The organism is Streptomyces noursei, from assembly GCF_001646665.1.
In the GTDB taxonomy this organism is placed as follows: Bacteria; Actinomycetota; Actinomycetes; order Streptomycetales; family Streptomycetaceae; genus Streptomyces; species Streptomyces lavendulocolor.
On the sequence record NZ_LWBU01000110.1, the window covers coordinates 103368 to 161038 of the forward strand.

The following is a 57671-nucleotide window of genomic DNA, read 5'->3' on the forward strand; positions in this document are numbered from 1 at the left end:
CGGCACCTGATCGTCAGGTGCCGCCCCGCCGTCGTGAGCGTCCGGTTCAGTCCTCGGAGGGACCGGGGGTGTCCGGGGTGTCCGGCGCGTCCGGTGCGCCCCCGGCGTCCCGGGTCTCCGGTGCGCCCGGCGCCTCGCCGGCGCCCGGCAGGTCCCGCGCGTCCTGCGGGTCCGTGGAGGCGCCGTCACCGGCGCCGGTGCCCGCCTCCTCGGCCTTCGGCGGCTTCGGCGGACGGGTCCGCCCGCTGGAGGTGTCGCGCAGGTACGAGCTGTCGCCGGACTCGGTCGCGTGGCCGGGCCCGCCGTCCCGCCGCCGCAGGTACCGCTCGAACTCGCGCGCGATGGCCTCGCCCGACGCCTCGGGGAGTTCCGCGGTGTCCCGCGCCTCCTCCAGGGTCTGGACGTACTCCGCCACCTCGCTGTCCTCGGACGCCAGCTGGTCCACCCCGACCTGCCAGGCCCGCGCGTCCTCCGCCAGCTCACCCAGCGGGATGCGGAGGTCGATCAGGTCCTCCAGCCGGTTGAGGAGCGCCAGCGTCGCCTTGGGGTTGGGTGGCTGCGACACGTAGTGCGGCACCGCCGCCCACAGGCTGACCGCCGGCACGCCCGCGTGCGTGCACGCCTCCTGGAGGATGCCGACGATGCCCGTCGGGCCTTCGTACCGGGTCTCCTCCAGGTCCATGGTGCGCGCGAGGTCCGGGTCGGACGTGACGCCGCTGACCGGGACCGGCCGGGTGTGCGGGGTGTCGCCGAGCAGCGCGCCCAGGATCACCACCATCTCGACGCCCAGTTCATGGGCGAAGCCGAGCAGTTCGTTGCAGAACGAGCGCCAGCGCATCGACGGCTCGATGCCGCGCACCAGTACCAGGTCGCGCGGCTTGTCACCGCCGACCCGGACCACCGAGAGCCGGGTGGTCGGCCAGGTGATCTTCCGTACTCCGCCGTCCAGGTACACCGTGGGCCGGTTGACCTGGAAGTCGTAATAGTCCTCGGCGTCGAGCGCCGCGAACACCTCGCCCTTCCACTCCCGTTCCAGGTGCGCGACCGCGGTGGAGGCGGCGTCGCCGGCGTCGTTCCAGCCCTCGAACGCGGCCACCATGACCGGGTCGATCAGCTCGGGTACCCCCTCGAGCTCGATCACCCAGGCCTCCTTCCGAAGTTCCGTGCGTACGGACCAACCTTACGGCTTTCCGGAGGCCCGCCCGCAGCCCCCGTACGGGGATGAATGCTGTTCCGACCGGGAGCCACTACCCACGACGACCGGGGGAAACACGGGGGGAAGGCGGCCGGTTCGCGCGGGCACCGCCCGCCGGGCGGCGGGCCGGGGCCGCGCACCGCGGCGCCGGCGGTGGTCCGGCGGCGGCCCCGACGGTGGTCCGGTGGAACTCCCGGCCCCCGGCGGCCGGTTCACCCGCCCGGAGGTCCGCCCGCCCGCCCGACGGCCGTGCGGGCCGCCGTGCCGGGCTGCCCGGCGGGGCGGGGGAGCCGGATCGCTGACGGGTGGCCGGGCCGTGCGCCCGGCGACCGGACCGCTGACCGGCCCGGCGACCGGACCATGCGCCCGGTCCGCCGACCGTGGCCGGCGGCCGGGCCCGCGGTGCGGCGGACGCACGGCGAGGGCGGCCCCCCTGGGGGAGCCGCCCTCATGACCGCGGGGCCGTGGCCCGGTCCGTACGGTCAGGCCTTCTTGCCGAGCACGTCCTCGACCCGGGTGCGGATCTCGTCCGTCGCCAGGCCCCGGATGGTCAGGGTCGTGCGGCGGCGCAGCACGTCGTCCGCGGTCTCGGCCCACTCGTGGTCGCGGGCGTAGGCGACCTGGGCCCAGATCTCCGGCGCGTCCGGGTGGATGCGCTCGGCGAGCTGCGGGTCGTCGTTGGCCAGGCGCGCGATGTCGAAGGAGAGCGAGCCGTAGTGCGTGGCCAGGTGGCGGGCGGTGTCGGCGGCCATGCGCGGGCCGGGCGTGCCGCCGTCGACGAGCAGCCGGTGGGCCACCGCGTTCGGGTTGGCTATGCCGGGCAGCGGCAGCTTCTTCGGGAGCCGGGAGATCGGCTCCATGTCCTCGCCGAGCGGGTGGCCGGGCAGGGACGCCAGCTTGTTCATCACCGTACGGCCGATGTGGCGGAAGGTCGTCCACTTGCCGCCGGCCACCGACAGCATGCCGCCGCGGCCCTCGGTGACGACCGTCTCGCGCTTGGCCTTGGAGGTGTCGCCGGGCCCGCCGGGAAGGACCCGCAGACCGGCGAACGAGTAGGTGATCAGGTCCCGGGACAGCTGCTGGTCGCGGATGGAGAACGCGGCCTCGTCCAGGATCTGGGTGATGTCCTGCTCGTTGACCGCGACCTCGCCCGGGTCGCCCTCGTACTCCTCGTCGGTGGTACCGAGCAGCAGCATGTCCTCCCAGGGGAGGGCGAAGGTGATGCGGTACTTGTCGATCGGGGTGGCGAGCGCGGCCTTCCAGGGGGAGGTGCGCTTCAGGACGAGGTGCGCGCCCTTGGAGAGGCGGATGGAGGGGGCCGCGTTCGGGTCCTCCATCCGGCGCAGGTGGTCGACCCACGGGCCGGTGGCGTTGAGGACCAGGCGGGCGTCGACGCCGAACTCGTCGCCGCTGGTGCGGTCCCGCAGGTCGGCGCCGGTGACCCGGCCCTTGGTGAAGCGGAGTCCGGTGACCTCGGCGTGGTTGAGGACGGTGGCGCCCGCGTCGACGGCGGCGCGGACCGTCATCAGGGCCATGCGGGCGTCGTTCATCTGGTCGTCGCCGTACACGGCCACGGCCTTCAGGTTGTCGGTGCGCAGCTCCGGCACGTCCTGGGCGGCCTTGGCGGGGCTCAGGAGGTGGCCGACGCCGTCGCCGAAGGCGGAGAGCGCCGAGTAGGCGAAGACGCCCGCGCCGAGCTTGGCGGCGCCGTGCGGTCCGCCCTTGTAGACCGGCAGGTAGAAGGTGAGCGGGTTGGCCAGGTGCGGGGCGACCTGGCGGGAGACCGCACGGCGCTCGAAGTGGTTCTCCGCGACCAGCTTCACCGCGCCGGTCTGCAGGTAGCGCAGACCGCCGTGGAGGAGCTTGGAGGAGGCGGAGGAGGTGGCGCCGGCGAAGTCGCCGGCGTCCACCAGGGCCACCCGCAGCCCGGACTGCGCGGCGTGCCAGGCCGTGGAGATGCCCAGGATGCCGCCGCCGATCACCAGGAGGTCGTAGGTGGCCTTGGAGAGCTGCTCCCGCGTCTCGGCACGGCTCGGCAGGGAACCGGCAGCCGGGTGCGTCCCGAGGGAGGGGACGCTCTGCAGGGTGGTCATGTCGATTTACTCCTCGTCCTCGATCCAGCCCATGGTCCGCTCGACGGCCTTGAGCCAGTTCTTGTACTCGCTGTCACGCTTGTCAGCGTCCATGCGGGGGGTCCACTCGGCGGCCCTGCGCCAGTTGGCGCGCAGCGCGTCGGTGTCGGGCCAGAAGCCGACGGCCAGGCCGGCGGCGTAGGCGGCGCCGAGGCAGGTCGTCTCGGCGACCATGGGGCGCACCACGGGGGCGTCCACGAAGTCCGAGAGGGTCTGCATCAGCAGGTTGTTGGAGGTCATGCCGCCGTCGACCTTGAGCGCTGCCAGTTCGACGCCGGAGTCCTTCGTCATGGCGTCGGTGATCTCGCGGGTCTGCCAGGCGGTGGCCTCGAGCACGGCGCGCGCGATGTGCGCCTTGGTGACGTACCGGGTGAGGCCGGCGATCACACCGCGGGCGTCGGAGCGCCAGTACGGGGCGAACAGGCCGGAGAAGGCCGGTACGAAGTACGCGCCGCCGTTGTCCTCGACCGAGGACGCGAGCGTCTCGATCTCGGCGGCGGAGTTGATCAGGCCCATCTGGTCGCGCATCCACTGCACCAGGGAGCCGGTGACGGCGATGGAGCCTTCCAGGGCGTACACCGGGGCCTGGTCGCCGATCTTGTAACCGACGGTGGTGATCAGACCCGAGTAGGAGTTGATGATCTTTTCGCCGGTGTTCAGCAGCAGGAAGGTGCCGGTGCCGTACGTCGACTTGGCCTCGCCCTCGGAGAAGCAGGTCTGGCCGAAGAGGGCCGCCTGCTGGTCGCCGAGCGCGGAGGCGACCGGGACGCCGTCCAGGACGCCGCCCTTGACGTGGCCGTAGACCTCGGCGGAGGAGCGGATCTCCGGCAGGACCGTGAGCGGGACCTCCATGGACTGGGCGATCTTGTCGTCCCACTCCATGTTGTGGAGGTTCATGAGCATGGTCCGCGAGGCGTTGGTGACGTCGGTGACGTGGCGACCGCCGTCCACACCGCCCGTGAGGTTCCAGATGACCCAGGAGTCCATGGTGCCGAAGAGGATGTCGCCGCGCTCGGCGCGCTCGCGCAGGCCCTCGACGTTGTCCAGCATCCAGCGGATCTTCGGGCCGGCGAAGTACGACGCGAGCGGCAGGCCGGTCTCGCGGCGGAAGCGGTCCTGGCCGACGTTGCGGCCGAGCTCCCGGCAGAGGGCGTCGGTGCGGGTGTCCTGCCAGACGATGGCGTTGTGGACGGGCTCACCGGTGTTCTTGTCCCACAGCAGCGTGGTCTCGCGCTGGTTGGTGATGCCGATCGCCTTGACGTCGGCGGAGGTGATGCCGGCCTTCTCGATGGCGCCGGCGACGACCTCCTGGACGTTGGTCCAGATCTCGGCGGCGTCGTGCTCCACCCAGCCCGGCTTGGGGAAGATCTGCTCGTGCTCCTTCTGGTCGACGGAGACGATGCGTCCGTCGCGGTCGAAGACGATGCAGCGGCTGGAGGTGGTGCCCTGGTCGATGGCGGCGATGAACGGGCCGGCGGTGTGTGCGTCGGTCACGGTTGCTCCCGTAAGTGTGTGAGAAGGACGGCTCAGGCGAACGCGATGTTGTAGATACCCGCGGCGAGGGCTCCGCCGATCAGCGGGCCGACGACGGGGATCCAGGCGTAGCCCCAGTCGGAGCCGCCCTTGTTCGGCAGCGGGAGGAGGGCGTGCACGATGCGCGGACCGAGGTCACGGGCGGGGTTGATGGCGTAGCCGGTCGGGCCGCCGAGCGAGAGGCCGATGGAGACCACGACGAACGCGACCATCAGACCGCCGAGCACGCCCAGGCCCTTGCCGCTGTCGTTGAGGCCCTGCGTGAGGACCGCGAGGACCAGCACGACGGTGCCGAGTATCTCGGTGGCCAGGTTCTGCCAGACGTTGCGGATCTCGGGGCCGGTGGAGAAGACGCCGAGCACGGGGCCGGCGTTGCCGGCGGACTCGTTGTGCGGGCCCTCGATCGCCTTGTCGGCGGGGTCGCCCACGATCTCGCGGTCGGTGAGGTGCGCGTGGAACTGCCCGTAGTAGGCGATCCACACCAGCGCCGCGCCGATCATGGCGCCGAGCAGTTGGCCCGCGAAGTAGACCGGGACGTTCTTCCAGTCCCCGTCCTTGATCGCGATGCCGACCGTGACGGCGGGGTTGAGGTGGGCGCCGGACAGCGAGCCCGTCATGTAGACGGCGGTCAGGACCGCGAAGCCCCACCCGAAGGTGATGGCCAGCCAGCCGGCGTTCTGCGCCTTGGAGCGCTTGAGTACGACGGCGGCGACCACGCCACCGCCGAGCAGGATGAGTACGGCGGTACCAATGATCTCGCCGATGAAGATGTCGGAGCTGGACACCCGCGACTCCTTTGTCCTTCGTCCAGGGGAAGGCGAACCCCGGGTCCCTCCGGTGGTCCGCGCCCTCAGGTGAGGGCGTTAACCGGCCTCCTGGCGTTGCCACACTCTAGCGCGTATTGCCGGTAGGTGTTCGACAATGCCGACCGATGAACGGCAGTTTTGCCCCCTGGTAAACGTGGCGTCAAGAGTTCTGTTGGCCGAAACTCGTTCGTTACCGATGATGCGCCCGAGGCGTCAGAAGCGCCCGGCGCCCAGATCCCGGGAGACCGCGCGGGCGCAGTCCCGCACCGCCGCCACCAGCTCCTGGCGCAGCTCCCCGTCGTCGCAGACCCGCTCCACGGCGCCCGTGATGGCGACCGCCCCCACCGGCATGCGGCGCCGGTCGTGGATGGGGGCGGCCACCGAGGCCACGCCCTCCCACGTCTCCTCCACGTCCGCCGCCCAGCCGCGCGCCCGGGTCATGTCGAGCACCGCCTCGAAGTCCTCCAGGTCCGTGACCGTCCGCGGGGTGTACGCCTTGCGCTCGACCTCCAGGACCTCCGTGTGCGCCACCGGGTCGTACGCGGACAGGACCTTGCCCAGTGCCGTGGAGTGCAGCGGCTGCATGGCCCCGACCTCCAGGACCTGGCGGCTGTCGTCGGGCCGGAAGACGTGGTGCACGACGAGCACGCCGTGCTGGTGCAGCACGCCCAGGTGGACGCTCTCGCCGCTGGAGCGGGCCAGGTCGTCGGTCCACACCAGGGCGCGGGCGCGCAGCTCGTGCACGTCGAGGTAGCTGTTGCCCAGGCGCAGCAGCTCCGCGCCGAGCTGGTAGCGGCCGGAGGCGGGGTCCTGCTCCACGAAGCCCTCCGCCTGGAGGGTGCGCAGGATCCCGTGCGCCGTACCCTTGGCCAGGTCCAGCGACGACGCGATGTCCGACAGTCCGAGTCGGCGCTCGCCGCCGGCGAGCAGTCGCAGCATCGCTGCCGCTCGTTCCAGCGACTGGATGTTCTTCGGCATCGCCCGGCCTTTCTCCCTCAGTTCGACAATGCTGAACACTATCGGTCGTTGTCGACCTTGAGCCACATCGCCGACTCCCCCCGGCGGTGCGTGCGAACGGAGGACGCCGCCCCAGCATGCCGTCCCACCACCTGGAACAAGATGTCCGCCCCGGCGGGTACGCGGTTACTCTGGCCCGGTGCGCCCTCCCCCCGAGGGCGCAAAGCCGACAGCCGTCGCATCCCTGGGAGCTCATCCATGGCCTCGTCGCCGACCCCTTCCGCTGACAGCAGGACCCGCGCCGCCGCCCTCCGGGAGGCGCTCGCCTCCCGCGTGGTCGTGTCCGACGGAGCCATGGGCACGATGCTCCAGGCGCAGGACCCCACGCTCGAGGACTTCGAGGGCCTGGAGGGCTGCAACGAGATCCTCAACGTCTCCCGGCCCGACATCGTCCGCACGGTCCACGAGGAGTACTTCTCCGCCGGCGTCGACTGCGTGGGGACCAACACCTTCAACGCGAACTTCTCCGCCCTCGGCGAGTACGACATCTCCGACCGCATCCTGGAGCTGTCCGAGGCGGGTGCCCGGATCGCCCGCGAGACCGCTGACCGGTTCACCGCCGGTGACGGCCGTCAGCGCTGGGTGCTCGGCTCGATGGGCCCCGGCACCAAGCTGCCCACCCTGGGGCACGTCGCGTACGGCACCCTCCGCGCCGCCTACCAGCAGAACGCCGAGGGCCTGATCGCCGGCGGCGCCGACGCCCTCCTCGTCGAGACCACCCAGGACCTCCTCCAGACCAAGGCCGCGATCCTCGGCGCCCGCCGCGCCCTGGAGATCGCCGGCCTCGACCTGCCGCTGATCTGTTCGGTCACCGTCGAGACCACCGGCACCATGCTGCTCGGCTCCGAGATCGGCGCGGCGCTCACCGCGCTGGAGCCGCTCGGCATCGACATGATCGGTCTGAACTGCGCCACGGGCCCGGCGGAGATGAGCGAGCACCTGCGGTACCTGGCCCGCCACTCGCGCGTGCCGCTGTCCTGCATGCCCAACGCGGGCCTGCCGGTGCTGGGCAAGGACGGCGCGCACTACCCGCTGACGGCGCCGGAGCTGGCGGACGCCCAGGAGGCCTTCGTGCGCGAGTACGGGCTGTCGCTGGTGGGCGGCTGCTGCGGTACGACGCCGGAGCACCTGCGCCAGGTCGTCGAGCGGGTCCGCGGCCTCGCCCCGGCCGAGCGCCGGCCCCACCCGGAGCCGGGTGCCGCCTCGCTCTACCAGACCGTGCCCTTCCGCCAGGACACCGCGTACATGGCGATCGGCGAGCGGACCAACGCCAACGGTTCGAAGAAGTTCCGGGAGGCGATGCTGGAGGGTCGCTGGGACGACTGTGTGGAGATGGCCCGCGACCAGATCCGCGAGGGCGCCCACATGCTGGACCTGTGCGTGGACTACGTCGGCCGGGACGGCGTCGCCGACATGGAGGAGCTGGCCGGCCGCTTCGCCACCGCCTCGACCCTGCCGATCGTGCTGGACTCCACCGAGGTGGAGGTCATCCGGGCCGGGCTGGAGAAGCTCGGCGGCCGCGCGGTGATCAACTCGGTGAACTACGAGGACGGCGATGGGCCCGAGTCCCGCTTCGCCAGGGTCACGGCGCTCGCCAAGGAGCACGGCGCCGCCCTCATCGCGCTCACCATCGACGAGGAGGGGCAGGCCCGCACCGTCGAGACCAAGGTCGCGATCGCCGAACGGCTGATCGCCGACCTGACGGGCAACTGGGGCATCCACGAGTCCGACATCCTGATCGACACCCTGACCTTCACCATCTGCACCGGCCAGGAGGAGTCCCGCAAGGACGGCATCGCCACCATCGAGGCGATCCGGGAGCTGAAGCGGCGTCACCCGGACGTGCAGACCACGCTGGGTCTGTCGAACATCTCCTTCGGCCTGAACCCCGCCGCCCGGATCCTGCTGAACTCCGTCTTCCTCGACGAGTGCGTCAAGGCCGGGCTGGACTCGGCGATCGTGCACGCCAGCAAGATCCTGCCGATCGCCCGCTTCGACGAGGAGCAGGTCACCTGCGCCCTCGACCTCATCTACGACCGGCGCACCGAGGGCTATGACCCGCTCCAGAGGCTGATGGAGCTGTTCGAGGGCGTCAACACCAAGTCGATGAAGGCGGGCAAGGCCGAGGAGCTGGCCGCGCTGCCGCTGGAGGAGCGGCTCAAGCGCCGGATCATCGACGGGGAGAAGAACGGCCTGGAGGCCGACCTCGACGAGGCGCTCACCACCCGTCCGGCCCTGGACATCGTCAACGACACCCTGCTGGACGGGATGAAGGTCGTCGGTGAGCTGTTCGGCTCCGGCCAGATGCAGCTGCCGTTCGTGCTCCAGTCCGCCGAGGTGATGAAGACCGCGGTGGCCCATCTGGAGCCGCACATGGAGAAGACCGACGACGACGGCAAGGGCACCATCGTCCTGGCCACCGTGCGCGGCGACGTCCACGACATCGGCAAGAACCTCGTCGACATCATCCTGTCCAACAACGGCTACAACGTCGTCAACCTCGGCATCAAGCAGCCGGTTTCGGCCATCCTCGAAGCCGCGGACGAGCACAAGGCCGACGTCATCGGCATGTCCGGCCTCCTGGTCAAGTCGACCGTGATCATGAAGGAGAACCTGGAGGAGCTCAACGCCCGCAACCTGGCGGCGAAGTACCCGGTCATCCTCGGCGGCGCCGCCCTCACCCGCGCGTACGTCGAACAGGACCTGCACGAGATCTACCAGGGCGAAGTCCGCTACGCGCGGGACGCGTTCGAGGGCCTGCGGCTGATGGACGCCCTCATCGCCGTCAAGCGCGGTGTCCCCGGCGCCACCCTGCCGGAGCTCAAGCAGCGGCGCGTGCGGCCCACCGCGGGCGCCGTGGTGGACGAGCCGGCCCCCGAGGGCGGCGTCCGCTCCGACGTGGCAACCGACAACCCCGTGCCCGCCCCGCCGTTCTGGGGCACCCGGGTCGTCAAGGGCATCCAGCTCAAGGAGTACGCCTCCTGGCTGGACGAGGGCGCCCTCTTCAAGGGCCAGTGGGGCCTGAAGCAGGCCCGCGCGGGCGACGGCCCGACGTACGAGGAGCTCGTGGAGACGGAGGGCCGTCCGCGGCTGCGCGGCTGGCTGGACCAGCTCCACACCGGGAACATGCTGGAGGCGGCGGTCGTCTACGGCTACTTCCCGTGCGTGTCCAAGGGCGACGACCTCATCCTCCTGGACGAGAGCGGCAACGAGCGCACCCGCTTCACCTTCCCGCGCCAGCGCCGCGGCCGCCGGCTGTGCCTGGCGGACTTCTTCCGCCCCGAGGAGTCCGGCGAGACCGACGTCGTCGGCCTCCAGGTCGTCACCGTCGGCTCGCGCATCGGCGAGGCCACGGCCGAGCTGTTCGCCTCCGACTCGTACCGCGACTACCTCGAACTGCACGGCCTGTCCGTCCAGTTGGCCGAGGCCCTCGCCGAGTACTGGCACGCGCGCGTGCGCGCCGAACTCGGCTTCGCGGGGGAGGACCCGGCCGACGTGGAGGACATGTTCGCCCTGAAGTACCGCGGCGCGCGGTTCTCGCTCGGCTACGGCGCCTGCCCCGACCTGGAGGACCGGGCGAAGATCGCGGACCTGCTCCGGCCGGAGCGGATCGGCGTCCACCTCTCCGAGGAGTTCCAGCTCCACCCGGAGCAGTCCACCGACGCCATCGTCATCCACCACCCGGAGGCGAAGTACTTCAACGCGCGCTGACGAGCGCCGCGACGTACACTGGTCGGTCCAGTGCAGGCCGGTCGCTCTCCCCGCGCATCCCGGCGGATCCCCGGCGGGGTCCGCCGCGGACGTCCCCGCCGGGACGTCCCACCGGGGAGAGCGGTCGGCCTTCTCGTCCCCTCGTGGAGGTGTGCCGATGACCAGTACGGTCCCCGCGTCCTTGACCCGCACGGCCGGGGGTTCCGCCCTCCAGGCGGTTTTCCTCGACATGGACGGCACGCTCGTCGACACCGAAGGGTTCTGGTGGGACGCGGAGGTCGAGGTCTTCGGCGAACTGGGCCACACCCTCGACGAGTCCTGGCGGGACGTGGTCGTGGGCGGGCCGATGACCCGCAGCGCGGGCTACCTCATCGAGGCCACCGGCGCCGACATCACCCTCGCCGAGCTCACCGTGCTGCTCAACGACCGGTTCGAGCGGCGCATCGGGCGCGGTGTCCCGCTGATGCCGGGCGCCGAGCGGCTCCTCGCCGAACTGGCCGCGCACGACGTCCCCACCGCGCTGGTCTCCGCCTCGCACCGGCGGATCATCGACCGGGTGCTCCACTCGCTCGGCCGCGACCGGTTCACACTCACCGTCGCGGGCGACGAGGTGGCCCGTACCAAGCCGCACCCCGACCCGTACCTGCTCGCCGCCCGCGGGGTCGGCGCCGAGCCGGGCAGATGCGCCGTGATCGAGGACACCGCCACGGGCGTCGCCGCCGCCGAGGCGGCGGGCTGCCGCGTGGTCGCCGTACCGTCCGTCGCGCCCATCGCACCGGCCCCGGGCCGGGTCGTCGTGGGATCGCTGGAAGAAGTCGACCTGCGTTTTCTGCGGACATTGATCACGCGAATGAACTGACCATGCACCCAGGGTGTGCCGCGGAAATAGCGCGGTAAACCGAGGGCGCCGGAGCATGCCTTTTCCGTGACCGTCACCAGAGGCCGGAGGAGTGACCTTCGTCACTCAGCGTGGCCTGCGACGCATGGCCGGAAAGGTGCACATGCCCTAAAGGCGCTGCTACGGACCCGTCCATGTGTCCTGATTGATGGAGGGGTGTACGAATCCTTCCGACGCATAGTGATCGACCCGTGTGCATTACTGATCACTGTCCGATGTGACCTCAACTCGGCCCCGTTCCTGTGCCCCTGGTGGCGCCGACTAATCTCTTGCCGAGAACTTCGCCGCAGTTTCCGCGTGTCCCGTCCGGCCCACCGAGCCGCCGGGAACACAGGATCGATCGCTCTGTATCCCGGCCCGATCGCTCCGCCCCGACCGGGCGGACGCGGCGGAGTGTCCGTACGCCGCTGTACCCAGTGCCGGATGAGGAGAACGTCCAGAATGAACCGCAAGACCTTGGTGCTGCCGGCCGTGCTCGGCCTGCTCGCCCCCGTGCTCGCCGCCTGCGGCGCAACGGGTGGCAGCTCCGGCGGTGACGCCATCGTCGTCGGTACCACCGACCGGTTCGCCGCCACGAAGGACGCCTCCGCCCCCTTCGACCCGGCCTTCGCCTACGACACCGGCGTCTGGAACGTCCTGCGGCAGACCGTCCAGACCCTGCTGCACGTCCCGCGCGGCGGAGGCGCCCCGGTGCCCGAGGCGGCGTCCCAGTGCGGCTTCACCGACCGGGCCAGCGAGAGCTACCGCTGCACCCTGCGCGACGGCCTCACCTTCGCCGACGGCACGCCCCTCACCTCCAAGGACGTCAAGTTCTCCATCGAGCGGGCGCTCACCATCAACTCGGACAACGGCGCGGCCGGCCTGCTGTCGAACATCGACACCGTCGAGACCAAGGGCGACGACCAGGTCGTCTTCCACCTCAAGAGCCCCGACGCCACCTTCCCGTACAAGCTCTCCACGCCCGTCGCCGGCATCCTGAGCAGCGAGAAGTACGACGCCGACAAGCTCCGCGACGGCTTCCAGGTCGACGGCTCCGGCCCGTACACCATGGAGGCCGAGGTCAGCGGCGACCGCGTCACCAAGGTCGTCTTCTCCAGGAACACCCGCTACAAGGGCGACATCAAGCTCCGCAACGACCGGGTGGAGCTGCGGTCCTTCGACGACGCCGAGGCCATGGGCCGGGCCCTGGAGTCCGGCGACATATCCATGATGACCCGGACCATGTCGCCCGAGCAGGTCAAGGACCTCAACGACAACCCCAAGCCCGGCATCAGGATCACCGAGGTGCCCGGGCTGGAGATCCGCTACCTCGGCTTCAACACCGAAGCGCCGTCCGTCAAGGACAAGGCGGTCCGCCAGGCCATGGCCGCGGTCGTCGACCGCAACCAGCTCGCCGGCAAGGTGTACGGGTCGACCGCGACCCCGCTGTACTCGCTGATCCCCTCCAGCATCACCGCACACACCAACTCCTTCCTCGACAAGTACGGCGAGCCGAGCGGGAAGAAGGCCGCCGCCATCCTCCGCGAGGCCGGCATCACCACCCCGGTGAAGCTGACGCTGCACTACACCAGCGACCACTACGGCGCGGGCACCGCCGAGGAGTTCAAGGCACTGCGCGACCAGCTCAACGCCACCGAGCTCTTCGACGTCACCGTCGAAGGCGCCAAGTGGTCGGAGTTCCGCCCGGCCCAGAAGCGCGGCGAGTACGCCGTGTACGGCCTCGGCTGGTTCCCCGACTTCCCGGACCCGGACAACTACATCGCGCCGTTCCTCGACGCGGACAACTTCCTCAACACCCCCTACGTCAACAGCGCCACCCGCACCCGGCTCCTGCCCGAGTCGCGCCGCGCGGCCGACCGCAACGCCGCCTCGTCCGCCTTCGCGCAGATCCAGGACATCGTCGCCACCGACGTACCTGTGCTGCCGCTGTGGCAGGGCAAGCAGTACGTCGCCGCGCGCGACGACCTGACCGGTGTGGAGTGGGCGCTGAACACCTCCTCGGATCTGCAGCTCTGGGAGCTCGCCCGAGGTATCGCCTGACCCTGCTGTACCCGGCCGCGCACACGGGCTCGGCCGGCGATGAGATCCAGAGGCAAGGTTCCTGTGAAGGCACACAACAAGTGGCTGACGGCCCCGCTGGCGGCGGGACTCGCGGCCGCCCTGCTGAGCGGCTGCGGTGAGGAGAAGGGCGGCGACGCCGGTGGCTCCGGCGGCTCGGTGATCGTCGGCATGTCCGACGAAGTCCTGGCGACGGACCCCGCGGCCGGTTACGACCCGGGCTCCTGGCTGCTCTTCAACAACGTCTTCCAGTCCCTGCTCAGCTTCCCCAAGGGCGCCTCGGTGCCCCAGCCGGAGGCGGCCGACAAGTGCGGCTTCGACCAGGGCGGCAGCAAGGTCTACCGCTGCACGCTGCGCGACGGACTGAAGTTCAGCAACGGCAACCCGCTCACCTCCGAGGACGTCAAGTTCTCGTTCGAGCGGGCGCTGAAGATCAACGACCCGGCGGGCCCCGCGCCGCTGCTGGCGACCATCGACAAGATCGACACGCCGGACGACAAGACCGTCGTCTTCACGCTGAAGGTCCCCGACGCCACCTTCCCGAGCAAGATCGCCTCGGGTGCCGGCTCCATCGTCGACCACCGCGAGTACAAGGACGGCGAGCTGCGCGACGACAGCAAGGCCGTCGGCTCGGGCCCGTACAAGCTCGACTCCTTCCAGGAGGGCGAGGCCGTCTTCTCGCCCAACCCCGACTACCGGGGCACGGTCAAGGTGAAGAACGGCGGCGTGACGCTGAAGTTCTTCCACGGCGACCGCAAGGCTCTCGCCACGGCCCTGAAGAAGGGCGAGATCGACGTCGCCTACCGTGGCCTCGGCGCGGCCGACATCGCCGAGATCCAGGCCTCCGGCACCACCTCGGAGCGCGAGGTGGAGGTCATCGAGGGCTCCAGCGCCGAGGTCCAGCACCTGGTGTTCAACGTCGACGACCCGGTCGTCGGCAAGCTCGGCGTGCGCAAGGCCATCGCGTACCTCGTCAACCGCGACACGCTCGTCAACGACGTCTACCGGTCGACCGCCACCCCGCTGTACTCGATCATCCCGGCGGGCATCGCGGGCCACAACACCGCCTTCGTCAACGAGTACGGCGATCAGCCGCAGCGCGACAAGGCCGAGCAGGCCCTGCGCTCCGCGGACATCGACGGCAAGGTGAAGCTCACCCTCTGGTCCACGCCGAGCCGTTACGGCCCCTCCACGGACGAGACCCTCAAGGCGATCGCCAAGCAGCTGAACGCCAGCGGGCTGTTCGAGGCGGACGTCAAGTCCGTCGAGTTCGGGCAGTACGAGAAGGACATCAAGGCCGGCAAGTACGGCGTGTACGTGAAGGGCTGGGTCCCCGACTACCCGGACCCGGACAACTTCACGACGCCGTTCTTCGGCGAGGGCAACGTCCTCCAGAACAACTACGAGAACAGCAAGATCACCGGCACGCTGGTCCCGCGCACCGCCGCGACCGCCGACCGGACCGCCGCCGACGAGGACTTCGGCAAGCTCCAGGACCTGGTCGCCAAGGACCTGCCGATCCTGCCGCTGTGGCAGGGCAAGCAGTACGCGGTCGCCCGCGACGGCATCACGGGCCTGGAGTGGACGCTGGACGCCTCCACCGTCTTCCGCTTCTGGGAGATCAAGAAGGGCTGATCCCAGCCGCGCACGGCGAAGCGGGGTGTCCGACCCGGGTCGGACACCCCGCTTCCGCGTTCCGTGAACCGCGTGTTCCGTGCCCCGCGCTTCCCGCGAACCGCGGAGCGGCGGGTCACTGGGCGCCGGGGCGCACCAGACCGCTCTCGTACGCGTACACCGCCGCCTGGACCCGGTCGCGCAGCCCCAACTTGGTGAGCACGTGCCCCACATGGGTCTTCACCGTCGTCTCGCTGACGAACAGGTCCGCGGCGATCTCGGCGTTCGACAGCCCCCGCGCCACCAGCTTCAGCACCTCGACCTCACGGTCCGTCAGCGTGTTCAGCGCGTCCGGCACGGGCTCCTCGCCGGACGGCAGGTGGTCCGCGTACTTGTCGAGCAGCCGGCGCGTGATGCTCGGCGCGAGCATCGCCTCGCCCGCCGCCACCACCCGGATGGCCTGCACCAGCTCATTGGCCGGCGCGTCCTTCAGCAGGAAGCCGCTGGCCCCGGCGCGCAGCGCCTCCACCACGTACTCGTCGAGGTCGAACGTGGTCAGCACCAGCACCTTCGCCGGACCGTCCCGGCCGGGCCCGGTGATCTGCCGCGTCGCCTCCACACCGTCCATCCGGGGCATCCGGATGTCCATCAGCACCACGTCGGGCTGGAGCGCACGCACCTGGTCGAGGGCCTGGAGACCGTCGCCGGCCTCGCCGACGACCGCGATGTCCTGCTCCGCCTCCAGGATCATCCGGAAGCCGGTGCGCAGCAGCGGTTGGTCGTCGACCAGTAGGACGCGGATAGCCACAGGTACTCCTCCAAGGCTCAGCTGACCGGCCCCATTCTGCCCTGGCCGCCCCACCCCGGCTCCGCCGGTCCCGCCGCCGCGCACCGTGTCGACACGGAACCGCGCGCTCCGCCGACGGTGCCGCCCGCGGCCGGCCGGCTAGGGGGTGTCCGCCCGCGGGGCCGGCACGACCGGCAGCGGGTAGACCGGGGGAGTTCCGCCGAACTCGGGGCACACCGACTGGTGGTCGCACCACCCGCAGAGCTTGGTCGGCCGCGGCCGCCAGTCACCCGTCTCGGTGGCGTGCGCGATCGCCTCCCACAGTGCCTGCAGCTTGCGCTCCACCCGCAGCAGGTCCGCCTCCACCGGGTCGTACGTGAGCACGTCGCCACTGCCCAGGTACACCAGCTGGAGCCGGCGCGGCACCACGCCCTTCAGCCGCCAGACCACCAGCGCGTAGAACTTCATCTGGAACAGCGCGCCCTCGCTGTACTCCGGGCGCGGGGCCTTGCCCGTCTTGTAGTCGACGATCCGCACCTCGCCCGTCGGCGCCACGTCGACCCGGTCGATCACCCCCCGCAGCCGCAGCCCCGACTCCAGCTCGGTCTCCACGAACAGCTCCCGCTCCGCCGGCTCCAGCCGCGTCGGGTCCTCCAGCGTGAACCACCGCTCGACCAGCTGCTCCGCCTCGGCCAGCCAGCGCGCCAGCAGCTCGCCGTCCGCGTCCCCCTCGAACAGCTCGCCGAGCTCGGGGCGGGACTCCAGCAGCCGCGTCCACTGCCCCGGCACCATCGCCCTGGCCCGCGGAACCGTCCGCTCCACCGCGGGATCGTCGAAGAGCCGCTCCAGCACCGCGTGCACCAGCGTGCCCCGCGTCGCCGCCGCGCTCGGCTTCTCCGGCAGCTTGTCGATCACCCGGAACCGGTACAGCAGCGGGCACTGCATGAAGTCGCTCGCGCGCGACGGCGAGAGCGACGCGGGCGGCCGGGGACCGGGCGCGCCACCGGTGCCGGAGCCGGTGCCGGAGGCGGTGTCGGGGCCGGTCCCGGAGGCGGCGCCGGGGCCGGCGGCCGGGCTCGGGGAGGCGGACGGTCCGGGAGAGCTGGAGGGGCTCGTGGTCATGGTTGCAAACCCTACGGCCCGCCACTGACACCGAGCGGCATACCATCGACGCCAGACCCTCCCACACTGCATGATCGTCGTGTGACGCTTCACACCGAAGGGAACCTGTGAACAAGGACGACGAGAGCGGCGAGCACCCCCGCCCGCGGTCCGAGCCGGCCGGAGCCACCGCTCCCGACAGCGGAAAGCCGCAGCGGCCACAGGAAGGCGGCGGCATCCTGATGGGCCGCATCTTCGGCGTGCCCGTGTACGTCGCCCCCAGCTGGTTCCTGGTCGCGGCCCTCATCACCTGGGTCTTCGGCGGCCAGATCGAGCGGGTCCTGCCCGAGCTCGGCAACGCCCGCTACCTGGTCTCCCTCTTCTTCGCGGTCGCCTTCTACGCCTCGGTGCTGGTCCACGAGCTGGCCCACACCGTCGCCGCGCTCCGCTTCAAGCTCCCGGTGCGCCGCATCCAGCTCCAGTTCTTCGGCGGCGTCTCCGAGATCGAGAAGGAGTGCGAGACCCCCGGCCGCGAGTTCGTCCTCGCCGTCGTCGGCCCCCTGCTCTCCCTGGTCCTGGCCGGCGCCTTCTACGCCGCGATGTACGCCGCCGAGCCCGGCACCGTCCCCGGGGTCCTGCTCGCCGGCCTGATGATCTCCAACCTCATCGTCGCCGCCTTCAACCTGCTGCCCGGCCTCCCGCTCGACGGCGGCCGGATGCTCCGCGCGGTCGTCTGGAAGATCACCGGCAAGCCCATGAGCGGCACGGTCGCCGCCGCCTGGGTCGGCCGCGCCCTCGCCGTCACCGTGCTCATCGGCCTGCCGCTGCTCACCCACACCGGCGCCCTCGGCAACGACACCCGGGAGATCAGCGGCCTGGAGACCGTGATGGACGCGCTCCTCGCCGCCATCCTGGCCGCCATCATCTGGACCGGCGCCGGCAACAGCCTCCGCATGGCGCGGCTGCGCGAGCACCTCCCCGAGCTCCGCGCCCGCACCCTCACCCGGCGCGCCGTCCCCGTCGGGTCCGACACCCCGCTCTCCGAGGCGCTCCGCCGCGCCAACGAGGCCGGCGCCCGGGCCCTCGTCGTCGTGGACGGCCAGGGGGAGCCCACGGCCCTCGTCCGCGAGACGGCCATCGTGGGCGTCCCCCAGCACCGCCGCCCCTGGGTCGCCGTCGGCGGCCTCGCCCAGGACCTCACCGAGGGCATGAGGGTTCCCGCGGACCTCGCCGGCGAGGCGCTCCTGGACAAGCTGCGGACAACTCCGGCCACCGAGTACCTGGTGGTCGAGGAGTCCGGCGAGATCTACGGGGTGCTGTCCACCGCCGATGTCGAGCGGGCCTTCGTCCAGGCCATGGCACGGCCGGGTTCCTGAAGCCCATACACTGGTCACATGTCCGAACCGACCGGTGCCGCCCGCCGTCGCGGGCCCTTCGAGGTCGGGGACCAGGTCCAGCTCACCGACCCCAAGGGACGCCACTACACGTTCACGCTCGAGGCCGGGAAGAATTTCCACACCCACAAGGGTTCCTTCCCGCACGACGAGCTGATCGGTGCTCCCGAGGGCAGTGTTGTCCGTACCACGGGAAACGTCGCCTACCTCGCGCTGCGCCCCCTGCTCCCCGACTACGTCCTGTCCATGCCCCGCGGCGCCGCCGTGGTCTACCCCAAGGACGCGGGGCAGATCCTGGCCTTCGCCGACATCTTCCCCGGCGCGCGCGTCGTCGAGGCGGGGGTGGGCTCCGGCTCGCTCAGCAGCTTCCTGCTCCGCGCCATCGGCGACAGCGGCATGCTGCACTCCTACGAGCGCCGCGAGGACTTCGCCGAGATCGCCAGGGGCAACGTCGAGCGCTACTTCGGCGGCCCGCACCCCGCCTGGCAGCTCACCGTGGGCGACCTCCAGGACAACCTCTCCGACACCGACGTCGACCGGGTCATCCTGGACATGCTCGCCCCCTGGGAGTGCCTGGAGGCCGTCTCCAAGGCCCTCGTCCCGGGCGGCATCCTCTGTTGCTACGTGGCGACCACCACCCAGCTGGCCCGCACCGTGGAGTCCATCCGCGAGATCGGCTGCTACGCCGAGCCGCAGCCCTGGGAGTCGATGATCCGCAACTGGCACGTGGAGGGCCTGGCGGTCCGCCCCGACCACCGGATGATCGGCCACACCGGCTTCCTGGTCACCGCACGCCGCCTCGCGGACGGCGTGGAGCCCCCGATGCGCCGCCGACGCCCCGCCAAGGGCGCGTACGGCGAGGACTACGAGGGCCCCAACAAGGGCTGACAGAGGCAGACCACGGGGAACGACACCCCGGCAACGCGGCGGCGCCGCCGTCGAGTTCCCGCCACCTGCGGGGAACTCGACGGCGGCGCCCTCACGTTCGCGCACCGGGGCACGGCCGGCGGTGCGCGACCCCCCGGTTCCGCACCGGTGTGACATATGGCACGATGCTGGCCACGCCACCGCACAGCCCACAGGAGACACCCCGCGTGCAGACCTCCGCCGTCCCGGACCTCGCGCACACCCACGCCCGCCCCGTGCACTGGCTCGCCACCGCCGCGGCGACGGCCGCGGTCGTCGCCGCCGCCGGGATGCTCCAGCCCGGTTCCGCCACCGCCTCCCAGACGGGCGGAATCCGGACGGCGGCCGCGCCCGCCCCGGCCCCCGCACCCGACCCCGCGGCGGTGACCTACCCGCTCGAATGCGGCGGCGCGCCCGGCGTGGTGGCACGGCGGGCGACGGGGGACCTCGACGGGGACGGCCGCCCCGAGACGGTCGTGGCGGCGCACTGCCGAGCGGGTTCCGGGACGCCGCCGAGCGGTGTGTACGTGCTGGCCCGGGGCTCCGGCAACGGCGCCGCGGCGGCGCCGCGCGTGGTGGCCACGCTGGTGGACCCGGCCGAGCGGCGCAGCGTCGGCGGGCTCGCCGTCCGTGACGGGGCGGTCACGGCGACCCTGTTCGGGTACTCCTCACCGGACGTACCGAGCTGCTGTCCCGATCAGCGGGAGACGGTCAAGTGGCGGTGGGAGGGCGACAAGTTCGTCCGGTCCGCCGCGGCCGCCGCCACGGGTGCGTGACCGGTCACTCCGCGTCAGGGCCGTAGACCTCGACCCTGTCCGAAACGCGCCGTACGTGGATGCAGTCGCCGGGGCACTCCTTGGCGGAGTCCACGACGTCCTGGAGGAGCGGCAGCGGCACGGGCGTGGTGGCGCCCGGGTCCTGGAGGAGTTCGTCGTCGGCGCTCTTCACGTACGCGAGACCGTCGATGTCCAGCTCGAAGACCTCGGGGGCGTACTGCGCGCAGATCCCGTCCCCGGTGCAGAGGTCCTGGTCGATCCAGACCTCCAGGGCCTCGCCGGCGCCCGTGGTCGGAGCCTCGTGCTGCACGGTCATGTTCCTGCCTCTGGTGTGGTAAGTCGGGCCAACCCTGACGGGTGTTGACCACCCCGACGATACAACCGCCCGCTTTCGAATGTTGATGGGTGGGTATCCCCCTGATGCGAGGGAGAGCGCAAGGGTGAAGATCGGACACACCCCGAGAGTCTTTGTGATCTAGGGGTTTCAATCATCACCAGCCCAGGTAGGGTCAGAAAGCGTCCAGCTCCCCTTGGAGGAGGTGAGGACCGTGGCAGCCCACGACGACGACATCAACCGCGGCATCCGGCCGGGGCGGGGGTCTGAAGACCCTGCCGGCCAGGTTGCCTATCTCGAGCAGGAAATCGCCGTCCTGCGACGTAAGCTCGCCGACTCTCCGCGTCACACGAGGATTCTCGAGGAGCGGATCGTCGAGCTGCAGACCAACCTGGCCGGCGTGTCCGCACAGAACGAGCGACTCGCCAATACGCTCCGTGAGGCCCGCGACCAGATCGTGGCCCTCAAGGAGGAGGTCGACCGGCTCGCGCAGCCGCCGGCCGGCTTCGGTGTCTTCCTGCAGGCGAACGAGGACGGCACCTGCGACATCTTCACCGGGGGCCGCAAGCTCCGGGTGAACGTCAGCCCCAGCGTCGAGCTCGACGAGCTCCGGCGCGGCCAGGAACTGATGCTCAACGAAGCGCTGAACGTGGTCGAGGCCATGGAGTTCGAGCGCGCCGGGGACATCGTCACCCTCAAGGAGATCCTCGAGGACGGCGAGCGCGCCCTGGTGATCGGGCACACCGATGAGGAGAGGGTGGTGAGGCTCGCCGAGCCGCTGCTGGACATCACCATCCGCCCCGGCGACGCCCTGCTGCTGGAGCCCAGGTCCGGTTACGTCTACGAGGTGATCCCGAAGAGCGAGGTCGAGGAGCTCGTCCTCGAAGAGGTCCCGGACGTCGACTACACGAAGATCGGTGGTCTGGGGAACCAGATCGAGCTGATCCGCGACGCGGTCGAGCTTCCGTACCTCTACCCCGACCTCTTCCAGGAGCACGAGCTGCGGCCGCCGAAGGGCATCCTTCTGTACGGTCCGCCCGGCTGCGGCAAGACGCTGATCGCGAAGGCGGTCGCCAACTCCCTTGCCAAGAAGGTCGCCGAGGTGACCGGGCAGCCCGCGGGGAAGAGCTACTTCCTCAACATCAAGGGCCCCGAGCTCCTCAACAAGTACGTCGGCGAGACCGAGCGGCACATCCGCCTGGTCTTCCAGCGCGCTCGTGAGAAGGCGAGCGAGGGCACTCCGGTGATCGTCTTCTTCGACGAGATGGAGTCCCTCTTCCGCACCCGCGGCTCCGGTGTCAGCTCGGACGTGGAGAACACCATCGTCCCCCAGCTGCTCGCCGAGATCGACGGTGTGGAGGGCTTGGAGAACGTCATCGTCATCGGCGCCTCCAACCGCGAGGACATGATCGACCCCGCGATCCTCCGGCCCGGCCGGCTCGATGTGAAGATCAAGATCGAGCGTCCGGACGCGGAGGCCGCGAAGGACATCTTCGCCAAGTACCTGACACCGTCGCTGCCGCTGCACGCGGACGACCTGGCGGAGCACAATGGGTCCAAGGAAGCCGCGGCCCAGGCGATGATCCAGTCGGTCGTGGAGCAGATGTACGCGGAATCCGAGGAGAACCGGTTCCTCGAGGTCACCTACGCCAACGGTGACAAGGAAGTCCTGTACTTCAAGGACTTCAACTCCGGCGCGATGATCCAGAACATCGTCGACCGGGCGAAGAAGATGGCCATCAAGGCCTTCCTCGACCACAACCAGAAGGGTCTGAGGGTCTCCCACCTCCTCCAGGCGTGCGTGGACGAGTTCAAGGAGAACGAGGACCTGCCGAACACCACCAACCCGGACGACTGGGCCCGGATCTCCGGAAAGAAGGGCGAGCGGATCGTGTTCATCCGCACGCTCGTCACCGGAAAGCAGGGCGCCGACACCGGTCGCTCCATCGACACGGTGGCGAATACCGGTCAGTACCTGTAGATCGCATTCCGGCTGCGGGTGCCCGGGAATTCCCCGCCCACGGCGGGGGAGGGCATCCGCGGCCGGCTGCTTTCACCGGCCCCTGGCCATCGTTCCGACGACACCGCAGCAATGACGCAATTGATCTCCCCACCAGCGCAGAGGCGTTCTAGGCTCTTCCGTACCGCCCAGTCGCGCAGTGCGGGGACGGGCACCGCACACGCATCTCGGAAGCAGCGGTACTTGAGCGCCGTTCCCGGACGGGGACGCCGCCGGGCAAGGAGGGCCGCATGACCGTACGGCGAGTAATGGGCATCGAGACGGAGTACGGGATCTCCGTCCCCGGCCACCCGAACGCCAATGCCATGCTCACCTCGTCCCAGATCGTCAACGCCTACGCGGCGGCGATGCACCGGGCGCGGCGCGCCCGCTGGGACTTCGAGGAGGAGAACCCGCTGCGGGACGCCCGCGGCTTCGACCTCGCCCGCGAGGCCGCGGACTCCAGCCAGCTCACGGACGAGGACATCGGCCTGGCCAATGTGATCCTCACCAACGGCGCACGGCTCTACGTCGACCACGCGCACCCCGAGTACAGCTCGCCCGAGGTCACCAATCCCCGGGACGCCGTGCTGTGGGACAAGGCCGGCGAGCGGATCATGGCGGAGGCCGCGGAGCGGGCGGCCCAGCTGCCCGGCGCCCAGCCGATCCACCTCTACAAGAACAACACCGACAACAAGGGCGCCTCCTACGGCACGCACGAGAACTACCTGATGAAGCGGGAGACCCCGTTCTCGGACATCGTGCGCCACCTGACGCCCTTCTTCGTCTCCCGGCAGGTCGTCACGGGCGCGGGCCGCGTCGGCATCGGCCAGGACGGCCACGAGCACGGTTTCCAGATCAGCCAGCGCGCGGACTACTTCGAGGTCGAGGTGGGGCTGGAGACCACCCTCAAGCGGCCCATCATCAACACCCGCGACGAGCCGCACGCGGACGCGGAGAGGTACCGCCGCCTCCACGTGATCATCGGTGACGCCAACCTCTCCGAGATCTCGACGTACCTCAAGCTGGGCACCACGGCCCTGGTGCTGTCGATGATCGAGGACGGGTTCATCACGGTCGACCTCGCCGTCGACCAGCCGGTGCGCACCCTGCACCAGGTCTCGCACGACCCCTCCCTCCAGTACCTGATCACGCTCCGCAGCGGCCGGACACTCACCGCCGTACAACTCCAGATGGAGTACTTCGAGCTGGCCCGCAAGTACGTCGAGGAGCGGTTCGGCGCCGACGCCGACGAGCAGACCAAGGACGTGCTGGCCCGGTGGGAGGACACGCTGAGCCGGCTGGAGAGCGACCCGATGAGCCTGGCGGGCGAGCTGGACTGGGTGGCCAAGCGGGAGCTGATGGAGGGCTACCGGCGCCGTGACGACCTGGACTGGGACGCGGCGCGCCTCCACCTGGTGGACCTGCAGTACGCCGACGTGCGCCCCGAGAAGGGCCTGTACAACCGTCTGGCGGCCCGCGGGAGGATGAAGCGGCTGCTGGACGAGGACGCCGTCACACGGGCCCAAGCGAAGCCTCCTGAGGACACCAGGGCCTACTTCCGGGGCCGCTGCCTGGAGCAGTACGCCGACGACGTGGCCGCGGCCTCCTGGGACTCGGTGATCTTCGACCTGCCGGGCCGTGACTCGCTGCAGCGGGTGCCCACGCTGGAACCGTTGCGCGGTACACGTAACCACGTGAAGGAGCTGCTGGACCGCTGCCGCACGGCCGAGGACCTGGTCCGGGTGCTGTCCGGCCGCTGACCGCGGCCGAGTACACGTGCGAAAACGCGCTTGGCCCGGAGATCTCCCGGGAATCATGGGACTACTCCCTGGACGTTGGAGAAAGTGCAGGGCCGATGTCAGACCGTCCTTGTAGGGTCTGATCTTGAGAGACCGAACCAAGCGGGCAAACCGAGCGGGGTGAGGGATATGGCGACCAAGGACACCGGCGGCGGGCAGCAGAAGGCCACACGTTCCACCGAGGAGGTCGAGGAGCAGGCGCAGGACGCGCAGGCCTCCGAGGACCTCAAGGAGCGCCAGGAGAAGCTGTCCGACGACGTCGACTCCGTGCTCGACGAGATCGACGACGTCCTCGAGGAGAACGCCGAGGACTTCGTACGGTCCTTCGTGCAAAAGGGCGGACAGTAGAGCTCGTTGTCCCTTCCGGTGCCGCCGGCGAAAGCCGTCGGCACCGGGACGGATGACCGGCGACGGCACGGGTAAGGTCCGTGCACAGCACGCATGATCGGCCCGACCGCCGCAGCGGCGGGCCGCCGCCTCATTTCGGAAGGAAACGCGTGGAAGCCAACCCTCGTAGCATCGGGCGTCTGCCGGCAGCCTTCCTGACGCCCGGCTCCTCCTCGTTCATGGACTTCCTGGCCGACCACTCGCCCGAGCTGCTGCCCGGCAAGCGGACCTTGCCGCCGCTGCAGGGCGCCATCGAGGCGCCGCACGGCACGACCATCGTCGCCACCAGCTTCCCCGGCGGCGTGGTGCTCGCCGGTGACCGGCGCGCCACGATGGGCAACATGATCGCCCAGCGCGACATCGAGAAGGTGTTCCCGGCCGACGAGTACTCGGCCGTGGGCATCGCGGGCACCGCCGGCCTCGCCGTGGAGATGGTCAAGCTCTTCCAGCTGGAGCTGGAGCACTTCGAGAAGGTCGAGGGCGTGCAGCTCTCCCTGGAGGGCAAGGCGAACCGCCTGTCCACGATGATCCGCAGCAACCTGGGCATGGCGATGCAGGGCCTGGCCGTGGTGCCGCTCTTCGCCGGCTGGGACGTCGACCGCGAGAAGGGCCGGATCTTCAGCTACGACGTGACGGGCGGCCGGTCCGAGGAGCACGGCTTCGCGGCCACCGGTTCCGGTTCGATCTTCGCCCGGGGCGCGATGAAGAAGCTCTACCGTGACGACCTGACGGAGCAGCAGGCCATCACGCTGGTCGTGCAGGCGCTCTACGACGCCGCGGACGACGACTCGGCGACCGGCGGCCCGGACGTGGCCCGGCGGATCTACCCGATCGTCACGGTCATCACCGACGAGGGCTTCCGGCGGCTCACCGAGGCCGAGTCCTCCGAGACCGCCCGCGCGATCCTGGAGCGCCGCCTCGAACAGCCCGACGGCCCGCGCGCCGCGCTGCTCTGATGTTTGCCCACCTGAAGAAAGGGACGGATAGCCGGTGACGACGCCGTTCTATGTCTCGCCCGCACAGGCCATGCAGGACCGGGCGGAGTACGCCCGCAAGGGCATCGCCCGTGGACGCAGCCTGGTTGTGCTGCAGTACGCCGACGGCATCGTCTTCGTCGGTGAGAACCCGTCCCGTGCGCTGCACAAGTTCAGCGAGATCTACGACCGGATCGGTTTCGCCGCGGCCGGTAAGTACAACGAGTACGAGAACCTGCGGATCGGCGGGGTGCGCTACGCGGACCTGCGCGGCTACACCTACGACCGCGACGACGTGACGGCCCGTGGACTGGCCAACGTCTACGCCCAGACGCTGGGCACCATCTTCTCCAGCGCTGGCGAGAAGCCCTACGAGGTGGAGCTGGTCGTCGCCGAGGTGGGCACCTCCCCGGAGGGCGACCAGATCTACCGGCTGCCGCACGACGGATCGATCGTCGACGAGCACGGTTCGGTCGCGGTCGGCGGCAACGCCGAGCAGATCAGCAGCTTCCTCGACCAGCGGCACCGCGACGGGATGTCGCTCGCCGAGGCGCTGAAGCTGGCCGTGCAGGCGCTGTCCCGGGACACCAACGGCAGCGAGCGGGAGATCCCCGCGGAGCGGCTCGAAGTGGCGATCCTGGACCGCACCCGCCCGCAGCAGCGCAAGTTCAAGCGGATCGTCGGCCGGCAGCTCTCCCGGCTCCTGGAGGCGGACGCCTCGGCCTCCACCCCGACGGACGCGCCCTCGGACGAGGAGCCGGAGGAGTCGGAGGACTGACCCCCGGCTCGCGCACGAGTGCCCCGGACCGCCGGCGCGGTCCGGGGCACCGGCGTGTCAGGGGGCCGGAGGCGGCCCCGAGGAGCCGCGGGGCATCAGGGTGACCGGAAGGTCGCCGCGCTCCGGTGGACGGCCCTCCAGGACGTCCAGGAGGGCCGTCATGCCGCGCTCCCCGATCCGTTCGGCGGGCAGCCGCACCGTGGTCAGCTCCGGCTCCACCGCCGTGGCCAGCGCCAGGTCGTCGAACCCGGTGACCGACACGTCCTCCGGAACCCGTAGCCCCAGCCGCCGCACCGCCTTGCACGCGCCCGCCGCCACGATGTCGTCGTCGCACACCAGGGCGGTGGGGCGCGGCCCCGGCGCGGTCAGCGCGCGCTCGGCCGCCTCGCGGGCGCCGTTCACCTCCAGCGGCGCCGGGACGGTCCGTACGCCGACTCCGGGGACGCCGCCCAGGCACGCGGCCAGGGCCCGGCCGCGCACGTCGAAGGTCCAGGACGGCACGGCGGACGACAGGTGCACGAAGCGGCGGTGACCGAGCGCCAGCAGATGGTCCGTCACCTGCCGCATGCCGTCGGCGATGTCGAGGTTCACATGGGCGGCGGCGTCCGAGTCGGCGGGGTCGCTGTCGAGCATCACCAGCGGCAGGTCGGTGCCGCGGATCGCCCTCAGCGCGTCGGCGGCCATGGAGGAGGCGATCACCCCGTCCAGGGCCGCGCGGGCGGAGGCGAACGGGTCCCGTGCCGGGCCGACGCCCTCCGGGGAGGGGTACAGGACCACGCCGAAACCGTGCCGGGCGGCCACGGCCGCGGCGCCCGTGTAGACGCGGGCGAAGAACTCGTTGGTCAGTGCGGGCACCACCAGCAGCGCGGTCCTGGTCCGCCCCAGGCGCAGGTTGCGGGCCGCCAGGTTGGGCCGGTAGCCGAGTTCGCCGGCCGCGTCCCGCACCAGCCGGGCGGTGCGCTCCGAGACCCGCCCGCGCCACTTGTCGCCCAGCACCAGGGACACGGTCGCCTGCGAGACGCCCGCGACCCGCGCGACGTCCCGGCTGGTGGGGCGTGCGGCGCCGGCGCCCGCCACGGGGGCGCCCCCGGCCGCGGGGGCCCCGGTCCCCGGGGCGTCGCCCGGTCCGGTGCCGGGCCCGTCCGCCCGCCGGGGTGCCGGGCCGGGAACCGCTGGGTCCGGGTGGTGCACGCACGCCTCCGCTTCGACGATCACGACCGCGAGGTGGACCCGCGGGATGCCGTCATGGTACGTATGACGGAGGACGTTATACGTAAAACCCCGGTGATCGCCGGGGGAGAGGGGCAGCACATGGCCGCCGCACCGGGCGGGTACGCCGACATCCTGAAGGCGCCTCATGCCGCCAGGCTCCTCATAGGGACCCTCGTCGGACGCCTCCCCAACGGCACGGCACCCATCGCGATCATGATGTTCACCCGCGCCGAGGGCGGCAGCTACAGCCTGGCCGGCGGGCTCGCCGCCGTGTACGGGGTCGGCAACGCCATCGGGCAGCCCCTGCTCGGCCGTGCCGTGGACCTGCACGGGCAGCCCCGCGTGCAGTTCCCGGCGGCCCTGGTGTCCGCCCTCGGCATGGTGGTGCTGGTGCTGGCCGGTACGGAGCCGCTCCCGCTCGCCTACGCGGCCGTCGCGGTCGCCGGCCTCTTCACCCCGCCCCTGGAGGGCGGCCTGCGGGCCCTGTGGCCGAGCGTCCTGGGCCGCGAGGACCGGGTCCACCGCGCGTACGCCCTGGACGCGGTCGCGCAGGAGATCATGTTCACCGTCGGCCCCCTGCTGGTCACGCTGCTCGTGGCGCTCCGGTCGCCCGCCGCCGCGCTGCTGGTCATCAACGCGATCGGGGTGCTCGGCGCCCTCTCCGTCGTCCTGTCCGAGCCCTCCCGCGCCTGGCGCTCCGCGCCCCGCGAGGCCCACTGGCTCGGCGCGCTGCGGTCGCCCGGGCTGCTCGCCCTGCTCGGCGCGTTCTTCTTCGTCGGGCTCGCCATGGGTTCCATCGCCGTCGCCGGGATCGCGTACGCGGAGGGGCACGGCAACGAGTCCGTCTACGGCTGGCTGATGGCCGCCCTGGGCCTCGGCGCGCTCATCGGTGGTGTGGCGTACGGGGCGCGGCAGTGGGCGGGCGCGCCGGAGAGCCGGCTGCGGGTCCTCGTCGGACTGCTGGCGCTGGGCTACCTGCCGCTGACCCTCACCCCGGGCGTCGTGGCGATGACGGCCCTGGCCGCCCTCGCGGGCGTGTTCCTGGCGCCCGCCATCGCGTGCGCGTTCATCGTCGTCGACCGCCACGCCCCGCGCGGCACGGTCACCGAGGCCTTCTCCTGGCTGGTCACCACCTTCGGCGTGGGCGCCGCCGCCGGAACGGCCGTCGCCGGACCGGTGGTCCAGCTGTCCGGCACCACCGCGAGTTTCGCCGTGGCGGTGGCCGGCGGATTCGCCGCTCTGCTGGTCCTCGTGGCCACCCGGCGCGTACTGGCGGTTCCCCTCCACCGGCCGCGACACACCGGAGATGTCGTGGCGGCATCGGAAAATGATCGAAACGGTGCCGTCGAACCCGGTTTCAGCACAGGGCATCAGGCGTAATGTTCAGTCATGGACCGCCGCATTTTCGGGCTGGAGAACGAGTACGGCGTCACGTGCACGTTCAGGGGACAGCGCCGACTGTCTCCTGACGAAGTGGCGCGCTACCTCTTCCGCCGTGTCGTGTCATGGGGCCGCAGCAGCAACGTCTTCCTGCGGAACGGCGCCCGCCTCTACCTCGACGTGGGTTCGCATCCGGAATACGCAACTCCAGAATGCGACAACGTGACCGAACTGGTCACTCACGACAAGGCCGGCGAGCGCATTCTCGAGGGTCTGCTCGTCGACGCCGAACGCCGCCTGCACGAGGAGGGAATCGCGGGCGACGTCTATCTCTTCAAGAACAACACCGACTCGGCGGGAAACTCCTACGGCTGCCACGAGAACTATCTCGTCGCCCGCCACGGGGAGTTCTCGCGGCTCGCGGACATCCTCATTCCCTTCCTCGTCACCAGGCAGCTGCTCTGCGGCGCCGGGAAGGTGCTGCAGACCCCGCGCGGCGCCGTCTACTGCGTCAGCCAGCGGGCGGAGCACATCTGGGAGGGCGTCAGCTCCGCGACGACCCGCTCCCGGCCCATCATCAACACCCGCGACGAGCCGCACGCGGACGCCGAGCGGTACCGCCGGCTCCACGTCATCGTGGGCGACTCGAACATGTCCGAGACGACCATGCTGCTGAAGGTCGGCGCCACCGACCTCGTCCTGCGCATGATCGAGGCCGGCACGGTGATGCGCGACCTCACCCTGGAGAACCCGATCCGGGCGATCCGCGAGGTCAGCCACGACATCACCGGGCAGCGCAAGGTCCGGCTCGCCAGCGGGCGGGAGGCCTCCGCGCTGGAGGTGCAGCGCGAGTACTACGAGAAGGCCGCCGACTTCGTCGACCGGCGCGGCATCCGCACGGGCACCGTCGCGCAGGTCCTGGAGCTGTGGGGCCGGACGCTGGACGCCATCGAGCAGGAGGACCTCGACCGGATCGGCACCGAGATCGACTGGGTCATGAAGTACAAGCTGCTGGAGCGCTACCGCGCCAAGCACAACATGACCATGTCGCACCCGCGGGTCGCGCAGATAGACCTCGCGTACCACGACATCCACCGTCGGCGCGGGCTCTACTACCTGCTGGAGAAGAAGGGGCAGGCCGCCCGGATCTGCAACGACCTGAAGATCTTCGAGGGCAAGTCGGTGCCCCCGCAGACCACCAGGGCGCGGCTGCGCGGAGACTTCATCCGCCGGGCGCAGGAGCAGCGGCGGGACTTCACCGTCGACTGGGTGCACCTGAAGCTCAACGACCAGGCGCAGCGGACCGTGCTGTGCAAGGACCCCTTCCGGTCGGTCGACGACCGGGTGGAGAAGCTCATCGCCGGCATGTAGCGGCCGGAGCCGGCCCTCCCGGCCGGTCCGGTCGCCCGCCCGTGGCCCCCGCGGCCCCGGGACGACGAGTCCGCCCCGTGGCCCGCGCGGCCCGGGGCGGTCCGGCGTTCCGGGGCCGTGCGCGGTGCTGCCCGGTCGTGCGCGGCGGGGGCGGGGAGCACCGCGTGGCGACCCCGCTGTCACCGGGCGGAGGGCGGGCGGAGAGCGGGCGCGACGGGTCCGTACGCGTCGGGGACCGGTCGGGAGCGGCGCCGTGAGTTGATCGTGCGACGCCCCACGTACGTCGTAGAGTCACGCCGTAGAGTGACGCGACACCCTCGCGAGCTCGAATGGCGAAGACCTGCAGATCCCGAGATCCCGAGATCCCGACCGAAGACCCGACCAAGATACGAGGCATTCCGTGCGCCGTCGCTCCCTCCTTCTCGCCGTCCCCGCCGGCCTGCTCACCCTCGCGGGCTGCGGCGACGACAAGTCCGACAAGGCCAAGACCGACGAGAGCCCGTCCGCGTCCAAGGAGCCCTCCACGAAGATCGTGGACGGACCGCTGCCGGCCGTCACCGCGGGCACGAAGTTCGGCCAGAAGCCGACCGTCGCCAAGGGACCCGGCACGCCGTCCCCCGACCTCGCGGTCAAGACGCTCATCGCCGGCAACGGCCAGACGGTGGCCAAGGGCGACTTCCTCCAGTTCGACTACCTCGGGCAGATCTGGGACACCGCCAAGGTCTTCGACAACTCCTACGACCGCAAGGCGCCGCTGACCAGTGCCATCGGCGTCGGCCAGCTCATCCCGGGCTGGGACCGGGCGCTGCCCGGCAAGAAGGTCGGCAGCCGCGTCGAGCTGGCGATCCCGCCGGCCCTCGGCTACGGGACCCAGGGCAACCCGCAGGGCGGGATCAAGGGCACCGACACCCTGGTGTTCGTGGTCGACATCCGCGGCACCTTCAACGGCAAGAGCTCCGCGAAGGGCCGGGAGGTCGCGCAGGACAACATCGACCTGCCCAAGGTCGGCACCAACACCGACGGCGCGGCCCCGTCGATCGACGTACCGAAGAAGCCCGCGCCGAAGGGCCTCGTCGCGAACTACGTCCTGGAGGGCGACGGCCAGGCGGTCAAGCCCACGGACAAGCTGCTGCTCCAGTACAAGGGCGTCCTGTGGGAGGGCGGCAAGGAGTTCGACTCCAGCTACAAGCGGAGCGAGCTTGCCGAGTTCCCCCTGCAGAGCCTGATCAAGGGCTGGCAGCAGGGGCTCGCGGGCAAGAAGGTCGGCAGCCGTGTGATGCTCGTCGTCCCGCCGGAGCTGGGCTACGGCGCGCAGGCCTCCGGGGACATCCCCGCCAACTCGACCCTGGTCTTCTCGCTCGACATCCTCGCCGTGATGTAAGACTGTCCCGGTTGATCAGTACATTCATCTGAGGAGCGCTGTTTTCCGTGAGCATCGAGAAGCCCGAGGTCGACTTCCCGGGTGGCGAGCCGCCGAAGAGCCTGGAGATCAAGGACATCTGGGAGGGCGACGGCGCGGAGGCCAAGGCCGGCCACACGGTCCAGGTCCACTACGTGGGCGTGGCCTTCTCCACCGGTGAGGAGTTCGACTCCTCCTGGAATCGCGGCACCCCGCTCCAGTTCCCGCTCGGTGCCGGCCGGGTCATCGCGGGCTGGGACCAGGGCGTGCAGGGCATGAAGGTCGGCGGCCGCCGCCAGCTGATCATCCCCCCGCACCTCGCGTACGGCGACCGCGGTGCCGGCAACGCCATCGCGCCGGGCGAGACCCTGATCTTCGTCTGCGACCTGGTCGCCGCCGGCTGATCCGTCCGTCCCGGACGTCCCAGGGCCCGTGCCTGTCGGCACGGGCCCTCGGTCTTGCCGCGACTCCCGCCCCGGCTCCCGGCGCGCCCCCGCACTCCCGGCGCGACTTTTGCCGCGACACCCCGGGGCGGTACGTTGAGCGGGAAAAGTGACTCCATAAGAAGAGGTGCAGGGCGTCGATGGCCATTGCCAAGGCCGAGCGGCTGATGAATCTGGCGCTGTGCCTGCTCGGGACCCGGCGCCCGCTGAGCAAGCGGGAACTGCGCGGCTCGATCGAGGCCTACCTGGAAGCCGGCTCCGACGACTCCTTCAACCGCATGTTCGAGCGGGACAAGGACGACCTGCGGGAGCTCGGCCTCGTCATCGAGACCGTCGAGAACCTCGACGGGGAGACCGGTTACCTCGCCCGCCGCGACTCCAACCGGCTGCCCCCGATCCAGCTCGACGCCGAGGAGGCCGCCGCGCTGGGCCTGGCCGCCAAGGTCTGGCAGCAGGCAAGGCTCGCCGGCGCCGCCAGCGGGGCCCTCCAGAAGCTGCGGGCCGCCGGCATGCCGGAGGCGGAGGACACGTACGACACCCCGCACAGCGCCCTCGAACCACGCATCCCCGTCCACGAGGCGGCCTTCGAGCCGCTGATGCTGGCCTGCCGCGACCGGCGCCCCGTCGTCTTCGAGTACCGCAAGGCGAACGCCGCCCGTCCCGAGACCCGCCACGTCGAGCCCTGGACCCTGGAGTGCTGGCGCGGCCACTGGTACCTGGCCGGCTGGGACCGCGAGCGCGGCGCCGAGCGCGTCTTCCGGCTCTCGCGGATCACCGGCAAGGTCCGCTCCCGGGCCGGGGCCTTCACCGCGCCGGTACCGGACGTGTCGACCGTGCGCGAGACGGTCGAGAGCTGGGCGGGGGAGACGGCGACCCGGTCCGCCCGCATCCGGCTGCGCACCGACTGCGGCTACCCGCTGCGCGCCCGCGCCCTGTCGGTGCGGGAGCGGGGCGACGGCTGGGACGAACTGGAGATCCCGTACGGGCACGGCCTGGACGCCTGGCTCGTGGAGTTCGGCCCGGACGTCGTCGTACTGGAGCCCGCCGATCTGCGGGCCGACGTGATGGACCGGCTGCGCGCCGTGGCCAAGGGCTGAGGGGGACGGGGACACGATGGCCGCGAACGCGATCGACCAGACCAGGCGGATGCTCTCGCTGGTGACCTACCTGCGTGAGCGCCCCGGCGCGCACGTCGGAGACGTCGCCCGGGCGTTCGGCATCACCGAGGACGAGCTGATCTCCGACCTCGACGTGCTGCCCATGTGCGGGACCAGCTTCCGGGGCGGCGACCTGCTCGACATCGACACCGACGGCGAGCAGATCTGGTGGCACAACCCCGACGACGTCGCCGAGCCGCTGCGGCTCGCCGCCGACGAGGCGACCGCGCTGCTGGTCGCCGCGCGGGCCGTCGCCACCCTCCCCGGACTGCGGGAGGGCGACCGGGAGGCGCTGCTGCGCGCCACTGCCAAGCTGGAGGCGGCGGCGGGCGAGGCGGCGGGCGCCAGCTCGCGGCTGTCGGTGACGTTCGAGTCCGAGGGCGGGGTGTTCGCCGAGGTCGACCGCGCCATCTCGGAGCGGCGCCGGCTGTGGCTGCGCTACTACTCGCCGGCCAGGGACGAGCTCACCGAGCGGGAGGTCGACCCCATCCGGCTCTTCGCCGTCGGCCACACCTACATGGAGGCCTGGTGCCGCCTGTCGGAGGCGCGACGCACCTTCCGGCTCGACCGGGTGGCCGAGATCCGGCTGCTGGACGCCCCCTCCGCGCCGCCGGAGATCGAGCTGCGCGACCTGTCCGAGGGCCTGGTCCACCCGTCGGCCGACGACCCGGAGGTCGTGGTGGAGGTGGGGCCCGGCGGCCGGTGGGTGGCCGAGTACTACCCGCACGACAGCGCCGAGGAGCTGCCCGACGGCGGGCTGCGCATCGCCCTGCGTACACCGGACCCGGCGTCGCTCCGGCGGCTCGCGCTGCGGCTGGGCGGGGAGGGCCGGATCGTCTCCCCGCCGGAGCTGGCGGCGAGCGCCCGGCAGGCGGCGTGCGAGGCACTGGCCGCGTACGAGGACCAGGCGTAGGCGGGACGGGCCGGAGGGGTCGCTAGGGCGGCCGTCGGGGCAGGCGTACAGGGAATCGAGGGAATTGACCGTGATGTCTGGAACGATGGCGCCGCTGTCGGTGCCGGTCCTCTTCAAGGCGGCCTGCTCCGAGTGCCAGGCCCGCTTCGAACTCCCGCCCGGTTCCCTGCGCCTGGCGATCGGGGCCAGCCGGCGGACCACCTTCTACTCCTTCACCTGCCCGGAGTGCGGCTCCGCCGTGCGGAAGCCGGCGGGTGAACGCATCGTCGAACTCCTCACCGGCGGCGGGGTGCGGACGCTCCGCCTCCACTCCACCGTCTGACCGTCGTCTAGGCTCTCCGCATGTTCTGGCCCATGCTCGCCATCGCCCTGGGGTTCCTCGGTATCGCCGTCCTCGGCGTCCTCGGCATCCGGGTGTTCATCGAAGCCGAACGGCTCGGCCGTCAAGTGACGTACACCACACAGCGGATCAACCGTGCCGCCGAGGACCTGGAGCGGGCGGCCACCGATCTGGCCCGCACGGGCGACGGACTGCGCTGACGCCCGCGGTCTCCTCGGGCCCGGGAGCGAGAGGTACGCTGCTGGTCCCGGCGCAGGCGCAGGGTCTTCGCCGGGAACGCGGAGTATGCACAGGGATTGCCCGACGTTTACCCGTGCGAGTTACGATCCTTGCAGCATGGGACTGGACAACCGTCCGGTCGCACAGGTAAAGCCCACTCCCCAGCCGCCTCGGTGAGAAGGAAGTCGCACATGATCGGCAATCTGAAGCCCCTCGAGATCGTTCTGATCATCGTCGTGATCCTGCTGCTCTTCGGTGCCAAGAAGCTTCCCGAGATGGCGCGTTCGCTGGGCAAGTCGGCGCGCATCCTCAAGAGCGAGGCGAAGGCCATGAAGAAGGACGACGCGGATTCCGCGCCGGCGCCCACCGCCGACCCGACGGCCCAGCAGCCCGCCCCGCGCACCATCCAGGCCGCTCCCGGCGACGTGAGCAGCGCCCGCCCGGTCGCCGAGCAGAACACCACCAAGAGCTGACGCACACGCGCTGACGGCTGCCGCACTCGCACGAGACAAGGGAAGTGGGTTGCTCAAGTCTGCCCGCAAGCGGGAGAAGAACGACGAGGGGCGAATGCCCCTTGTCGATCATTTGCGTGAACTGCGGAACCGGTTGCTGAAGGCGGTCCTGGCGATTCTCGTCGTCACGATTGTGGCGGCCTTCTTCCAGAAGGACATCTTCGAGTTCCTCATGAAGCCGATCATCAGCTCGGTCGGCTGTGAGGGCGGGGTCGTCGTCCAGAAGAACGGTCAGTTGTGCGCGGTCCTGAAGACGGACACGCTGATCTCGCCTTTCACCATTGCCCTCAAGGTCGCCCTCATGGCGGGTGTCCTGGCAGCGACCCCCGTGTGGCTCTACCAGCTGTGGGCGTTCGTCGCTCCGGGATTGCACCGGCACGAGAGGCGCTATGCCTATGCATTCGTGGCGGTAGGAGTCCCCCTCTTCGTGGCGGGCGCCTACCTGGCGTACGCGATCCTGCCGCAGACAGCGGCGATCATGCTCAGCTTCACGCCTTCCGACACGCAGAACCAGATCTCGCTCGACGACTACCTCGACCTCATCACCCGCATGGTGATCGTCTTCGGTCTCGCTTTCGAGCTGCCCCTGCTGCTCATCGCCCTCAACATGACGGGCGCCATCAGCGGCAAGCGGATGCTCGGCTGGTGGCGCGGCATGATCATCGGTCTCACCGCGTTCGCGGCCATCGCCACTCCAGGCGGCGAGCCGCTCTCCATGCTGCTGCTGGCGGGGCCGCTGGCTGTGCTGTACTTCCTTGCGACGGGATTCTCACTGCTGAACGACCTCCGTCGGCGACGCAGTAACCGGGATGCCGAGCTGAGCGAGGACGAAGCGTCCCAGCTCGACCTCACCCCCGAGGCCATCGGTGCCGTCGAGCCCGTACCCTCGGCTCCTGCCCTGCCCGAGCAGGCGGACGGCGGCCGGTCGCAGCGGCTGAACGGCAGCGGGTACGACGACATCACCTGACCTGATGTGCAGGTAGGGGGCCCACTGGGGAGTGGGCCCCCTGGCGGAGGTGCTGCGAGAGGGTCAGATGGAGGGCGACCCGCCCAGTTGCCAGGTCTTCTCCCCGGCCCCGTCATTGGCGATGTCGTACGTGACCACGCCGTCTGCTGTCCACCCTCCAGGGACGCTGCTGTAGTGCGACGGAGTGATCAGCTTTCGGGCCGACTCCGGGTAGTTGTTCATGTGTCCGGTGTAGTTGGCGCTGGCGGACTTCACCGTGGCGTCGTTGCGCTCCAGTCGGACCTGAATGGAGAACTTGTCGAGGCCGGTGCTGAAACCGCCTCCGCCGCCGGTCCAGCGAGTCTCCGCTTCAGCGGTGATCGCGTTGCTCGCTGTGCGCCTCACGCACAACTTGACCTGCACGATCAGGTTACTGGCGCCTATGGTGTCGATTTCTTCGCGCTGCCAGCTGCTGCACTGGGCTGCGGGCGCGGCGCTCGCCGGTGTGGCCAGCGCCAGTGCGGCGCTCAGGGACACTGCGGTGGCGACCAAGGCCGTTCCCGCGCGAGCCGAAGTGTTCTTCATTGTTCCCCCTCGGTCAATGCGTTGAGTAGTGAAATGCGTGCGGTCTGCGTTCGATCATGCCAACCGCCGATGGAGTCTGTCGAACGCATTGTGCACGGAGCGCCACCGGGGGGTCGCAGGACGAGACGTTGCCGGTGGACAAGGGGGGCCGTGCGGGAAGGTCCGGTCCGCCGTGAGGATGCGGAGAGCGTGAGGATAAAGATCGGCTGAGTGTCAGTGCCGCCGGGTAGGCTCGATAGCAAGATGACAGAAGAACTCACACCCGCGGAAGCGTACGCAGCAGCCCGGCGCCGCGCCGCCGAGGAGGCGACCGCGCTCGCTCCCTTCCGCGCCCTGTACGACTTCGACCTGGACCCGTTCCAGATCGAGGCATGCCAGGCCCTCGAGGCCGGCAAGGGGGTACTCGTCGCGGCACCCACCGGCTCGGGCAAGACCATCGTCGGTGAGTTCGCCGTGCACCTCGCCCTCGAGCAGGGGCGCAAGTGCTTCTACACCACGCCCATCAAGGCCCTGTCCAACCAGAAGTACGCGGACCTCGTCAAGCGGTACGGGGCGGACAGGGTCGGCCTGCTGACCGGCGACAACAGCGTGAACTCCGAGGCGCCCGTGGTGGTCATGACCACCGAGGTGCTCCGCAACATGCTGTACGCGGGCTCGCAGTCCCTCCGCGGCCTGGGCTATGTGGTGATGGACGAGGTGCACTACCTCTCGGACCGGTTCCGCGGAGCCGTCTGGGAGGAAGTGATCATCCACCTCCCCGATTCCGTGACCCTGGTGTCGCTCTCCGCGACCGTGTCCAACGCCGAGGAGTTCGGCGACTGGCTCGACACGGTCCGCGGCGACACCGAGGTGATCGTCTCCGAGAGCCGGCCCGTGCCGCTGTGGCAGCACGTCCTGGCCGGACGGCGGATCTACGACCTCTTCGAGGAGGAGACCGACCACGGCGGCCGCGGGTCCGGCCGGCGGGAGGTCAACCCCGACCTGGTGCGCCTCGCGCGCATGGAGAACTCCCGCCCCATGGGCGGCCGTGACCGGCGCCGCGGCCGCGAGGCCGACCGCGAGCGGGAGCGGCGGCAGCGGTCCCGCATCTGGACCCCCGGGCGGCCCGAGGTCATCGAGCGGCTGGACGCCGAGGGGCTGTTGCCCGCCATCACGTTCATCTTCAGCCGCGCGGGCTGCGAGGCCGCCGTACAGCAGTGCCTGTACGCCGGGCTGCGCCTGAACGACGAGGAGGGGCGCGCCCGCGTCCGGGAGATCGTCGAGGAGCGCACCGCCTCGATCCCCACCGAGGACCTGCACGTCCTCGGGTACTACGAGTGGCTGGAGGGCCTGGAGCGGGGCATCGCGGCCCACCACGCGGGCATGCTCCCGACCTTCAAGGAGGTCGTCGAGGAGCTGTTCGTACGCGGCCTGGTCAAGGCCGTGTTCGCCACCGAGACGCTGGCGCTCGGCATCAACATGCCCGCCCGCTCGGTGGTGCTGGAGAAGCTGGTGAAGTGGAACGGCGAGCAGCACGCCGACATCACCCCCGGCGAGTACACCCAGCTGACCGGGCGCGCCGGGCGGCGCGGCATCGACGTCGAGGGCCACGCGGTGGTGCTCTGGCAGCGCGGCATGGACCCCGGCCACCTCGCAGGGCTGGCCGGCACCCGTACGTACCCCCTGCGCTCCAGCTTCAAGCCGTCGTACAACATGGCGGTCAACCTGGTCGACCAGTTCGGACGGCACCGGTCGCGCGAGCTGCTGGAGACCTCGTTCGCCCAGTTCCAGGCGGACCGGTCGGTGGTCGGCATCTCCCGCCAGGTGCAGCGCAACGAGGAGGGCCTCGACGGCTACCGGGAGGGCATGACGTGCCACCTCGGTGACTTCGAGGAGTACGCGCGGCTGCGCCGCGAGCTGAAGGACCGTGAGACGGAGCTGGCCAAGCAGGGTGCCGCACAGCGCCGGGTGGCCGCCGCCACCTCGCTGGAGCGGCTCAAGCCCGGTGACGTCATCCACGTGCCGACCGGCAAGTTCGCCGGACTGGCGCTGGTGCTCGACCCCGGGCTGCCCGCGGGACGGGCCAACGGCCACCGGGGCTTCGAGCACCAGGACGGGCCGCGCCCGCTGGTGCTCACCGCCGAGAGGCAGGTCAAGCGGCTGGCGTCGATCGACTTCCCGGTGCCCGTCGAGCCGCTGGAGCGGATGCGCATCCCCAAGTCGTTCAACCCGCGCTCCCCGCAGTCGCGGCGCGACCTCGCCTCCGCGCTGCGCACCAAGGCCGGGCACATAGCGCCGGAACGGCACCGCAAGCAGCGCTCCGCGGCGGCCGACGACCGCGAGATCGCCCGCCTGCGGACCGCCCTGCGCGCGCACCCCTGCCACGGGTGCGACGAACGGGAGGACCACGCCCGGTGGGCCGAGCGGTACCACCGGTTGCAGCGCGACACACGCCAGTTGGAGCGGCGCATCGAGGGGCGTACGAACACCATCGCGCGTACCTTCGACCGGATCGTCGCCCTCCTGACGGAGATGGACTACCTGCGCGCCGACGAGGTCACCGAGCACGGCAAGCGGCTCGCCCGGCTGTACGGCGAACTGGACCTGCTGGCCAGCGAATGCCTGCGCGACGGCGTCTGGGAGGGGCTCAACCCGGCCGAACTCGCCGCGTGCGTCTCGGCGCTGGTCTACGAGTCCCGGCAGGCCGACGACGCGGTCGCGCCCAAGCTGCCCTCCGGCCGGGCCAAGGCCGCGCTCGGCGAGATGGTGCGGATCTGGGGCCGACTGGACGCCCTGGAGGAGGAGTTCCGCATCAACCAGGCGGAGGGAGTCGGTCAGCGCGAACCGGACCTCGGATTCGCCTGGGCCGCCTACCAGTGGGCCTCGGACAAGGGCCTCGACGAGGTGCTGCGCGAGGCCGAGATGCCGGCGGGCGACTTCGTCCGCTGGTGCAAGCAGGTGATCGACGTCCTCGGGCAGATCGCGGCGGCCGCGCCGCGGGAGAACAGCACGGTCGCGAAGAACGCCCGCAAGGCGGTCGACGCGCTGCTGCGCGGCGTCGTCGCCTACAGCTCCGTGGGCTGACCGCCCGTCGCCGTACCCGTCGAGGGCCCGTCCGGTCGTCCGGGCGGGCCCTCGGCGCGTCGGTGCGCGGGACCCGCCGCGAGCGCCTCCGCCAGCGCGACCAGGTCCGGCGCGCGCAGCACCCGGTCGCCGTGACCCGGCAGCGGTACGTGCAGGGGCGCCGTCCAGCGGGCCGGAATCGCCTCGTCCCCGTACACCGCGCCCGCCAGCGTCCCGGTGACGGCCGCGACGGTGTCGGTGTCGCCGCCCAGGTCGACGGCGGCGGCCAGCGCGGTCTCGAACGTGCCGGTCGTCCGCAGCGCCCAGAGGGCCGAGCCCAGGCACGGCCACACCGCCCCGTTGAACTCCGTGGCCAGGTCCGGGTGCCAGTCCGGCGCCAGGACGGTGGCCCACCGCTCCCGGTGGTCCGCGTGGACGGCGGCGAGGACGTCCGGCACCGCCGCCGTCGGTTCGGCACCGTCCAGGGCGACCCGCACCAGCTCGTGCAGGACCGCCGTGCCCTCCCACGCCGCCCGGTCGCCGTGCGTGAGCGCCGCGAGCCGTCGGGCCGCCTCCATGGTGCCGGCGCGGCCGGCGCCCGCGAAGTACACCGCGGACGTGGCCGCCCGCATCAGTGACCCGTTGCCCGCCGCCCGCCCGGTCAGCTGGAAATGGAGCGGCGCCGCGAGGTCCCACGGGTGGCCGCCCGTCAGCACCTCCTCGGTCTGCAGGCCGATGTCCTTCGGCTCGCCCGCCGCCCACCGCCGGAACCGGTCGAAGACGTCCGGCAGGTCGAGCCCGCCGCGTTCCAGCAGGGACTCCCCGACGAGGACGGCCATCTGCGTGTCGTCCGTGGCCTCGCCGGGGTCCCAGCCGCCTCCGCCGCACATCAGGCCGGCGCCGTCGGGGAAGCGGGCGGAGTACGCCCCCGGCGGGCCGAACTCGAAGGGGGCGCCGAGCGCGTCGCCGACGGCGGAGCCCAGGACGGTTCCGGCGACGCGGCCGGAGCGGGACAGGGGTGACATGCCGTCAGCGTAGGCGGGAGTGCCCGGCGGTGGTCGGGGCGGGGGCGGGGCTGGTCCTCCTGGCCGTGCGCACCGCCAGGAAGAGCAGCATGCCGATGGGGGACAGGAGGATGGTCAGGACCAGCAGCGGTCCGGTCACCAGGGGGTGGAGACCCAGGCGGCGGGCCTCCAGGTAGATCCACTGGCCGATCAGCAGGTCCCAGGCGATGACCTGGGCCCAGATCGCCCCGGCTCCGTCGGCGAGGGCCACCAGGGCGCGGAAGGTCTCCAGGTCCGGTTCGCGTACGGCGGCCCACAGGTCGGGGAACACCGGTGCGGCCAGGCCCAGGTAGACCAGCAGGATGGGGACGACGGTGAGGGGCGAGGCCGCGATCCGTGACGTCCAGGACCAGTTCGGCGCCAGGATCATCAACAGCCAGACCGGTGCGGCCAGGTAGAAGGAGAGCTCGAAGAGGAAGACGGTCATGCCGCGTGCTCCGGTTCTGTGGAGGGGTGTGCGGAGGCCGGGACGGGGGAGGCGCCGTGCCTGGAAGGACCGGACCGGGAGGTGTCGTGCCCGGTGCGGCCGCGCCCGCGCAGTACCGCCCATGTCGCCACCGCGGTGCCGAGGAGCACGAGTGACGCCGCGCCGAGCGTCGCGCCGTCCGGGTGGATCAGCGGCTGGCCGCGCAGCGCCTGCCAGGTGAGCAGGGCCAGCACCGCCGCGTACGCCGAGGCCGACACGAGCACCAGGCGGAGCCGGACCCGCTCGTCGCGCAGCGGGGCGAAGCGCGGCGCCAGGCCGAGGAGCACCAGGGCCACCAGCGGGAGCAGTTGGAGGGCGTGCATGCCGACGAAGTGCGGGATCCGCAGGTCGCCGCCGGTCGTCGACCAGCCGGTGAGCGGCATGCCGGGTCCGCCGTCCGGCGCTCCGACGGTGTGCGCGCCGACGGTCCGGGAGACGCCGCGCTCCTGACCGGGTTGCGGTTGCGTCATCAGGAAGCCGATGCCGGTGCCGGCGAGCGTGAGAGCCGTGCTGAGCCTGATGGCCCAGGTGGACGCCCGGTCGGCGAGCGGGGCGCGGAAGAGCAGGACGGCGAGGACGAGCGTCGCCGTCCACAGGATCACGATGGTCGCCCCCATGAGGTCGAACAGGGCGGCGTCGAAGGGCGTTTCCTGGTTGAAGTGGCTGCGCTTGCCCCGGACGGCCTGGCCCGTGATCACGACCATCTCGATCGCGCTCGTCGCCACGACGACGGTCCCCGCCCACCAGCCCGCTCGCCGTAAGCGCGGGAGCAGGGAGAGCATCCACGCCAGCGACAGGGAGAAGGCGACGAACGAGACCGAGAACTTCAGCGGCTTGGACCAGTTCGGCGCACCCGCGACGACCCGGTCGTCGACCACCAGACCGGTCGCGGAGACGAGGGCGAGGACCGCCATCGCCCCGGCGAAGACCGTCAGGGGCCGGTGGAGGCCGGCGAGCCGGCGGTGAACGGACATGGAGCAGCATCCCCCTCGGTGGACTGGATGGAGTGCAATGGATAGTGGCACTCACCACTATCCGGTAGTGGGACTATCTATGATGGGCGGCGAGTTGGCAAGGCCGGACGTTGACGAGGGCGAAGAGGGTGAGCACGGCGTGCGCATCGGCGAGTTGAGCCGCAGGACCGGGGTGTCGGTGCCGACGATCAAGTACTACGTACGGGAGGGGCTCCTCCCGGCGGGGCGGCTGAGCAGCCCGAACCAGGCCAGCTACGACGCGTCGCACGAGCGCAGGCTGCGGCTGGTGCGCGCGCTCCTGGACGTCGGCGGCCTCTCGGTCGCGGCGATCCGGGAGGTGCTCGACGCGGTGGACGACACCGAGAGGCCGGTGCACAAGGTGCTGGGGGAGGCGGCCGACCGCCTCGCCGCCCGCCACGTCGGCGAGCCCGACGCCGCCCTGGACGCGGCCCGTGCCGCGGTGGCGGATCTCGTGGAGAGGCGCGGCTGGCGGGTGAACGTCAAGAGCCCGCAGGCCGAGGCCCTGGCGGGCGCCCTCGCGGCGCTCGAACGGGTGGGGCACGGCACGTTCGTGGAGCTGCTGGACGACTACGCGGATGCCGCGGAGAAGGTCGCCGGCGTCGACCTCGCCTACGCGGCGCGCAGCGCCAGGCGCGAGGGCCTGGTCGAGAGCGCGGTGGTCGGGACCGTACTGGGCGACGCCCTGTTGACGGCCCTGCGCCGGCTCGCCCACGTTGACGCCTCGGCCCGGGCGTACGGGGACGGTGGCCCGGAGGGGCCAGTGGCGCGTGAGGCGAGTGGTGAGCCGGGCGCGCCTGACGGGGAGGGCCGGGGCTCCGGCCCGGACGCCGCGGCCTGACCGGCGGCCGACCGCCGGTACGGCCACGGGTGCGGGCGCTCAGGTGCGGGCTTCGCGGGGCGCGGCCGTGCGCGCGGTGGCGGTATTGGGCCGGGACGTCCGGCGGCTGCCCGGTCGCACGAAGCGCTCGGGTGCCCGGCGGTGCGGTGCTGTGGGCTGTACGGAACGGGCCGGCTCCCCGGCATGGGCCGGGAACGGTCGGCGACGGGGCGCGCACCGGTGGAGGCGCGTGCGGCGGACACGCGGCGGACATGCGGCCGACGAGGCGCGGGACGCCCGCCGGTTGGCCGACCGACGCCTGGGGCGCCCTGTCGCGCGATGGCGGGGGCGTGCGGGCGGTCGCCGGCCCTCGCGGAGGGAACCCTCGACCGGTGGTCGGGGTGCGGTGTCGTGGAGGCGTACGGGCCGCCAGCCGCGGCGTGGCGGCCGGCGGCGCCCTGAGTGCGGGCCGGTCGCCTGCCCCGCCGCCGGGGGAGTCGCGTGACCGGTGGTCGGGGTGCGTCCCGGGGGCACAGCGCCGGCCGCCCGGCAGGGGCCGGGACGCCCGGCGGCTGCCCGGTGCGGACCGGGGCGGTCGGGGCCGCCAGGGCGCGTACCGGGGCGTCGGCCGCCCGGCGCGCCGGGGCGGGGCCGCCCGGTATGGGCGGGGCGCTCGGGGGAGGGCGGCGCGGGCCGCCCCGGCCGTGGGGCGGGGCGTGCCCGTGCGCGGTCAGGCGGCGGCCGGGGGGTCCTCCTGCTCGCGCTCCACCTGCTCGTTCCAGTCGCGCTTGATCGCCCGCCAGTCCTCGTCCGTCTTGCCCAGGCGCCAGTAGCCCGAGATGGAGAGGCGCTCGCGCGGGACCTGCCGCTCCAGGCGCAGGTGCCGGCGCAGGTCCTTCACGAAGCCCGCCTCGCCGTGGACGAACGCGTGCACGTCGCCCGGCGGGAAGTCCAGGCCCTCGACCGCCGCCAGCAGCGCCTCGCCGACTGCGCGGCCGCCGCGGTGGAGCCACCGGACCTCCACGCCCGGCGGGACGGCGACCTTCTGCTCGTCGTCCGGGGACTCGACCTCGATCAGGGCGTGCCCCACGGCGTCCTCCGGCAGCCGCTCCAGCGACGCGGCGATCGCCGGCAGCGCGCTCTCGTCGCCCACCAGCAGGTGCCACGCCGCGGCCGGGTCCGGCGCGTACCCACCGCCCGGTCCCAGGAACCGCACCGTGTCACCCACCCGGGCCCGGGCCGCCCACGGGCCGGCCAGCCCCTCGTCGCCGTGGACGACGAAGTCGACCGTCAGCTCCCGCTGGGCGGCGTCCCACGCCCGTACCGTGTACGTCCGCGTGGTGGGCCACTGCTCGCGCGGGAACTCCTCGCGGATCCGCGCCATGTCGAACGGCTCCGGGTAGGTCACGCCCGGCGCCCCGAAGAGCAGCTTGATGTAGTGGTCGGTGAACTCGTCCGCGGCGAACCCGTCCAGCCCGTCGCCGCCGAGGACGACGCGCACCATGTGCGGCGTGAGCCGCTCGGTGCGCACGACACCCGCCTCTCGCGCCTTCGGTGCCTTGCGAGCCGGCTGTTCCGCCACGGTGGTCTCCCCGGGAGTGTGGTTGCTTAGGCTTACCTAAGTTAACACTTCAGTTCCGGAGCGTCGCGAGGAGCCGGTCGAGCGACCCGCCCAGCCCCCAGCGCGCCGCCAGCGCCTCCAGCCCGGCCGGGTCCCGCGGCTCCGACGGCAGCGCCGGGTCGTGCTCCGGCAGCGGTACGTCCCCGGCGACCCGTACCACCTTCGGCGCGACCGCCACGTACTCCCGTGCCTCGTCCAGCCGCCGGCGCTGCGCGGGCGTCAGCCCGGACGCCGGATCGTCCACCGCCGCCATGATCCCGGCCAGGTCGCCGTACGTGTCGAGCAGCTTGGCCGCCGTCTTCTCCCCGATGCCCGGCACGCCCGGGAGCCCGTCGCTCGGGTCTCCGCGCAGCAGCGCCAGGTCCGCGTAACCCGGCCCGTCCACGCCGTACTTCCCGCGCAGCCACGCCTCGTCCGTCACCTGGAGCGTGCCGACGCCCTTGAGCGGATAGAGCACCCGGACGCCCCGGGCGTCGTCCACCAGCTGGTACAGGTCCCGGTCGCCGGTCACGATGTCCACCGGGCCCGCCGCCCGCCCCGTCAGCGTCCCGATGACGTCGTCCGCCTCGTACCCGGCGACGCCGACCCGGGCGATGCCCAGCGCGTCGAGCACCGCCTCGATCACCGGCACCTGGGGCGACAGTGTGTCGGGGACCTCCTCCTCGTCCGGCCCGGCCTCCGTCTCCACCGCGACCCGGTGCGCCTTGTACGACGGGATCAGCCCGACCCGCCACGCCGGCCGCCAGTCGGCGTCCATGCAGGCCACCAGGTCGTCCGGGCGACGGTCCTGCACCAGCCGGGCGATGAAGTCCAGCAGCCCGCGCACGGCGTTCACCGGCGTGCCGTCCGGGGCCTTCACGGAGTCGGGGACCCCGTAGTAGGCGCGGAAGTAGAGGGAGGCGGTGTCGAGGAGCATCAGGCGTCGCGTCACATCCCCGATCATGCCGCACCCCACCGACAGCGGGTGTCCGGCGCCCGGCGGCGCCCCGCGGTCCTCGCCTTTCCCCCCGTTGCGCTACTCGGTGGTACCGCCCCTGCGTAAGGTGGTCGCAGAGGGAGGGAGCCGAGAAGATGGACGAGAAGGAAACGCTCCGGGTGGGCGTGGCCGTCCGCAGGCGGCGCAGAGCCATGGCGCTCACCCTCGCCGCCGTGGCCGAGCGCAGTGGGTTGTCCGTGCCCTTCCTGAGCCAGATCGAGAACGAGCGCGCCCGGCCCAGCGAGCGCTCGCTCCAGCAGATCGCCGACGCCCTGGACACCACGACCGTGGCCCTGCTCGACGCCGCCGACCCGGCGCGCACCGTCGACGTCGTCCGCGCCACCGACGACCCCGGCCGCCCCGGGGCGCGGGCCCTGGTGCGCGGCCAGCACCAGATGCACGCCGAGGAGTTCACCGGCGAGCACGACGCCGGACGCGAGCTGGTGCTGCGCAACGACGCCATGCTGTACGTCGCCGACGGCACCGCCCAGGTGGAGGCCGAGGGCCGGGCGTACCGCCTGGAGAAGGGCGACACGCTCTACCTCTCCGGCGGCGTCCGGCACCGGTGGCGGGCGGGCGACCCGGACACCCGGATCCTGGTCGTGGCGGTGGCCGAGCACATCGAGGCCGGCGGGACCGGCGCATGACACGGGCCGTGACGCGGGTCGTGTCGCTGGTCCCCTCCCTCACCGAGGCCGTCGCCGTCACCGCCCCCGGCCTGCTGGTCGGTGCCACGAACTGGTGCACCCACCCCGCCGGGCTCGACGTCACCCGTATCGGGGGCACCAAGAACCCGGACGTCGCCGCGATCGCCGCCCTCCGCCCCGACCTCGTCGTCGCCAACGAGGAGGAGAACCGGGCCGCCGACCTCGACGCCCTGCGCGCCGCCGGACTGGACGTCCTGGTCACCGAGATCCGCTCGCTGGACCAGGCGTTCACCGAGCTGGACCGGGTGCTGCGGGCCTGCCGCGTGCCCGGGCGCCCGCGCTGGCTGGACGAGGCGGAGGCCGCCTGGGCGGAGGTGCCGGAGGGCGGCGCCCACCGCACGGCGATCGTCCCCGTCTGGCGCCGCCCCTGGATGGTGCTGGGCCGCGACACCTTCGCGGGCGACCTGCTGGCCCGCCTCGGCGTGGTGAACGCGTACGCGGACCATCCGGAGCGCTACCCGCGCGTCCCCCTCGACGAGCTCCGCTCCCGCGGCGCCGACCTCGTCGTGCTGCCGGACGAGCCGTACCGCTTCACCGCCGACGACGGCCCCGAGGCCTTCGGCGGGCTGCCCGCGGCGCTCGTCGACGGGCGGTACCTCACCTGGTACGGACCGTCGCTCGTCCGGGCACCCGCGGCGCTGCGAGCAGCGCTCCGCCGGCCAGTCCGCGGGCGGTCCTGACCGCGGCCGTCAGCCAGGCCGCCACCAGCAGCACGTACAACCCCACCGCCAGCCAGGACAGCGCGGCGAGCCCGGTGTGCCGCGCCAGCCCCTCCGCGCCCGTCACGCACGTCCCGACCGGGAACGTGAAGGCCCACCACGCCATCGTGAAGCCCATGCCCCGGCGCCGCGCCCGCAGCACCATCGCCCCGGCGAGCGCCAGCCACAGCAGGGCGAAGCCCATCACGGGCACGCCGTAGACGACGGCCAGCCCCGTGGCGTACGGCATGCCGGGCCCGGCCGCCGAGGCGAGGTTGCCGGCGGCCGTCGTGGACTGGCCCAGCGGTCCGAGCACCAGGAACAGCGTGGGCGTCAGGGCGAGGGGCAGCGGGTCGCCGGTCACCAGCCGCCCGAAGACCAGCGGCAGCACCACCAGGGTCGCGAGCAGGCTCAGGCCGAACATGCCGTAGCAGGCGACCAGCAGGGTCCGCTGCGCCTGGCCGGGCGGCAGGTGGGGGACCAGCAGGGGACCGAGCGCCGCCGAGACCATGGGCGACACGACGGGCAGCAGCCACACCGGGGAGGCGGCGTCCACCTTGTGGTGCACCACCATCAGGTACGGGACCGCCACGGCGACCGCCAGGCCCGTCACCGTCCCGGCCAGGAAGAGCGCCGTGGCGAGGGCGACCGCCGGGGCCCGCCCCAGCCAGTCGCCGCCGAGGACGGCGGTGCCGCCGCCGACCGACACCAGAGCCATGGCCAGGCACCCGTAGAACGGGGCCACGGCCGGGTCCAGGAGGTGGGCGCGGGCCTGGTCCGCGTGGTGCGTCCAGTGCAGGGCGCGCGCCACGAGCAGGACGAGCAGCATCAGCAGCGACAGGGCCCACACGGCGGTGCAGCCGGTGCGCAGACCGGGGATCCGGACGGGCAGCGCGGCGCCCGCGCCGGCCACGATCGAGGTGCCCATCACCGTCGCGTACCAGTTGGGTCCGAGGTGGCGGACGGCCGCCGCGCGGGGGACGCGGGGGAGGGGGAGCCGGTGCGCGAGGGTTGCCATGCACCCACCGTGACCTGCGCGGATGTGATCCACCAGAGATCATGCCCCTATGACCCCATAAACTGAATTTATGAGCCTGTCGCATCGTGTGCCCGACCTCGGGGCCCTGGAACTGCTTCTCGCCGTCGCCCGGCACGGCAGCCTGGGCCGGGCCGCGCGCGAGGTGGGCATCACCCAGCCGGCCGCCAGCAGCCGCATCCGCTCCATGGAACGCCGTCTGGGGGTCGCCCTGGTGGACCGCTCGCCGCGCGGTTCCCGGCTCACCGCCGCGGGCGCGCTGGTCACCGACTGGGCGCGGCGGATCGTCGAGGCCGCGGAGGCGTTCGACGCGGGCGCCCAGGCGCTGCGCGACCGGCGCGACTCGCGGCTGCGGGTGGTGGCCTCGATGACCATCGCCGAGTACCTGCTGCCCGGCTGGCTGATCGCCCTGCGGGCGGAGCGGCCCGACACGGCCGTGTCGCTCCGGGCCGGCAACTCCACGGCCGTCGCGGCCGGTCTGCTGGCGGGCGAGGCGGATCTGGGGTACGTCGAGGGCCTCGCCGTGCCGGAGGGCCTGGACGCGGCGGTCGTGGCCCACGACCGGCTCGTGGTGGTCGCGGCCCCCTCCCACCGGTGGGCCCGCCGCCGCGCCCCGCTGACCCCCGCCGAGCTGGCGGCGACCCCGCTGGTGCTGCGCGAGTACGGCTCGGGCACCCGCCAGGTCCTGGACGCGGCGCTCGCGGAGTACGGGGGACTGGCGGACCCGCTGCTGGAGCTGGCCTCCACGACGGCCGTGAAGGCGGCGGCGGTCACCGGCGCCGGTCCGGCGGTCCTCAGCGAGCTGGCCGTCACCGAGGAGCTGGCCTCCCGCCGGCTCGTCGAGGTCCCGGTGGAGGGCGTCCACCTGCACCGCGCCCTGCGCGCCGTCTGGCCGACCGGCCCACTGCCCACCGGCCCGGCCCGCGACCTGCTCTCACTGGCGCGGGGCTAGGGAGTGTCCGCAAAGTATCGGCGTCCGCCCGGAGGGCGGGGGTCGCGGTGTCCGGTGCGTGCGATCGCAAGGCGGAGGAGGGAGCCATGGTGACCGACGACAACGCCGCTGGGGGTCCCCCCTCTGGGGGAGCGCGTGCAGGGCGCCGCGGGCCGGGCGAGACTTTGCGGACACGGCCTAGCCCCCGTCCGCGCATCGCGTCCGCGAAGCCGCCGCGACCAGCCCCTCCATCACCCGCAGGTCGGTGCCCATCTCCGGGTGCCACTGCACGCCCAGCGCCCAGTGCGCGCCCGCGTGCTCGACCGCCTCGACGGTGCCGTCCTCCGCGTGGGCGGACGGGGTCAGGCCGTCACCGAGCCGGTCGACGGCCTGGTGGTGGTAGGTCGGGACCGTCACCGCCTCGCCGGCCAGCGAGGCGAGGCGGGTCCCGGGCACCGGCTTCACGGTGTGGGAGCCGAAGACGCCGACCCCGCCGGTGTGCCCGTCCAGGTGCTGGACCAGCGTCCCGCCGAGGGCCACGTTGAGCAGCTGCATCCCGCGGCAGATGCCGAGCACCGGGGTGCCGGCCGCGAGCGCCGCGTCGATCAGCGCCAGCTCCCACGCGTCGCGCTCCTGTGCCGCCGGGCCGGTACGGGGGTCGCGGGCCGCCCCGTACCGGGCGGGGTCGACGTCCGCGCCGCCCGCGACGACGAGGCCGTCGAGACGCGCGACCACCTCCTCGGCGACCCCGGGCGCGTCCGGCGGGAGCATCGCGGCGATGCCGCCCGCCGCCTGGACGAGGCGGGGGTAGGTCTCGGGCAGCAGCGCCGCCCGCATCTCCCACACCCCCCAGGTCGCGGGGTCCAGGTACGTCGTGACGCCGATCAGCGGCTTGGCGGACACGGGCATGTTCCTCTCATGTGCGGTCGAGCTCGGCCTCGGCCGCCGCCAGCGCCGCGAACTCCTCCTCGGGCGCGTTCGCGACGAGACGGTGCCGACTGTAGAAGGCGAAGTACGCCAGGGCGACGACGTAGACCCCCAGCGCGATGAACGCCGCGTCCTTGTCCACCAGGAACGTCGCCACCAGCGCGGACAGCGCCAGTACGAAGGCCACGGAGGACGTCACGACACCGCCGGGCGTCCGGTACGGGCGCGGCAGGTCCGGTTCGCGGCGCCGCAGCACGATGTGGGACAGCGCCATCAGGGCGTAGCTGATGGTGGCGCCGAACACCGCGATGTTCAGCATCCGCGCCCCGTTCCCGGTGCCCGCGGCCAGCGCGAAGCCGATCGCGCCGGGGATCAGCAGGCCCAGGTACGGGGACTTGCGGCGGCTGGTCAGCGACAGGAAGCGGGGCAGGTACCCCGCCCGGGACAGGGCGAACAGCTGCCGGGAACCGGCGTAGATGAGCGAGAAGAACGACGCCACCAGGCCCGCCAGCCCCGCGTAGTTGACGAACCGGCTCAGCGCAGTCGGATCACCGTCCCCCTGGAGCGCCACCACCAGCGGGTTGCCCGCGCCCTGGATCGCGGCCGACCCCCGCACGCCCGTCGCCGCGAAGAACGTCAGCACGGCGAGGAACACCAGGATCAGCAGCGACAGCGACAGCGCCCGCGGCATGGACCGCACCGGGTCCTTGGCCTCCTCGGCGGCGAGCGGCACGCCCTCCACGCCGAGGAAGAACCACATGCCGAACGGGAACGCCGCCCAGATGCCGAGCAGCCCGTACGGCAGCCAGGAGTTCGACCCGAACGCGGCGGGGTCGGCCGGAATGTCGTCCAGACCGTCCGCGTGGAACTCGCTGAGGGCGCCGGCCGCGAAGATGATCAGCGCCGCCACCGCGATCGCCGTCACGATCAGGCTGAAGCGCAGAGCCTCGCCGACGCCCCACAGGTGGATGCCGATGAAGACCGCGAAGCAGGCGAGGTAGACCGGCCAGCCGGACTCCAGACCGAACAGGCCGAGGGACTCGACGTAGTCGCCGATGAAGATGGAGATGGCGGCCGGGGCGAGGATGTACTCGATCAGGATCGCCGTCCCGGTGAGGAACCCGCCCCAGGTGCCGAGCGCCCGGCGGGCGAAGCCGTACCCGCCGCCCGCCGCCGGGAGGATCGCGGACAGCTCGGCGAGCGCGTACACCAGACAGGCGTACATCACGCCCATCAGGACGGTCGCCGCCGCCAGTCCGCCGAAGCCTCCCTCGGCGAGGCCGATGTTCCAGCCGGAGAAGTCGCCGGAGACGACGTAGCCGACCCCGAGGCCGGTGAGGAGGAGCCAGCCGGCGCTGCCCTGCCGCAGCGCCCGGCGTCGGAGGTAGTCGTCCGCCGCCGGGGCGGTCTTCTTGGTGTCTTCCAGCGTCATGGCAACAGCGCTCCCGCGTCGGTGGTCGGGATCCAATGGAATGGACCCATACCTTTGCGGTGGGCGGGCGGCAGCGCAAGACCCGTGCGTTACTTTCGGGTTACGCCGGTCAGGTGAGGAAGCCGCGCAGCAGCGCCGCCGTACCCGCGCAGTGCTCCCGCATCACCTCGCGCGCCGCGTCCGCGTCCCCCTCCAGGACGGCCTCCACCAGCGCGGTGTGCTGGTGCTGCGAGTGCTCCAGGTTGCGTACGAGCAGCGGGATGCAGTCCAGCAGGTCGTTGACCGACGCCCGGACCGCCGCGTACTGCGCCGTCAGCGTCGGCGAACCGGACAGCTCCGCCAGCGTCAGGTGCAGCAGCGTGTCCTGGCGCCGGTAGTCCTCCAGCGGTGCGTCGTGCGTCGCCCGCAGCGCCGTGCGCAGCCGCTCGGCCCCCGCCTCCGGCAGCCCGTGCGCCGCGCACAGGCCCGCGGCGCCGACCTCCAGGACCTCGCGGAAGCGCAGCGTGTCCTCCACGTCCACCGACGCGATGCGGCGCCGCAGCTCCGCCTCGCCCGAGTCGCCGGGCGCCCGGTCCCGGCGCAGCACGAACGTTCCGCCGTAGCGGCCGCGCCGGCTCTCGACGAGGCCCTGCTCCTGGAGGACCTTGAGGACCTCGCGGAGGGTGACCCGGCTGATCCCCATCCGCTCGGCCAGTTCGCGCTCGGCCGGCAGCCGCTCGCCGCCGGGCACCAGCCCGAGCCGTACCACCTGGAGGATCTGCTCCAGGGCCTCCTCGAAGCCGTTGCCCGCGCGCACCGGTCGGAGCACCGGGTCCAGCCGGTCCCCGGGCGCGCGGCCCGGGTTCTTCTTCGCCACCTCGCGGTTTCCCCTTCCCAAGCAATGGTCTCACCCAATACCTTATGGCTCCCGGCTGACCGAAGGAGGAGCAATCCCGTGGCAGACCGCAAACCCCCGCTCGACGTCGAGGAACTGCGTGCCCTCGTCGCGAGCGGTGAGATCGACACAGTGGTCCTGGCCTTCCCCGATATGCAAGGGCGGCTCCAGGGCAAGCGGTTCGCCGCACCCTTCTTCCTCGACGAGGTGCTGGAGCACGGCACCGAGGGCTGCAACTACCTCCTCGCCGTGGACGTGGAGCTCAACACCGTCGACGGCTACGACATGTCCTCCTGGGCCAAGGGCTACGGCGACTTCGCGATGCGCCCGGACCTGTCGACCCTGCGGCGCGTCCCCTGGAACGAGGGCACCGCGATGCTCGTCGCCGACCTCGCCTGGAACGACGGCTCACCCGTCGTCGCCGCGCCCCGCCAGGTCCTGCGCCGCCAGCTCGAACGGCTCGCCGCACACGGCTTCACCGCCCACGTCGGCACCGAACTCGAGTTCATCGTCTTCAAGGACACCTACGAACAGGCCTGGAACGCGGACTACCGCGACCTCACCCCGGCCAACCAGTACAACATCGACTACTCCATCCTGGGCACCGGACGCATCGAGCCGCTGCTGCGCCGCATCCGCAACGACATGGCCGCCGCGGGGCTGACCGTCGAGTCCGCCAAGGGCGAGTGCAACCCCGGCCAGCACGAGATCGCGTTCAAGTACGACGAGGCCCTGGTCACCTGCGACCAGCACGCCATCTACAAGACCGGCGCCAAGGAGATCGCCTCCCAGGAGGGCGTCTCGCTCACCTTCATGGCGAAGTACAACGAGCGCGAGGGCAACTCCTGCCACATCCACCTCTCGCTCCAGGGCGCCGACGGCCGCAACGTCATGGCGGGCGACGGACCCGGAGGCATGTCGCAGGTCATGCGGCACTTCCTCGCCGGACAGCTCGCCGCGCTGCGCGACTTCTCCCTCCTCTACGCGCCCAACATCAACTCCTACAAGCGCTTCCAGCCCGGCTCCTTCGCACCGACCGCCGTCGCCTGGGGCCACGACAACCGCACCTGCTCGCTCCGGGTCGTCGGCCACGGCCGCTCCATGCGCTTCGAGAACCGGCTCCCCGGCGGCGACGTCAACCCGTACCTCGCCGTCGCGGGCCTCGTGGCGGCCGGACTGCACGGCATCGAGCAGGAGCTGGAACTCCCCGAGCCGTGCGACGGCAACGCCTACACCGGCGACTACGCCCACGTGCCGACCACCCTGCGCGAGGCCGCCGACCTCTGGGAGAACAGCCCCCTCGCCAGGGCCGCCTTCGGCGACGAGGTCGTCGCCCACTACCGCAACATGGCGCGCGTCGAGCTGGAAGCGTTCGACGCCGCGGTGACCGACTGGGAGCTGCGCCGCTCCTTCGAACGCCTCTAGGGACCCACGTGACCAGCGAACACCACGTACTGAACCCCGCCACCGAACAGGTCGTCGCGACCGTCCCCGCCGCCACCGCGGCCGACGTCGACGCGGCCGTCACCCGCGCCGCCGCCGCCCAGCGGGGGTGGGCGGCGGCGGCCCCCGCCGACCGCGCCCGCCTGCTGCGCCGCTTCGCCGCCGTCGTCGACGAGCACGTCGAGGAACTGGCCCGCCTGGAGGTCCGCGAGGCCGGCCACACCCTCGGCAACGCCCGCTGGGAGGCCGGCAACGTCCGCGACCTGCTCGACTACGCGGCCGGGGGAGTGGAGCGGCTCAACGGCCGGCAGATCCCCGTCCCCGGCGGGCTCGACGTCACCCTCCTCGAACCCCTCGGCGTCATCGGCGTGATCGCCCCCTGGAACTTCCCCATGCCGATCGCCGCCTGGGGCACCGCCCCCGCCCTCGCGGCCGGCAACGCGGTCGTCCTCAAGCCCGCCGAGACCACCCCCCTCACCGCCCTCCGGCTCGCCGAACTGGCCCTGGAGGCGGGGCTCCCCGAACACCTCTTCCAGGTGCTCCCCGGAGCGGGCCCGGTCGCCGGCGACGCCCTCGTCGAGCACCCCGGCGTAGCCAAGATCGTCTTCACCGGTTCCACCCGCGTCGGCAAGCGCATCATGGCCAAGTGCGCCGACCGCGTGAAACGCGTGACCCTCGAACTCGGCGGCAAGAGCCCCAACATCGTCTTCGCCGACGCCGACATCGAGGCCGCGGCCGCCGCCACCCCCATGTCCTTCCTGGACAACGCCGGCCAGGACTGCTGCGCCCGCACCCGTGTCCTCGTCCAGCGCGGCGTGTACGACCGCTTCCTGGAACTCCTCACCCCCGCCGTCGAGGAGATCGTCGTCGGCGACCCGTCCGACGAGCGGACCCAGATGGGCCCGCTCATCTCCCGGACGCAGCTGGACCGGGTCCGGTCCTACGTCCCCGACGACGCGGCCGGCATCCGCGGCAAGGCCCCCGAGGGCCCCGGCTTCTGGTTCCCGCCCACCGTCCTCACCGGCCTCGCGCCCGACGCGCCCGCCGCCGTGGAGGAGGTCTTCGGGCCCGTCGCCGTCGTCCTCCCCTTCGACGACGAGGCGGACGCCGTCCGGCTCGCCAACGCCACCGAGTACGGCCTGTCCGGCTCGATCTGGACCCGGGACGTCGGCCGGGCGCTGCGCGTCTCGGGCGCTGTCCGGGCCGGGAACCTCTCCGTCAACTCCCACTCCAGCGTCCGCTACTGGACCCCGTTCGGCGGCTACAAGCAGTCCGGCCTCGGCCGCGAGCTCGGCCCCGACGCCCTCACCGCCTTCACCGAAACCAAGAACGTCTTCATCAGCACGGAGGCCTGATCCGCATGACCGAGAACACTGTGTGCCGCCGCCTCGTGGGCCGTACCGCCGTCATCACCGGCGCCGGCAGCGGCATCGGCCTCGCCACCGCGCGCCGCCTCGCCTCCGAGGGCGCCCACGTCGTCTGCGGCGACATCGACGAGCGGGCCGGCAAGGCCGTGGCCGACGAGGTCGGCGGCACCTTCGTCCGCGTCGACGTCACCGACCCCGAGGAGGTGGAGGCGCTCTTCCGGACCGCGTACGACACCTACGGCAGCGTCGACATCGCCTTCAACAACGCCGGCATCTCGCCGCCCGACGACGACTCGATCCTCACCACCGGGCTGGAGGCGTGGAAGCGCGTCCAGGAGGTCAACCTCACCTCCGTCTACCTCTGCTGCAAGGCCGCCATCCCCTACATGCAGCGCCAGGGCCGCGGCTCCATCATCAACACGGCCTCCTTCGTGGCCGTCATGGGCGCCGCCACCAGCCAGATCTCGTACACCGCGTCCAAGGGCGGCGTCCTCGCCATGTCCCGCGAACTGGGCGTGCAGTTCGCCCGCGAGGGCATCCGCGTCAACGCCCTGTGCCCGGGACCGGTGAACACCCCGCTCCTCCAGGAGCTGTTCGCCAAGGACCCCGAGCGGGCCGCCCGCCGCCTGGTCCACATCCCGGCCGGCCGCTTCGCCGAGGCCGAGGAGATCGCGGCCGCCGTGGCGTTCCTGGCGAGCGACGACTCCTCGTTCGTCAACGCCACCGACTTCCTCGTCGACGGCGGCATCGCCGGCGCGTACGTCACCCCGCTGTAGTCCGGTCCCGGCGGCCGCGTGGCCCGCCCGCCCGGCGGGCCACGCGGCGGGAGCGGGGGCGAGGGGGAGAACGCGCGGGCTCCCCGGCGTACGCCCCCTAAGGTGACCGCATGAGCATGACGACCCCGGCCGGCTGGTACCCCGACCCAGGCAACCCCGCCGTCGAACACTGGTGGGACGGCACCGCCTGGACCGGGCACACCCGGCCCGCGGCCACCGGCGCCCCCACCACCGTCATGGCCGCCCCGCCCCCGGCACGGCGGACCGGCCGCCTCCTCGCCGTCGTCGCCGCGGCCCTGGCCGTGACCGCCACGGCGGCGGTCGTCCTCCGCTCCGGCGAGGACCCGCCCCCGGCCGCCCGCAACAGCCCCGCGCCACCGACGAGCACCGGCTCCGCACCCGCTCCCGCGCCTCCGGCGGCCTCCCCCTCCGAGGACCCCACGGTCGTCGTCGACCAGCTCAACGGCATCACCCTGCCCGTCCTCGACGGCTGGGAGGAGCCGGAGTTCCTCACCGACGCCCTGCCCACCGTGGCGACGGTCGACGCCGCCCCGTGCCCCGCCGTCACCAGCCGCTCCTGCCGGCGCGGCTCGGTCTCCTCCCTCACCGCGACGGCCACCGGCACCAGCGACCCCGCCGCCATCGCCCGGGCGGACATCGCCCGGGCCGCCGAGCGCGCGTTCGGCGAGGACGCCCTGGGCGCGCGGCCGTACGGCGGCATCCGGTCCCACCAGGTCGTCGCCGAACGCCCCGCCGTCGTCGCCGGACGCACCGGCCACCTGGTGCGCTGGCGGGTCACCACCGGCCAGGGGCCCGGCGGCTACGTCCAGTCCCTGGTCTTCCCCTCGTCGCTGGGCAGCGAGTCGCCCGTCATCGTGCGGTTCGCCCTCTCCGCCGGCCCCGGCGCGCCGCCGCCGGGCACCATGGACGAGATCACCCGCGGCATCCGCCCCATCGGCAGCTCGACCGGCGGGGGAGTCGGCAGCTCCATCGGCCCCTGAGCGGCCGGCCGGTCACAGGAACGTCCGGCCCTCGCCCCGGTACGTCGGTACGGTCGCGGTGACCCGGTCGCCCTCGATCAGGTGCAGCGCGTCGAACCGCTCGCACAGCTCGCCCGCCTTCGCGTGGCGGAACCACACCTTGTCGCCGATCAGCAGGTCGTCGGCGGGGGAGCCCAGCAGCGGCGTCTGCACCTCGCCGGCCCCCTCCTGGGGGTCGTACCGCAGCCCCTCGGGCAGGTACGGCACCGGCGACCGGTCCGCGCCCGCCGCGCCCGACGCGGGGTAGCCGCCACCCAGCACGGTCACCACGCCCAGCCCCGGCCGGCGCACCACCGGCTGGGCGAACAGCGCCGCCGGACGCCCCGCGAACGACGTGTAGTTGTCGAACAGCCGCGGCAGGTACAGCCCCGACCCGGCCGCGATCTCCGTCACCGCGTCCTCGGCCGCCGTGTGCTGCACGCTCCCCGTCCCGCCGCCGTTGACGAACTCCAGGTCCGGCGCCACCGCCCGTACGGCCGCCACCACGGCCGCCCTGCGCACCGCCAGCTCCCGGCGCGCGGCCGACTGCATCAGCCGCACCGCACGCGACCGCACCGGCCGCCCGGCGATCGCGTCGCCCACCCCGGCGACATGGCCCTCGTACGCCATCAGCCCCACGAGCCGGAACCCCGGGCGGCGCGCGACCGACCGCGCCACCTCCGCCACCTGCGCCGGCGTCCGCAGCGGCGAGCGGCGCGCCCCGACGCGCACCCGGCCGCCCAGCAGGTGCAGCGAGGTGTCCAGCTCCAGACAGACCCGGACCTCCTCGGCGCCCCCGTC

Annotated in this window: 51 protein-coding genes (1 of these 51 only partly in view); 31 read left to right on the forward strand and 20 right to left on the reverse strand. The window is 72.1% G+C overall.

Annotated elements, in window-relative coordinates; genetic code table 11:
- Positions 1 to 46 precede the first annotated feature (46 nt).
- The 5 genes from A4V12_RS11025 to A4V12_RS11045 form a co-directional block, all read right to left on the reverse strand.
- Entirely contained in the window at positions 47 to 1141 is a 1095-nt protein-coding gene (locus tag A4V12_RS11025) for a PAC2 family protein (protein ID WP_064069100.1), read from the reverse strand.
- A gap of 536 nt (positions 1142 to 1677) precedes the next feature.
- The gene (locus A4V12_RS11030; protein ID WP_064069101.1) at positions 1678 to 3288 is read right to left on the reverse strand and encodes a glycerol-3-phosphate dehydrogenase/oxidase; all 1611 of its coding nucleotides are present in this window, start codon (positions 3286 to 3288) and stop codon (positions 1678 to 1680) included.
- 6 nt (positions 3289 to 3294) lie between these two features.
- Positions 3295 to 4821 carry a glycerol kinase GlpK gene (gene glpK / locus A4V12_RS11035; RefSeq protein WP_064069102.1) on the reverse strand — a complete coding sequence of 509 codons (1527 nt, stop codon included), beginning with the start codon at positions 4819 to 4821 and terminating at the stop codon, positions 3295 to 3297.
- Between the two features lie 32 nt (positions 4822 to 4853).
- Positions 4854 to 5645, reverse strand: coding sequence for an MIP/aquaporin family protein (locus tag A4V12_RS11040; protein WP_064069103.1), 792 nt, complete (start codon positions 5643 to 5645; stop codon positions 4854 to 4856).
- A gap of 234 nt (positions 5646 to 5879) precedes the next feature.
- A complete protein-coding gene (locus A4V12_RS11045; RefSeq protein ID WP_064069104.1) occupies positions 5880 to 6644 on the reverse strand; it encodes an IclR family transcriptional regulator in 765 nt (254 codons plus the stop codon).
- A 237-nt stretch (positions 6645 to 6881) separates the two neighbouring features.
- Between A4V12_RS11045 and metH the strand changes: the two genes are divergently transcribed.
- The 4 genes from metH to A4V12_RS11065 all read left to right on the forward strand — a co-directional run bounded on the left by metH (position 6882) and on the right by A4V12_RS11065 (position 14985).
- Positions 6882 to 10394 (forward strand): methionine synthase, encoded by a 3513-nt coding sequence (gene metH / locus A4V12_RS11050; RefSeq protein WP_064069105.1) that lies wholly within the window; start codon positions 6882 to 6884, stop codon positions 10392 to 10394.
- 157 nt (positions 10395 to 10551) lie between these two features.
- Positions 10552 to 11253: an HAD family hydrolase gene (locus tag A4V12_RS11055; RefSeq protein ID WP_064069106.1), complete on the forward strand. Its 702-nt coding sequence runs from the start codon at positions 10552 to 10554 to the stop codon at positions 11251 to 11253.
- Between the two features lie 480 nt (positions 11254 to 11733).
- Positions 11734 to 13332, forward strand: coding sequence for an ABC transporter substrate-binding protein (locus A4V12_RS11060; RefSeq protein ID WP_064069107.1), 1599 nt, complete (start codon positions 11734 to 11736; stop codon positions 13330 to 13332).
- A gap of 63 nt (positions 13333 to 13395) precedes the next feature.
- A complete protein-coding gene (locus A4V12_RS11065) occupies positions 13396 to 14985 on the forward strand; it encodes an ABC transporter substrate-binding protein (RefSeq protein WP_199831261.1) in 1590 nt (529 codons plus the stop codon).
- 115 nt (positions 14986 to 15100) lie between these two features.
- Here A4V12_RS11065 and A4V12_RS11070 read toward each other — a convergent pair whose 3' ends face one another.
- Both A4V12_RS11070 and A4V12_RS11075 read right to left on the reverse strand, forming a co-directional pair.
- Complete coding sequence (locus A4V12_RS11070) at positions 15101 to 15772, reverse strand: response regulator (RefSeq protein WP_064069109.1); 672 nt, start codon at positions 15770 to 15772, stop codon at positions 15101 to 15103.
- Between the two features lie 138 nt (positions 15773 to 15910).
- Complete coding sequence (locus A4V12_RS11075) at positions 15911 to 16873, reverse strand: RecB family exonuclease (RefSeq protein WP_064069110.1); 963 nt, start codon at positions 16871 to 16873, stop codon at positions 15911 to 15913.
- 107 nt (positions 16874 to 16980) lie between these two features.
- On the opposite strand from A4V12_RS11075, the gene A4V12_RS11080 reads away from it, so the two are divergent.
- The 3 genes from A4V12_RS11080 to A4V12_RS11090 all read left to right on the forward strand — a co-directional run bounded on the left by A4V12_RS11080 (position 16981) and on the right by A4V12_RS11090 (position 19928).
- Complete coding sequence (locus A4V12_RS11080; RefSeq protein WP_064069111.1) at positions 16981 to 18228, forward strand: site-2 protease family protein; 1248 nt, start codon at positions 16981 to 16983, stop codon at positions 18226 to 18228.
- Positions 18229 to 18246: 18 nt separating this feature from the next.
- Positions 18247 to 19134, forward strand: coding sequence for a tRNA (adenine-N1)-methyltransferase (locus tag A4V12_RS11085; RefSeq protein ID WP_064069112.1), 888 nt, complete (start codon positions 18247 to 18249; stop codon positions 19132 to 19134).
- 206 nt (positions 19135 to 19340) lie between these two features.
- The gene (locus A4V12_RS11090; RefSeq protein WP_064069113.1) at positions 19341 to 19928 is read left to right on the forward strand and encodes a hypothetical protein; all 588 of its coding nucleotides are present in this window, start codon (positions 19341 to 19343) and stop codon (positions 19926 to 19928) included.
- A gap of 4 nt (positions 19929 to 19932) precedes the next feature.
- Here the strand turns inward: A4V12_RS11090 and A4V12_RS11095 are convergent, their stop codons facing one another.
- The gene (locus A4V12_RS11095) at positions 19933 to 20244 is read right to left on the reverse strand and encodes a ferredoxin (protein WP_064069114.1); all 312 of its coding nucleotides are present in this window, start codon (positions 20242 to 20244) and stop codon (positions 19933 to 19935) included.
- 232 nt (positions 20245 to 20476) lie between these two features.
- Here A4V12_RS11095 and arc point away from each other — a divergent pair, with 232 nt between their 5' ends.
- From arc to prcA, 5 genes are all read left to right on the forward strand, one after another.
- A complete protein-coding gene (arc, locus tag A4V12_RS11100) occupies positions 20477 to 22243 on the forward strand; it encodes a proteasome ATPase (RefSeq protein WP_064069115.1) in 1767 nt (588 codons plus the stop codon).
- A gap of 269 nt (positions 22244 to 22512) precedes the next feature.
- Positions 22513 to 24024 carry a depupylase/deamidase Dop gene (dop, locus tag A4V12_RS11105; RefSeq protein ID WP_079136970.1) on the forward strand — a complete coding sequence of 504 codons (1512 nt, stop codon included), beginning with the start codon at positions 22513 to 22515 and terminating at the stop codon, positions 24022 to 24024.
- A gap of 168 nt (positions 24025 to 24192) precedes the next feature.
- Positions 24193 to 24411, forward strand: a complete 219-nt coding sequence (locus A4V12_RS11110; RefSeq protein WP_016325855.1) for a ubiquitin-like protein Pup — start codon at positions 24193 to 24195, stop codon at positions 24409 to 24411.
- A gap of 149 nt (positions 24412 to 24560) precedes the next feature.
- Positions 24561 to 25406 carry a proteasome subunit beta gene (prcB, locus tag A4V12_RS11115; RefSeq protein WP_064069117.1) on the forward strand — a complete coding sequence of 282 codons (846 nt, stop codon included), beginning with the start codon at positions 24561 to 24563 and terminating at the stop codon, positions 25404 to 25406.
- A 34-nt stretch (positions 25407 to 25440) separates the two neighbouring features.
- Positions 25441 to 26202 carry a proteasome subunit alpha gene (gene prcA / locus A4V12_RS11120; protein ID WP_064069118.1) on the forward strand — a complete coding sequence of 254 codons (762 nt, stop codon included), beginning with the start codon at positions 25441 to 25443 and terminating at the stop codon, positions 26200 to 26202.
- A 57-nt stretch (positions 26203 to 26259) separates the two neighbouring features.
- Here prcA and A4V12_RS11125 read toward each other — a convergent pair whose 3' ends face one another.
- The gene (locus A4V12_RS11125) at positions 26260 to 27279 is read right to left on the reverse strand and encodes a LacI family DNA-binding transcriptional regulator (RefSeq protein WP_064069157.1); all 1020 of its coding nucleotides are present in this window, start codon (positions 27277 to 27279) and stop codon (positions 26260 to 26262) included.
- 234 nt (positions 27280 to 27513) lie between these two features.
- On the opposite strand from A4V12_RS11125, the gene A4V12_RS11130 reads away from it, so the two are divergent.
- The 10 genes from A4V12_RS11130 (at position 27514) to tatC (ending at position 36115) form a co-directional block, all read left to right on the forward strand.
- Positions 27514 to 28794 (forward strand): MFS transporter, encoded by a 1281-nt coding sequence (locus A4V12_RS11130; protein WP_064069119.1) that lies wholly within the window; start codon positions 27514 to 27516, stop codon positions 28792 to 28794.
- Positions 28795 to 28803: 9 nt separating this feature from the next.
- Positions 28804 to 30165 carry a Pup--protein ligase gene (pafA, locus tag A4V12_RS11135; RefSeq protein WP_064069120.1) on the forward strand — a complete coding sequence of 454 codons (1362 nt, stop codon included), beginning with the start codon at positions 28804 to 28806 and terminating at the stop codon, positions 30163 to 30165.
- 400 nt (positions 30166 to 30565) lie between these two features.
- Positions 30566 to 31546 carry an FKBP-type peptidyl-prolyl cis-trans isomerase gene (locus A4V12_RS11140; RefSeq protein ID WP_064069121.1) on the forward strand — a complete coding sequence of 327 codons (981 nt, stop codon included), beginning with the start codon at positions 30566 to 30568 and terminating at the stop codon, positions 31544 to 31546.
- A 47-nt stretch (positions 31547 to 31593) separates the two neighbouring features.
- Entirely contained in the window at positions 31594 to 31968 is a 375-nt protein-coding gene (locus A4V12_RS11145; protein ID WP_064069122.1) for an FKBP-type peptidyl-prolyl cis-trans isomerase, read from the forward strand.
- Between the two features lie 179 nt (positions 31969 to 32147).
- Complete coding sequence (locus A4V12_RS11150) at positions 32148 to 33104, forward strand: helix-turn-helix transcriptional regulator (protein WP_064069123.1); 957 nt, start codon at positions 32148 to 32150, stop codon at positions 33102 to 33104.
- Between the two features lie 16 nt (positions 33105 to 33120).
- The gene (locus tag A4V12_RS11155; RefSeq protein ID WP_064069124.1) at positions 33121 to 34077 is read left to right on the forward strand and encodes a helix-turn-helix transcriptional regulator; all 957 of its coding nucleotides are present in this window, start codon (positions 33121 to 33123) and stop codon (positions 34075 to 34077) included.
- A 73-nt stretch (positions 34078 to 34150) separates the two neighbouring features.
- Positions 34151 to 34399, forward strand: coding sequence for a hypothetical protein (locus tag A4V12_RS11160; RefSeq protein ID WP_064069125.1), 249 nt, complete (start codon positions 34151 to 34153; stop codon positions 34397 to 34399).
- Between the two features lie 20 nt (positions 34400 to 34419).
- Entirely contained in the window at positions 34420 to 34617 is a 198-nt protein-coding gene (locus tag A4V12_RS11165) for a hypothetical protein (protein WP_064069126.1), read from the forward strand.
- A gap of 210 nt (positions 34618 to 34827) precedes the next feature.
- A complete protein-coding gene (gene tatA / locus A4V12_RS11170) occupies positions 34828 to 35109 on the forward strand; it encodes a Sec-independent protein translocase subunit TatA (protein WP_064069127.1) in 282 nt (93 codons plus the stop codon).
- Positions 35110 to 35158: 49 nt separating this feature from the next.
- On the forward strand, positions 35159 to 36115 hold the full coding sequence (gene tatC / locus A4V12_RS11175; RefSeq protein WP_064069128.1) for a twin-arginine translocase subunit TatC: 957 nt from the start codon (positions 35159 to 35161) through the stop codon (positions 36113 to 36115).
- A gap of 63 nt (positions 36116 to 36178) precedes the next feature.
- Here tatC and A4V12_RS11180 read toward each other — a convergent pair whose 3' ends face one another.
- Positions 36179 to 36679, reverse strand: coding sequence for a hypothetical protein (locus A4V12_RS11180; protein ID WP_079136971.1), 501 nt, complete (start codon positions 36677 to 36679; stop codon positions 36179 to 36181).
- Between the two features lie 243 nt (positions 36680 to 36922).
- Between A4V12_RS11180 and A4V12_RS11185 the strand changes: the two genes are divergently transcribed.
- Positions 36923 to 39742, forward strand: a complete 2820-nt coding sequence (locus A4V12_RS11185; RefSeq protein WP_064069129.1) for a DEAD/DEAH box helicase — start codon at positions 36923 to 36925, stop codon at positions 39740 to 39742.
- Here the strand turns inward: A4V12_RS11185 and A4V12_RS11190 are convergent.
- From A4V12_RS11190 to A4V12_RS11200, 3 genes are read right to left on the reverse strand one after another with little or no spacing between them, the layout of a single operon-like run.
- Complete coding sequence (locus A4V12_RS11190; protein WP_064069130.1) at positions 39724 to 40746, reverse strand: ADP-ribosylglycohydrolase family protein; 1023 nt, start codon at positions 40744 to 40746, stop codon at positions 39724 to 39726. The two genes, A4V12_RS11185 and A4V12_RS11190, sit on opposite strands and share 19 nt — an antisense overlap.
- Before the next feature lie 4 nt (positions 40747 to 40750).
- Positions 40751 to 41212, reverse strand: a complete 462-nt coding sequence (locus tag A4V12_RS11195) for an ABA4-like family protein (protein ID WP_064069131.1) — start codon at positions 41210 to 41212, stop codon at positions 40751 to 40753.
- Positions 41209 to 42225, reverse strand: a complete 1017-nt coding sequence (locus tag A4V12_RS11200) for a hypothetical protein (protein ID WP_079136972.1) — start codon at positions 42223 to 42225, stop codon at positions 41209 to 41211. The genes A4V12_RS11195 and A4V12_RS11200 overlap by 4 nt, the downstream gene beginning before the upstream one ends.
- 139 nt (positions 42226 to 42364) lie before the next feature.
- Between A4V12_RS11200 and A4V12_RS11205 the strand changes: the two genes are divergently transcribed.
- Positions 42365 to 43084 (forward strand): MerR family transcriptional regulator, encoded by a 720-nt coding sequence (locus A4V12_RS11205; protein WP_064069132.1) that lies wholly within the window; start codon positions 42365 to 42367, stop codon positions 43082 to 43084.
- Positions 43085 to 43793: 709 nt separating this feature from the next.
- Here the strand turns inward: A4V12_RS11205 and A4V12_RS11210 are convergent.
- On the reverse strand, positions 43794 to 44645 hold the full coding sequence (locus A4V12_RS11210) for a siderophore-interacting protein (protein ID WP_064069133.1): 852 nt from the start codon (positions 44643 to 44645) through the stop codon (positions 43794 to 43796).
- Between the two features lie 49 nt (positions 44646 to 44694).
- A complete protein-coding gene (locus A4V12_RS11215; protein ID WP_064069134.1) occupies positions 44695 to 45600 on the reverse strand; it encodes a 5'-3' exonuclease in 906 nt (301 codons plus the stop codon).
- 155 nt (positions 45601 to 45755) lie between these two features.
- Between A4V12_RS11215 and A4V12_RS11220 the strand changes: the two genes are divergently transcribed.
- Both A4V12_RS11220 and A4V12_RS11225 read left to right on the forward strand, forming a co-directional pair.
- Positions 45756 to 46307 carry a helix-turn-helix domain-containing protein gene (locus A4V12_RS11220; RefSeq protein WP_064069135.1) on the forward strand — a complete coding sequence of 184 codons (552 nt, stop codon included), beginning with the start codon at positions 45756 to 45758 and terminating at the stop codon, positions 46305 to 46307.
- The gene (locus tag A4V12_RS11225) at positions 46304 to 47047 is read left to right on the forward strand and encodes a helical backbone metal receptor (RefSeq protein WP_064069136.1); all 744 of its coding nucleotides are present in this window, start codon (positions 46304 to 46306) and stop codon (positions 47045 to 47047) included. The genes A4V12_RS11220 and A4V12_RS11225 overlap by 4 nt, the downstream gene beginning before the upstream one ends.
- Here the strand turns inward: A4V12_RS11225 and A4V12_RS11230 are convergent.
- Positions 46965 to 48083, reverse strand: coding sequence for a TDT family transporter (locus A4V12_RS11230; protein ID WP_064069137.1), 1119 nt, complete (start codon positions 48081 to 48083; stop codon positions 46965 to 46967). The two genes, A4V12_RS11225 and A4V12_RS11230, sit on opposite strands and share 83 nt — an antisense overlap.
- Positions 48084 to 48153: 70 nt before the next feature.
- On the opposite strand from A4V12_RS11230, the gene A4V12_RS11235 reads away from it, so the two are divergent.
- The gene (locus tag A4V12_RS11235; RefSeq protein WP_199831262.1) at positions 48154 to 49053 is read left to right on the forward strand and encodes a LysR substrate-binding domain-containing protein; all 900 of its coding nucleotides are present in this window, start codon (positions 48154 to 48156) and stop codon (positions 49051 to 49053) included.
- 177 nt (positions 49054 to 49230) lie between these two features.
- Here A4V12_RS11235 and A4V12_RS11240 read toward each other — a convergent pair whose 3' ends face one another.
- The 3 genes from A4V12_RS11240 to A4V12_RS11250 form a co-directional block, all read right to left on the reverse strand.
- Entirely contained in the window at positions 49231 to 49935 is a 705-nt protein-coding gene (locus A4V12_RS11240; protein WP_234372138.1) for a gamma-glutamyl-gamma-aminobutyrate hydrolase family protein, read from the reverse strand.
- A gap of 13 nt (positions 49936 to 49948) precedes the next feature.
- Complete coding sequence (gene eat, locus A4V12_RS11245; protein WP_064069139.1) at positions 49949 to 51391, reverse strand: ethanolamine permease; 1443 nt, start codon at positions 51389 to 51391, stop codon at positions 49949 to 49951.
- A gap of 109 nt (positions 51392 to 51500) precedes the next feature.
- Positions 51501 to 52247 (reverse strand): FadR/GntR family transcriptional regulator, encoded by a 747-nt coding sequence (locus A4V12_RS11250; RefSeq protein WP_064069140.1) that lies wholly within the window; start codon positions 52245 to 52247, stop codon positions 51501 to 51503.
- 78 nt (positions 52248 to 52325) lie between these two features.
- Between A4V12_RS11250 and A4V12_RS11255 the strand changes: the two genes are divergently transcribed.
- The 4 genes from A4V12_RS11255 to A4V12_RS11270 all read left to right on the forward strand — a co-directional run bounded on the left by A4V12_RS11255 (position 52326) and on the right by A4V12_RS11270 (position 56852).
- A complete protein-coding gene (locus A4V12_RS11255) occupies positions 52326 to 53690 on the forward strand; it encodes a glutamine synthetase family protein (protein WP_064069141.1) in 1365 nt (454 codons plus the stop codon).
- A complete protein-coding gene (locus A4V12_RS11260; protein ID WP_199831263.1) occupies positions 53657 to 55063 on the forward strand; it encodes an aldehyde dehydrogenase family protein in 1407 nt (468 codons plus the stop codon). Before A4V12_RS11255 ends, A4V12_RS11260 begins: the two co-directional genes overlap by 34 nt.
- Positions 55064 to 55068: 5 nt before the next feature.
- Entirely contained in the window at positions 55069 to 55851 is a 783-nt protein-coding gene (locus tag A4V12_RS11265) for a 3-oxoacyl-ACP reductase (RefSeq protein ID WP_064069143.1), read from the forward strand.
- Between the two features lie 110 nt (positions 55852 to 55961).
- On the forward strand, positions 55962 to 56852 hold the full coding sequence (locus tag A4V12_RS11270; protein ID WP_064069144.1) for a DUF2510 domain-containing protein: 891 nt from the start codon (positions 55962 to 55964) through the stop codon (positions 56850 to 56852).
- A gap of 12 nt (positions 56853 to 56864) precedes the next feature.
- Here the strand turns inward: A4V12_RS11270 and A4V12_RS11275 are convergent, their stop codons facing one another.
- On the reverse strand, positions 56865 to 57671 hold the 3' portion of the coding sequence (locus A4V12_RS11275) for an amino acid deaminase/aldolase (protein ID WP_064069145.1). The gene runs 396 nt beyond the window's last position; 807 of the gene's 1203 nt are visible here — the last part of the coding sequence; its start codon lies off the right edge, out of view; it ends in the stop codon at positions 56865 to 56867.

Bases quoted from the DNA above. Each gene is read 5' to 3' on its own strand.
- A4V12_RS11030 (WP_064069101.1), bottom strand. From the start codon at position 3,288: ATGACCACCCTGCAGAGCGTCCCCTCCCTCGGGACGCACCCGGCTGCC.
- A4V12_RS11045 (WP_064069104.1), bottom strand. From the start codon at position 6,644: ATGCCGAAGAACATCCAGTCGCTGGAACGAGCGGCAGCGATGCTGCGA.
- metH (WP_064069105.1), top strand. From the start codon at position 6,882: ATGGCCTCGTCGCCGACCCCTTCCGCTGACAGCAGGACCCGCGCCGCC.
- A4V12_RS11055 (WP_064069106.1), top strand. From the start codon at position 10,552: ATGACCAGTACGGTCCCCGCGTCCTTGACCCGCACGGCCGGGGGTTCC.
- A4V12_RS11060 (WP_064069107.1), top strand. From the start codon at position 11,734: ATGAACCGCAAGACCTTGGTGCTGCCGGCCGTGCTCGGCCTGCTCGCC.
- A4V12_RS11075 (WP_064069110.1), bottom strand. From the start codon at position 16,873: ATGACCACGAGCCCCTCCAGCTCTCCCGGACCGTCCGCCTCCCCGAGC.
- A4V12_RS11085 (WP_064069112.1), top strand. From the start codon at position 18,247: ATGTCCGAACCGACCGGTGCCGCCCGCCGTCGCGGGCCCTTCGAGGTC.
- A4V12_RS11095 (WP_064069114.1), bottom strand. From the start codon at position 20,244: ATGACCGTGCAGCACGAGGCTCCGACCACGGGCGCCGGCGAGGCCCTG.
- dop (WP_079136970.1), top strand. From the start codon at position 22,513: ATGACCGTACGGCGAGTAATGGGCATCGAGACGGAGTACGGGATCTCC.
- A4V12_RS11110 (WP_016325855.1), top strand. From the start codon at position 24,193: ATGGCGACCAAGGACACCGGCGGCGGGCAGCAGAAGGCCACACGTTCC.
- A4V12_RS11130 (WP_064069119.1), top strand. From the start codon at position 27,514: ATGGCCGCCGCACCGGGCGGGTACGCCGACATCCTGAAGGCGCCTCAT.
- pafA (WP_064069120.1), top strand. From the start codon at position 28,804: ATGGACCGCCGCATTTTCGGGCTGGAGAACGAGTACGGCGTCACGTGC.
- A4V12_RS11150 (WP_064069123.1), top strand. From the start codon at position 32,148: ATGGCCATTGCCAAGGCCGAGCGGCTGATGAATCTGGCGCTGTGCCTG.
- A4V12_RS11155 (WP_064069124.1), top strand. From the start codon at position 33,121: ATGGCCGCGAACGCGATCGACCAGACCAGGCGGATGCTCTCGCTGGTG.
- A4V12_RS11160 (WP_064069125.1), top strand. From the start codon at position 34,151: ATGTCTGGAACGATGGCGCCGCTGTCGGTGCCGGTCCTCTTCAAGGCG.
- A4V12_RS11165 (WP_064069126.1), top strand. From the start codon at position 34,420: ATGTTCTGGCCCATGCTCGCCATCGCCCTGGGGTTCCTCGGTATCGCC.
- tatA (WP_064069127.1), top strand. From the start codon at position 34,828: ATGATCGGCAATCTGAAGCCCCTCGAGATCGTTCTGATCATCGTCGTG.
- A4V12_RS11180 (WP_079136971.1), bottom strand. From the start codon at position 36,679: ATGAAGAACACTTCGGCTCGCGCGGGAACGGCCTTGGTCGCCACCGCA.
- A4V12_RS11185 (WP_064069129.1), top strand. From the start codon at position 36,923: ATGACAGAAGAACTCACACCCGCGGAAGCGTACGCAGCAGCCCGGCGC.
- A4V12_RS11190 (WP_064069130.1), bottom strand. From the start codon at position 40,746: ATGTCACCCCTGTCCCGCTCCGGCCGCGTCGCCGGAACCGTCCTGGGC.
- A4V12_RS11195 (WP_064069131.1), bottom strand. From the start codon at position 41,212: ATGACCGTCTTCCTCTTCGAGCTCTCCTTCTACCTGGCCGCACCGGTC.
- A4V12_RS11200 (WP_079136972.1), bottom strand. From the start codon at position 42,225: ATGTCCGTTCACCGCCGGCTCGCCGGCCTCCACCGGCCCCTGACGGTC.
- A4V12_RS11215 (WP_064069134.1), bottom strand. From the start codon at position 45,600: ATGCTCCTCGACACCGCCTCCCTCTACTTCCGCGCCTACTACGGGGTC.
- A4V12_RS11220 (WP_064069135.1), top strand. From the start codon at position 45,756: ATGGACGAGAAGGAAACGCTCCGGGTGGGCGTGGCCGTCCGCAGGCGG.
- A4V12_RS11225 (WP_064069136.1), top strand. From the start codon at position 46,304: ATGACACGGGCCGTGACGCGGGTCGTGTCGCTGGTCCCCTCCCTCACC.
- A4V12_RS11230 (WP_064069137.1), bottom strand. From the start codon at position 48,083: ATGGCAACCCTCGCGCACCGGCTCCCCCTCCCCCGCGTCCCCCGCGCG.
- A4V12_RS11235 (WP_199831262.1), top strand. From the start codon at position 48,154: ATGAGCCTGTCGCATCGTGTGCCCGACCTCGGGGCCCTGGAACTGCTT.
- eat (WP_064069139.1), bottom strand. From the start codon at position 51,391: ATGACGCTGGAAGACACCAAGAAGACCGCCCCGGCGGCGGACGACTAC.
- A4V12_RS11265 (WP_064069143.1), top strand. From the start codon at position 55,069: ATGACCGAGAACACTGTGTGCCGCCGCCTCGTGGGCCGTACCGCCGTC.
- A4V12_RS11270 (WP_064069144.1), top strand. From the start codon at position 55,962: ATGAGCATGACGACCCCGGCCGGCTGGTACCCCGACCCAGGCAACCCC.